This window comes from Methylobacterium sp. 391_Methyba4 (assembly GCF_029691625.1).
GTDB classification, from domain to species: domain Bacteria; phylum Pseudomonadota; class Alphaproteobacteria; order Rhizobiales; family Beijerinckiaceae; genus Methylobacterium; species Methylobacterium fujisawaense.
This window is the reverse complement of record NZ_CP121475.1, coordinates 619282-675092: the sequence shown is the minus strand read 5'-3', so window position 1 is coordinate 675092 and position 55811 is coordinate 619282. Positions and strand designations below refer to the sequence as shown.

Annotated in this window: 54 protein-coding genes, 1 pseudogene and 1 other annotated feature (2 of these 56 only partly in view); of the genes and pseudogenes, 29 read left to right on the top strand and 26 right to left on the bottom strand. The window is 67.7% G+C overall.

What is annotated here, in order from left to right:
- The 3 genes in view from P9K36_RS03215 to P9K36_RS03205 are tightly spaced (each overlapping or abutting the next) and all read right to left on the bottom strand, a layout consistent with a single transcriptional unit that may run on beyond the window.
- A protein-coding gene (locus P9K36_RS03215; RefSeq protein WP_236961600.1) for a hypothetical protein crosses the window boundary here: on the bottom strand, positions 1-122 show its 5' end (the start). It extends 223 nt beyond the left edge of the window; only the first 122 of its 345 coding nucleotides appear in the window; the start codon lies at positions 120-122; its stop codon lies off the left edge, out of view.
- Positions 119-892, bottom strand: coding sequence for a molybdopterin-dependent oxidoreductase (locus P9K36_RS03210; RefSeq protein WP_043755463.1), 774 nt, complete (start codon positions 890-892; stop codon positions 119-121). The genes P9K36_RS03215 and P9K36_RS03210 overlap by 4 nt, the downstream gene beginning before the upstream one ends.
- The gene (locus tag P9K36_RS03205; protein ID WP_244447731.1) at positions 889-1491 is read right to left on the bottom strand and encodes a cytochrome b/b6 domain-containing protein; all 603 of its coding nucleotides are present in this window, start codon (positions 1489-1491) and stop codon (positions 889-891) included. Before P9K36_RS03205 ends, P9K36_RS03210 begins: the two co-directional genes overlap by 4 nt.
- A gap of 230 nt (positions 1492-1721) precedes the next feature.
- Between P9K36_RS03205 and P9K36_RS03200 the strand changes: the two genes are divergently transcribed.
- Both P9K36_RS03200 and P9K36_RS03195 read left to right on the top strand, forming a co-directional pair.
- On the top strand, positions 1722-2708 hold the full coding sequence (locus P9K36_RS03200; RefSeq protein ID WP_043755461.1) for an AraC family transcriptional regulator: 987 nt from the start codon (positions 1722-1724) through the stop codon (positions 2706-2708).
- 586 nt (positions 2709-3294) lie between these two features.
- Positions 3295-4185, top strand: coding sequence for an alpha/beta hydrolase (locus P9K36_RS03195; RefSeq protein ID WP_043755460.1), 891 nt, complete (start codon positions 3295-3297; stop codon positions 4183-4185).
- 60 nt (positions 4186-4245) lie between these two features.
- On the opposite strand, the gene P9K36_RS03190 is transcribed toward P9K36_RS03195, so the two are convergent.
- The 3 genes from P9K36_RS03190 to P9K36_RS03180 all read right to left on the bottom strand — a co-directional run bounded on the left by P9K36_RS03190 (position 4246) and on the right by P9K36_RS03180 (position 5944).
- Positions 4246-5016, bottom strand: coding sequence for an SDR family NAD(P)-dependent oxidoreductase (locus tag P9K36_RS03190; protein WP_043755458.1), 771 nt, complete (start codon positions 5014-5016; stop codon positions 4246-4248).
- 2 nt (positions 5017-5018) lie between these two features.
- Entirely contained in the window at positions 5019-5177 is a 159-nt protein-coding gene (locus P9K36_RS03185) for a hypothetical protein (RefSeq protein WP_158498435.1), read from the bottom strand.
- Positions 5178-5254: 77 nt separating this feature from the next.
- Positions 5255-5944: an SDR family NAD(P)-dependent oxidoreductase gene (locus P9K36_RS03180; RefSeq protein WP_043755456.1), complete on the bottom strand. Its 690-nt coding sequence runs from the start codon at positions 5942-5944 to the stop codon at positions 5255-5257.
- 100 nt (positions 5945-6044) lie between these two features.
- On the opposite strand from P9K36_RS03180, the gene P9K36_RS03175 reads away from it, so the two are divergent.
- The gene (locus P9K36_RS03175; RefSeq protein WP_043755454.1) at positions 6045-6977 is read left to right on the top strand and encodes a LysR family transcriptional regulator; all 933 of its coding nucleotides are present in this window, start codon (positions 6045-6047) and stop codon (positions 6975-6977) included.
- A 13-nt stretch (positions 6978-6990) separates the two neighbouring features.
- On the opposite strand, the gene P9K36_RS03170 is transcribed toward P9K36_RS03175, so the two are convergent.
- From P9K36_RS03170 to P9K36_RS03160, 3 genes are all read right to left on the bottom strand, one after another.
- On the bottom strand, positions 6991-7707 hold the full coding sequence (locus tag P9K36_RS03170; protein WP_043755452.1) for an SDR family oxidoreductase: 717 nt from the start codon (positions 7705-7707) through the stop codon (positions 6991-6993).
- A gap of 27 nt (positions 7708-7734) precedes the next feature.
- Positions 7735-8409: a peroxiredoxin-like family protein gene (locus P9K36_RS03165; protein WP_043755450.1), complete on the bottom strand. Its 675-nt coding sequence runs from the start codon at positions 8407-8409 to the stop codon at positions 7735-7737.
- 96 nt (positions 8410-8505) lie between these two features.
- Positions 8506-9141 carry a glutathione S-transferase family protein gene (locus P9K36_RS03160; RefSeq protein ID WP_111474260.1) on the bottom strand — a complete coding sequence of 212 codons (636 nt, stop codon included), beginning with the start codon at positions 9139-9141 and terminating at the stop codon, positions 8506-8508.
- Between the two features lie 122 nt (positions 9142-9263).
- Here P9K36_RS03160 and P9K36_RS03155 point away from each other — a divergent pair, with 122 nt between their 5' ends.
- Positions 9264-10169, top strand: a complete 906-nt coding sequence (locus P9K36_RS03155) for a LysR family transcriptional regulator (RefSeq protein ID WP_043755446.1) — start codon at positions 9264-9266, stop codon at positions 10167-10169.
- Between the two features lie 96 nt (positions 10170-10265).
- Entirely contained in the window at positions 10266-11036 is a 771-nt protein-coding gene (locus tag P9K36_RS03150; protein WP_278306557.1) for an enoyl-CoA hydratase/isomerase family protein, read from the top strand.
- Between the two features lie 68 nt (positions 11037-11104).
- Here the strand turns inward: P9K36_RS03150 and P9K36_RS03145 are convergent, their stop codons facing one another.
- From P9K36_RS03145 to P9K36_RS03135, 3 genes are all read right to left on the bottom strand, one after another.
- The gene (locus tag P9K36_RS03145) at positions 11105-12085 is read right to left on the bottom strand and encodes an alpha/beta hydrolase (protein WP_043384565.1); all 981 of its coding nucleotides are present in this window, start codon (positions 12083-12085) and stop codon (positions 11105-11107) included.
- Between the two features lie 317 nt (positions 12086-12402).
- Positions 12403-13631 (bottom strand): IS3 family transposase gene (locus tag P9K36_RS03140; RefSeq protein WP_278306556.1). Its coding sequence is split into 2 segments (ribosomal slippage): positions 12403-13343 and positions 13343-13631, totalling 1230 coding nucleotides; the frame shifts between segments, so codons are not numbered across the junction.
- Positions 13234-13350: a sequence feature (AL1L pseudoknot), on the bottom strand. (Overlaps the previous gene by 117 nt.)
- 59 nt (positions 13632-13690) lie before the next feature.
- Positions 13691-14608, bottom strand: coding sequence for a LysR family transcriptional regulator (locus tag P9K36_RS03135; protein ID WP_043384563.1), 918 nt, complete (start codon positions 14606-14608; stop codon positions 13691-13693).
- 129 nt (positions 14609-14737) lie between these two features.
- Between P9K36_RS03135 and P9K36_RS03130 the strand changes: the two genes are divergently transcribed.
- From P9K36_RS03130 to P9K36_RS03105, 6 genes and pseudogenes are all read left to right on the top strand, one after another.
- A complete protein-coding gene (locus P9K36_RS03130) occupies positions 14738-15592 on the top strand; it encodes an alpha/beta hydrolase (RefSeq protein WP_043384561.1) in 855 nt (284 codons plus the stop codon).
- Positions 15593-15924: 332 nt separating this feature from the next.
- Positions 15925-16390, top strand: a pseudogene (locus P9K36_RS03125) (transposase); the annotation flags it as partial.
- Positions 16391-16537: 147 nt separating this feature from the next.
- Positions 16538-16924: a hypothetical protein gene (locus P9K36_RS03120; RefSeq protein WP_278306555.1), complete on the top strand. Its 387-nt coding sequence runs from the start codon at positions 16538-16540 to the stop codon at positions 16922-16924.
- Between the two features lie 36 nt (positions 16925-16960).
- Positions 16961-17626 (top strand): glycoside hydrolase family 19 protein, encoded by a 666-nt coding sequence (locus P9K36_RS03115; RefSeq protein WP_278306554.1) that lies wholly within the window; start codon positions 16961-16963, stop codon positions 17624-17626.
- Positions 17627-17628: 2 nt separating this feature from the next.
- Entirely contained in the window at positions 17629-18039 is a 411-nt protein-coding gene (locus P9K36_RS03110; RefSeq protein WP_278306553.1) for a 3TM-type holin, read from the top strand.
- 94 nt (positions 18040-18133) lie between these two features.
- The gene (locus P9K36_RS03105) at positions 18134-18472 is read left to right on the top strand and encodes a hypothetical protein (RefSeq protein ID WP_043755428.1); all 339 of its coding nucleotides are present in this window, start codon (positions 18134-18136) and stop codon (positions 18470-18472) included.
- Between the two features lie 547 nt (positions 18473-19019).
- Here the strand turns inward: P9K36_RS03105 and P9K36_RS03100 are convergent.
- The 4 genes from P9K36_RS03100 to P9K36_RS03085 form a co-directional block, all read right to left on the bottom strand.
- Positions 19020-19409: a hypothetical protein gene (locus P9K36_RS03100; protein WP_052083529.1), complete on the bottom strand. Its 390-nt coding sequence runs from the start codon at positions 19407-19409 to the stop codon at positions 19020-19022.
- 83 nt (positions 19410-19492) lie between these two features.
- Positions 19493-19999, bottom strand: coding sequence for a hypothetical protein (locus P9K36_RS03095; RefSeq protein ID WP_278306552.1), 507 nt, complete (start codon positions 19997-19999; stop codon positions 19493-19495).
- A gap of 609 nt (positions 20000-20608) precedes the next feature.
- Positions 20609-20974 carry a hypothetical protein gene (locus P9K36_RS03090; protein ID WP_043755425.1) on the bottom strand — a complete coding sequence of 122 codons (366 nt, stop codon included), beginning with the start codon at positions 20972-20974 and terminating at the stop codon, positions 20609-20611.
- Between the two features lie 634 nt (positions 20975-21608).
- A complete protein-coding gene (locus P9K36_RS03085) occupies positions 21609-21782 on the bottom strand; it encodes a hypothetical protein (RefSeq protein WP_164706411.1) in 174 nt (57 codons plus the stop codon).
- 310 nt (positions 21783-22092) lie between these two features.
- On the opposite strand from P9K36_RS03085, the gene P9K36_RS03080 reads away from it, so the two are divergent.
- On the top strand, positions 22093-22227 hold the full coding sequence (locus tag P9K36_RS03080) for a hypothetical protein (protein ID WP_257791601.1): 135 nt from the start codon (positions 22093-22095) through the stop codon (positions 22225-22227).
- 3 nt (positions 22228-22230) lie between these two features.
- Here the strand turns inward: P9K36_RS03080 and P9K36_RS03075 are convergent, their stop codons facing one another.
- Complete coding sequence (locus P9K36_RS03075) at positions 22231-22482, bottom strand: hypothetical protein (RefSeq protein WP_043755424.1); 252 nt, start codon at positions 22480-22482, stop codon at positions 22231-22233.
- A gap of 16 nt (positions 22483-22498) precedes the next feature.
- Entirely contained in the window at positions 22499-22744 is a 246-nt protein-coding gene (locus P9K36_RS03070; protein ID WP_043755422.1) for a hypothetical protein, read from the bottom strand.
- Between the two features lie 151 nt (positions 22745-22895).
- On the opposite strand from P9K36_RS03070, the gene P9K36_RS03065 reads away from it, so the two are divergent.
- The 7 genes from P9K36_RS03065 to P9K36_RS03035 all read left to right on the top strand — a co-directional run bounded on the left by P9K36_RS03065 (position 22896) and on the right by P9K36_RS03035 (position 35485).
- The gene (locus P9K36_RS03065) at positions 22896-23090 is read left to right on the top strand and encodes a hypothetical protein (RefSeq protein ID WP_335645387.1); all 195 of its coding nucleotides are present in this window, start codon (positions 22896-22898) and stop codon (positions 23088-23090) included.
- A gap of 5 nt (positions 23091-23095) precedes the next feature.
- The gene (gene umuD, locus P9K36_RS03060; RefSeq protein ID WP_043760689.1) at positions 23096-23548 is read left to right on the top strand and encodes a translesion error-prone DNA polymerase V autoproteolytic subunit; all 453 of its coding nucleotides are present in this window, start codon (positions 23096-23098) and stop codon (positions 23546-23548) included.
- On the top strand, positions 23545-24873 hold the full coding sequence (locus tag P9K36_RS03055; protein WP_043755420.1) for a Y-family DNA polymerase: 1329 nt from the start codon (positions 23545-23547) through the stop codon (positions 24871-24873). Before umuD ends, P9K36_RS03055 begins: the two co-directional genes overlap by 4 nt.
- A gap of 362 nt (positions 24874-25235) precedes the next feature.
- Positions 25236-25565: a hypothetical protein gene (locus P9K36_RS03050; protein WP_124263042.1), complete on the top strand. Its 330-nt coding sequence runs from the start codon at positions 25236-25238 to the stop codon at positions 25563-25565.
- A gap of 31 nt (positions 25566-25596) precedes the next feature.
- Complete coding sequence (locus tag P9K36_RS03045; RefSeq protein WP_236961604.1) at positions 25597-25851, top strand: hypothetical protein; 255 nt, start codon at positions 25597-25599, stop codon at positions 25849-25851.
- A 35-nt stretch (positions 25852-25886) separates the two neighbouring features.
- Positions 25887-28454 carry a CheR family methyltransferase gene (locus tag P9K36_RS03040; RefSeq protein ID WP_164706412.1) on the top strand — a complete coding sequence of 856 codons (2568 nt, stop codon included), beginning with the start codon at positions 25887-25889 and terminating at the stop codon, positions 28452-28454.
- Between the two features lie 647 nt (positions 28455-29101).
- Positions 29102-35485 (top strand): autotransporter outer membrane beta-barrel domain-containing protein, encoded by a 6384-nt coding sequence (locus tag P9K36_RS03035; protein WP_278306550.1) that lies wholly within the window; start codon positions 29102-29104, stop codon positions 35483-35485.
- Positions 35486-35753: 268 nt separating this feature from the next.
- Here the strand turns inward: P9K36_RS03035 and P9K36_RS03030 are convergent, their stop codons facing one another.
- Both P9K36_RS03030 and P9K36_RS03025 read right to left on the bottom strand, forming a co-directional pair.
- Complete coding sequence (locus P9K36_RS03030; protein ID WP_111474262.1) at positions 35754-36905, bottom strand: epoxide hydrolase; 1152 nt, start codon at positions 36903-36905, stop codon at positions 35754-35756.
- A 29-nt stretch (positions 36906-36934) separates the two neighbouring features.
- Positions 36935-37831, bottom strand: coding sequence for an NmrA family NAD(P)-binding protein (locus tag P9K36_RS03025; RefSeq protein ID WP_205782314.1), 897 nt, complete (start codon positions 37829-37831; stop codon positions 36935-36937).
- A gap of 103 nt (positions 37832-37934) precedes the next feature.
- Here P9K36_RS03025 and P9K36_RS03020 point away from each other — a divergent pair, with 103 nt between their 5' ends.
- Positions 37935-38819 (top strand): LysR family transcriptional regulator, encoded by an 885-nt coding sequence (locus P9K36_RS03020; protein ID WP_043755412.1) that lies wholly within the window; start codon positions 37935-37937, stop codon positions 38817-38819.
- A gap of 337 nt (positions 38820-39156) precedes the next feature.
- Here P9K36_RS03020 and P9K36_RS03015 read toward each other — a convergent pair whose 3' ends face one another.
- Positions 39157-40263, bottom strand: coding sequence for a ring-opening amidohydrolase (locus P9K36_RS03015; RefSeq protein WP_043755411.1), 1107 nt, complete (start codon positions 40261-40263; stop codon positions 39157-39159).
- Between the two features lie 490 nt (positions 40264-40753).
- Here P9K36_RS03015 and P9K36_RS03010 point away from each other — a divergent pair, with 490 nt between their 5' ends.
- Positions 40754-41710 (top strand): helix-turn-helix domain-containing protein, encoded by a 957-nt coding sequence (locus tag P9K36_RS03010; RefSeq protein ID WP_043755409.1) that lies wholly within the window; start codon positions 40754-40756, stop codon positions 41708-41710.
- A gap of 235 nt (positions 41711-41945) precedes the next feature.
- Entirely contained in the window at positions 41946-42974 is a 1029-nt protein-coding gene (locus tag P9K36_RS03005) for an IS110-like element ISMmg2 family transposase (protein ID WP_043758515.1), read from the top strand.
- 382 nt (positions 42975-43356) lie between these two features.
- Here P9K36_RS03005 and P9K36_RS03000 read toward each other — a convergent pair whose 3' ends face one another.
- The 4 genes from P9K36_RS03000 to P9K36_RS02985 form a co-directional block, all read right to left on the bottom strand.
- Positions 43357-43677 (bottom strand): hypothetical protein, encoded by a 321-nt coding sequence (locus P9K36_RS03000; protein ID WP_236961610.1) that lies wholly within the window; start codon positions 43675-43677, stop codon positions 43357-43359.
- Between the two features lie 252 nt (positions 43678-43929).
- Positions 43930-44337, bottom strand: coding sequence for a chlorite dismutase family protein (locus P9K36_RS02995; RefSeq protein WP_335645402.1), 408 nt, complete (start codon positions 44335-44337; stop codon positions 43930-43932).
- A gap of 655 nt (positions 44338-44992) precedes the next feature.
- Positions 44993-45865: a class I SAM-dependent methyltransferase gene (locus P9K36_RS02990; protein WP_043755407.1), complete on the bottom strand. Its 873-nt coding sequence runs from the start codon at positions 45863-45865 to the stop codon at positions 44993-44995.
- Between the two features lie 106 nt (positions 45866-45971).
- The gene (locus tag P9K36_RS02985; protein ID WP_182592144.1) at positions 45972-47585 is read right to left on the bottom strand and encodes a GMC family oxidoreductase N-terminal domain-containing protein; all 1614 of its coding nucleotides are present in this window, start codon (positions 47583-47585) and stop codon (positions 45972-45974) included.
- Between the two features lie 642 nt (positions 47586-48227).
- On the opposite strand from P9K36_RS02985, the gene P9K36_RS02980 reads away from it, so the two are divergent.
- The 7 genes from P9K36_RS02980 to P9K36_RS02950 all read left to right on the top strand — a co-directional run bounded on the left by P9K36_RS02980 (position 48228) and on the right by P9K36_RS02950 (position 55666).
- Positions 48228-48908: a Crp/Fnr family transcriptional regulator gene (locus P9K36_RS02980; RefSeq protein ID WP_182592112.1), complete on the top strand. Its 681-nt coding sequence runs from the start codon at positions 48228-48230 to the stop codon at positions 48906-48908.
- 22 nt (positions 48909-48930) lie between these two features.
- Complete coding sequence (locus P9K36_RS02975; RefSeq protein WP_278306549.1) at positions 48931-49452, top strand: FecR domain-containing protein; 522 nt, start codon at positions 48931-48933, stop codon at positions 49450-49452.
- Between the two features lie 14 nt (positions 49453-49466).
- Complete coding sequence (locus tag P9K36_RS02970; RefSeq protein ID WP_278306548.1) at positions 49467-51338, top strand: adenylate/guanylate cyclase domain-containing protein; 1872 nt, start codon at positions 49467-49469, stop codon at positions 51336-51338.
- A 100-nt stretch (positions 51339-51438) separates the two neighbouring features.
- Entirely contained in the window at positions 51439-51783 is a 345-nt protein-coding gene (locus P9K36_RS02965; RefSeq protein ID WP_043384625.1) for a hypothetical protein, read from the top strand.
- 408 nt (positions 51784-52191) lie between these two features.
- On the top strand, positions 52192-53376 hold the full coding sequence (locus P9K36_RS02960; RefSeq protein WP_043755401.1) for a DUF3095 domain-containing protein: 1185 nt from the start codon (positions 52192-52194) through the stop codon (positions 53374-53376).
- Positions 53377-53456: 80 nt separating this feature from the next.
- Positions 53457-53579: a hypothetical protein gene (locus tag P9K36_RS02955; protein WP_257791603.1), complete on the top strand. Its 123-nt coding sequence runs from the start codon at positions 53457-53459 to the stop codon at positions 53577-53579.
- A 494-nt stretch (positions 53580-54073) separates the two neighbouring features.
- A complete protein-coding gene (locus tag P9K36_RS02950) occupies positions 54074-55666 on the top strand; it encodes an ABC transporter substrate-binding protein (RefSeq protein ID WP_278306547.1) in 1593 nt (530 codons plus the stop codon).
- 19 nt (positions 55667-55685) lie between these two features.
- On the opposite strand, the gene P9K36_RS02945 is transcribed toward P9K36_RS02950, so the two are convergent.
- Positions 55686-55811: the 3' portion of an amidohydrolase family protein gene (locus tag P9K36_RS02945; protein ID WP_278306546.1), read on the bottom strand. 1341 nt of this gene lie beyond the right edge of the window; the window shows 126 of its 1467 coding nt (coding positions 1342-1467); its start codon lies off the right edge, out of view — the gene reads right to left on this strand; the stop codon is at positions 55686-55688.

The following is a 55811-nucleotide window of genomic DNA, read 5'->3' as shown; positions in this document are numbered from 1 at the left end:
CCGGGCTTCGGCATGTGGTCGGGGGCCGGCGAGGGACCGGCCGTCTGCGCCTGCGCCGGCCCGGCGAGGGCCAGCGTCAGCAGGACGACGCCCCGGGCGCACCGGATCGCGCGGGCACTCACAGGCCCGCGAACCAGTTGAAGCCGCGATTCTCCCAGTAGCCGCCGGGATAGGTGTTGGTCACCTCGATGGCCGTGATCCATTTGGGATTCTTGAAGCCGAGCTTGACCGCGGTGCGCAGGCGCAGCGGGTACCCGTAGGGGTCCGGCAGCTCCGCGCCGGCATAGCGGGTGGCGAGCAGCGTCTGCGGGTGCAGTGCGCTGGGCATGTCGATGCTGCTCGGATAGTTGTCGGCCGTCTTGAAGGCGACGTACTTGGCGGTGAGGTCGGCGCCGACGCGCTCCAAGAAGGCGCGGAGCGGCACGCCCGACCACTGCCCGATATAGTCCCAGCCCTCCACGCAGACGTGGCGGATGATGATCTCGCGCTCGGGCAATTCCGCGATCTGCCGACGCGTCCAGGGCCGCTTGTCGGAGATCGGCCCGGCGAGTTCGAGCCGCCACGCCGTGCCGTCGATCGGCTTCACGTCCTCGACGTCGTAGTAGGCGTTGAAGCGCGGCGGCTTCAGGACCTGGGAGGCGGGATATTCCGGCGCGAGCTTGCGGGGATCGAACAGGGCGGCCTGGACGCCGTCGTTGAAGTCGGAGACCGCGCGCAGCGCCCGGCCGACCGCGGTCGTGTCGGTCACGTCGCAGCCGGTGAGCATGGTGAGCGCGCCCAGCGTCAGGCCGCCGCGCAGGAGACCGCGCCGCTCGATCTGGCGGACCAGGGGGCGGTGGTCGTCGAGGATGCCGGGATCCGGCACCGTGCGGGGGCGGAACGGCGACCTCATCGCGCCGCCTCCCGGGCCATGGCCGGGAGGGCCGGCTGGCGGACCGGGCCGCCAGTCAGCATCGCCCTCAGCGTGCGCGGCACGAGCAGGGCGAGCACGACGTGGATGGCAAGGAAGCCCGCCAGCACCGCCATGCCGGCGAAGTGGACGAGGCGCGCGCCCTGGAAGCCGCCGAGCAGTGCGACGAGGCCGGAGAATTGGACCGGCTTCCAGATGGCCAGCCCGCTGACGACCTGGCTGATGCCGGCCAGGATGGCGACGATGTAGAGGATCTCCTGGACGGCGTTGTAGGTCGTCAGGTCCTCGTGCGCGAGCTTGAGCCGCAGCGTGTCGCGGACCGTCTGCACGATGTCGCTCGGGCGGATCGGCAGGAGGCGCTCGCGCAGGCGCCCGGTCGCGACGCCGTAGACGAGATAAGCGCCGCCATTGGCAACCAGCAGCCACATCGCGGCGAAGTGCCAAAGCAGGCTCTCGGCGGCCCAGGACCCAAGGCGGATCGCCTTGGGAAAGTACACGCCGTGAATAATGACGGAATCGTCGTAGATGCCCCAGCCGGAGCCGATCAGCACCACCATCGCCACGGCGTTCGTCCAGTGCATGATCCGCACCGGCTATGGGTGCAAGCGACGCCTGGATCTGATCGCGTTCATCTTCATGATAGCGGGCGCCCTTCGTGTTTTTTGATCCAATACGTGGTCGTAAATTGATGAATTATGGGATCGACAAGCCATATGGGAAAAGCCAACCGCCAAGTTGCCTGTCGTGATGACCTGGACCTTCCACAAAAGACGCTGAGATTAGTTCACCAGTAAGAGCGCACGGAGTGCCCATGTCCTGCGATATCCTTCCGCGTCTGTTCTCGACTTTGTCTGTGCAGGTCCATGCGTTCGCGTTCTGTGAGATCCAGACCGGGTGGCAGCTGGCGAAGAACGGCATGGCCGACGCGATTCTGGTCCATTACGTCCTTGCGGGCTCAGGAACGATCGTGGTCGAAGGTCAAGAAGCTCTACGTTTCGGGCCGAATTGCATGGTGATCCCACCGCGCGGCATGCGGCACTCAATTGGTTTCGTGGGAGCTACCCGAACGGTTACGGCCGAAGACGCACGCAGAGTTCTTCCGGATGGCCTTATTGCGTTGACGGCGGGTGATGGAAGACGGGACATTTTACTGGCCTGCGGCTCTATCGCGGCGCGATATGCCGGCGCGCTCGGTCTTTTCGACCGTCTGCACAACGCCTTGATTGAAGATTTATCCGGCAGCGACAGGCTGCGCCACGCCTTCGCTTTCATGATCGAGGAACTGGTCAATCCAAGTCTCGGTACGCAGGAAGTGACGAGTGCGCTGATGAAGCAGTGCCTGACAATCCTGCTTCGGATCCATCTGAAGGAGAAAGGCGCTGAATCGCCGATCTTCGAAGCGCTGCGCGATCCGAGACTGGTCCCGGCGATCGCGGCTGTCCTCGACGCGCCTGGGGCGCAGCATACGGTCGATAGCTTGGCTGCGCTCTGTGGAATGAGCCGCTCCGGTTTCGCCGAGCGCTTCTCCGCCACATTCGGCGAGGGTCCGATCGAGTATCTGCAGCGGGCGCGACTGCAACTGGCAGCCAAGCTGCTGACGTCCTCGCCCATGCCCGTGAAGGTCATCTCTGAGAGCGTCGGGTACGCCAGCCGCAGTTACTTCTCGCACGCCTTCAAGACCGCTTACGGGTGCGATCCGAGCGCCTACCGCGCTCAAGCCACGAGCCTGGTCAGATCCCTGGAGCCACAATCCGACCTCGGGATCGATGGCGCACGGCGGAAGTCCGAAAGACCCTGAGCGTGCATGCGGGTGGATGTCTTCCGCGTTGGACACGAGCACCGAGGGTATTGCCATCATCAACGCCGGATAGTCTCGCCAAAAACTTGCGATGGCGGAACCCGCACGGCGTGCGTTATCGTTCAAATCAGGTGCTGTGGCTCGAACTTGGTGGTTTCTGAAATTAAATCTGCATATAAGCGGCGCGTCGAAAAGACGGCCCGGATTTCCTCAGGGGCCTTCATTCGTAAAACGAAGGGCGGCCTTTCGGGGATGAGGACTCTTAAAAATCCTGATCTTCAGTATGCACGGCTCGACCCGAGAAGCGGCGCCCATCAAGGCTGAGAAATCTTGAAATCAGGATCTGCCACGCCGATCGATGCTGCTCTTCGTCAACGTGGCACAGACGCTTGGCCTAGTTGGGTCGATGACCAGCCCCGATGAAAGAATGGTCTGCTCGGCGAAGACCAGCAAAGAGCGCGTCCGCGTACGGCTTGAGGCCTGCTGCCGAGTCGAGAACGGAGTCGCGCAGTCACTCCTGGCACCATCGAAACATCAGAGACGTGGATCTGCGGGTGCCATGTCCCGCCATTTAAGATGCGAAAGGATGTTCATGCCGTCGGTCCTAGCGCCTGGCACGCACAGCATCGCCGTGAACGGCGTAGCTCAACATTATCACGTCTCCGGCATGGGACCCTATTGCATCGCGCATGCCGGTGGCCCCGGCATAGACGCCAGCTACTTGCGATTGCCTCTGCTCGAAGAGAGCCTGACCATGGTGTATCTGGACCCGATCGGCACAGGATCGTCCGGACGCCTCGCGACCCATCCCCAGGGGTACAGCGTAGACCGCTTCTCCGAACAGCTGCTCGCGTTCATCGACGCGGCCGGTATCCCCGAACCTTACCTCCTCGGCCATTCGCACGGTGCCTTTGTGGTGCTGGAGGCAGCGCTCAAGCGGCCAGGAGGACTCAAAGGCCTGATCGTGTATGCGGGCGCTGCCTACACAGGCGGCGCCTTCATGGCCGATGCGAGCGCTGAGATCGCCGCCTTCGTGGCACGCCACGCGGGGACGGCGGAAGCCAAAGCGGTCGAGAGGGCCTGGGCCTCGATCCCCACCATCCGCACAGACGCGGCCTATACCGCGGCGCTGCGCGACCTCCTTCCGGCCTATATGTCGGACTTCCGGCGCTGGCCAGACATGCTCGCGACCCTGCAACGGCGGCTCCAGGCGACCCTGTTGGTCGGCGATGGCCAAGTCTTCGACGTTCGCGACCGTCTCGCCACCGTGCAGGTTCCGGCGCTCGTCGTCACCGGAACCGACGACTTCATTCTCGGCCCGCGCCACGCGGCGTTGCTGGCCGATCTGCTACCACAGGCGCAAATGAGAATCTTCGAGCAGAGCGGCCACTTCGCCCATATCGAGGAGGCCTGCGCCTTCGCGGAGGCCGTCCTTCGCTTCACGGGACGTCCGGGCCGAGCGTTGTCCGGTATATGACGGCCGTGCGCGCCTAAGATCCTCGACCTCAGGCGCTCCACCGAGGGGCTGCGTGGCTGTCTAGGGCAGCGGCACACCGGACAGCGTCGCGCACCGGTCCAGCAGAGCCTCCTGCAGCCCGACGCGACGGGTGCTGGGCTCCGGCGATTTTTCGCGCTGGTGATAGAAGTACCGGCCCGTGACACGGGTCGCTGGGTCGTCCCCGACCGCCAGCCATGCCTGGGTCACGGGCGCAGCGGCCATATCATCCGGCGCACCGGGGCCGCCCATACGGGTGGGTACCCAGCCCGGTTCGAGGGCGTTCGATCGCACCGCGGGCCAGTGTCGTGCCACGCCGAAAGCCAGCAGGACATTCAGGAACTTCGTTTCCGCGTAAGCCTGCGATCCGCTCCAGCGCCGTCTGGTCCATTGCAGATCGTCCATGTCCGGAATACCGCCTGGGTGCATGCCCGAGCTCAGGTAAACGAGGCGGTCTGGCCTCTCCATCAAAGCGGTGAGCAAGTAAGGCGCCAAGACGTTGATCGCGAAGAGATGGCTCAGACCATCCCGGGTCTCCAGCCGGCGCGCTTCGCGATAGCCGATGCCGACATTATGGATGACGGCGTCGAAGTGCCCGATCGCGTTGGCCTGCTCGGCCACGGATCGCATGCCGGCGATCGTGACGACATCGCCGATGTCGATCTGGGCCGCGTTCGGAAGCGCCCGTCGCGCGACCTCGCCACGATCGGTGTTCCGCGCATGCAGCACGACTTCATGGCCCTCGCGAGCCAGGCGCTGGCCCGCCATGAGCCCGAGGCCATCCGACGATCCGGTGATGAAGATACGGGCCATCGTCAGTCTTTCAGCAATGCTTCGGTCACGATCGGCGTTTGAGAGCGCTGCAACGCCGCGGCCGCCCGTAGATCGTGCGTCGCGAATCCCTGCTCGGGCAGCACCGCTCCAGGCGATGACGGGCTGCTCTGCGCGGCAACCGGAGCCGTTCCGGTCACCATCGCCGATATCCTCGGGTGGACGCTGCCTGCCGTGGTACGTGGGTGGCGCATGTCCGGTTCGCCTGGCAGTCAGTCGGTCACCAGGGAAGCGGATTGTTGAACCGGTCGACGTAGCGCAGACCGGCCAAGCCGCGGTTCGCCTCGATCATGTCGACCACGCGCGGGATGCTCTCCGCGACGGACAGAGCCGCATCGCCGCCGCCCATCTCGGTCCGCACCCAGCCGGGAGCGACGAGGAGCAGGGCGTGCCCGTCATCGAAGTGCTTCGCCGCATAGCCCTTCATGAGCATGTTGAGCGCGGCTTTGCTGGACGCGTAGAGCTGCCAGAAGCCGGTCGCGTGCGCGATGCTGCCGAGCTCGGAACTCATGATCCCGATGGTGCCGCCGGCCGGCACCAGATCCCGCAGGAGCTCGACCGCGCGCACGGGCGAGAAGGCGTTAGTCAGCATCATGTCGAGAAAGTCCGTCTCATGCGCGCTGACCGGGCTCGCCTCGATTTCGCGGGCGATGCCGGCATTGATGAACAGGACGTCGACGCGTCGACCGCTCAAGCGCTCGCGCAGCGCGCGGACCGAGCTTCCATCGTTGATGTCGACCGGCTGGATCTCAAGGCTGTCGGGAAAGCGGTTCGCGAGCGTCTCAAGTTGGTCGGAGCGGCCGCGTGCCGTTGCGATCACGCGCCACCCGCGCCCGAGCCACTCCTCCGCGAGGGCGAAGCCCAGTCCGCGCGAAGCGCCGACGACGAGCGCCGTGGACTGCCCTGTCATGAGAGCCTCCTCTGAATTGCCACGGCTCTATGTGGCGTAGAGTCGGGACAGGAATTAGCGTCGTTCTGTCAGATCATTCCGGACTCGGAGTCATGGAACGATGCCTTACGATGGCCGACTGCTCGCCGGCGTGACGGTTCTGATGGCTGTGGTCGAGGCCGGAACCATGACCCGAGCGGCCGAGGCCCTCGGGCTCACCCAGTCGGGTGTGGGACGCGCCATCCAGCGTCTGGAGACCCGCGTCGGTGTGCGGTTGCTCGATCGCACGACCCGGACCTTGCGGCTCACCGACGAGGGACGTCGCTTCTGGGAGCGGGTCGGCCCGCATCTCGACGGGATCGAGGAAGCCGCCCTGGAGGCGGCGGGCAGCGCGTCGACGGTGCGCGGGCGCCTGCGGGTGAATGTCGATCCGTTTTTCTCGCGCCTCGTCCTGTCGCGTGAGCTGACGCGCTTCCTCGCGCTCCATCGCGAGTTGCGGCTCGAACTGATCATGCGCGATCAGATCGGCGACCTCGTTGCCGACGGGTTCGATATGGCACTGCGGTTCGGGGATCCGCCGATGGCGGGCTTCACCGCGCGCAAGCTCCTGGAAACGCGGATCCTGACAGTCGCGGCGCCGGCGTACCTGGCTGCGCACGGCCGCCTCGCGCACCCGCGCGACCTTCACGACCACGCCTGCATCGACTTTCAGGATCCGCTGACGGGCCGCCCCTTCGCGTGGGAGTTCCGCCGCGGCGACGAGGTCGTTCCGGTGCGGCAGCCGGCGCGCCTGATGGTGTCGGACGTCGAGACGATGATCGGCGCCTGTTGCGAGGGCGCCGGGATCGCGCAGGTCATGCAGCTCGGCAGCCGGAACTTCGTCGCGAGCGGCAAGCTCGTCGAGATCTTCCCGGATTGGCCCGACGAGACCTTCCCCCTGTACGCGATCTACCCGTCGCGCCAGCATCGCGCCGCGAAGGTCCGCGCCTTCACCGAATGGTGCCTGCAGCTGGTCGGCGGCGACAACGAGCTCGATGCCGCCGCGACACGGTGAGCCGCGTCCGGGGCTACAGCGCCGCCCGACCGATCGAGGCACCGCCGTCGACGTAGAGTGTCTGCCCCGTCATGAACGCCGCCCCGTCCGACATCAGGAACGCGATGGCTGCCGCCATCTCCTCCGGCCGTCCGAAGCGGCCCATCGGCAACCCGGCGAGGTAGCGCGTCTCGCCCGGGCTGCCCGGCGGGTTGTTGGCCCGGAACAGCTCGGTCTCGGTCGGGCCCGGCGCCACCGCGTTGACGGTGATCCCGGTCGTTGCGAGCTCGAGCGCCCAGGAGCGGGTGAAGCTGACCAGCGCCGCCTTCGCGGCCGCGTAGGCCGTGCGCTCGACGCTGCCGAGGATGGTCAGGCTGGCGATGTTGACGACCCGGCCCCAGCCGCGCCGGCGCATGCCGGGCAGGGTCGCCTGCACGGCCTGAAGCGCCGGATGGAGGTTGACGCGCAGGACCTCGTCCAGCGCGGACATCTCAACGGCCTCAAGTCGCTGTGGCCGCACCAAGCCCACATTGTTGACCACGCCATCGAAGGCGAAGCGTCCGGTCAGGTCTGCAAGAACCGCGTCGGTCGCCGGACCGTCAGCGAGGTCCACCGGCACGAGCGTGCCGGGGAAATCGTCGAGGCCTCCGCGCGCAAGGCCGACGACGTGATGGCCGTCGCCAGCGAGACGGTGGGCCAGCGCCAGCCCGATGCCCTTGCTGGCACCGGTCACGAGAAAGGTTCGGGACATCCTGGATCTCCTTGCGGCCGTGTCTTGTCAGGCGGGAATGGAGGCGGCGCGGCGGAGCGCCGGCAGCATGTCCTCGGGCTCGGGGCGGCGGGTGTAGTCGGGGTTCACCTCGGCGTAGAGGATCACGCCGTCCTGCCCGACGACGAAGCGTCCGGGCATCGGCAGGGTCCAGCTCGCGTCGCCGTTGAACGCCGGCAGGTCGTTCTTCAGGCTCGTGTAGAGATCGACCAGGTAATCGGGCAGCGCGAAGCGCAGGCCGAACGCGGCCGCGACGGCGTTGTGCGGGTCCGACAGGATCGGGAATTCAAGGGCATTCTGGCGGACCGACTTCCGGCTGTTGGCCGCCGTCTGCGGCGAGAGGGCAACGAGGCTCGCCCCGAGCTTCTCGAATTGTGACAGCGCCTCCTGAAGCGCCCGGAGCTCCGTGTTGCAGTAGGGGCACCACACGCCGCGGTAAAAGCTGATCACGAGCGGCCCGCGCGCCAGCAGGGCGTCGGAGGAGACGGGCTGCCCCTCCGGGTCGTTGAGCGCGAACGCCGGCGCCCGGTCGCCGGCCCGGAGGGCACGGGTCGCGGCGCCGGTGGCGATCAGTTCCGCGGTGGCCCGGTGCATCGTCCGGATCACCGAGGGCGGGACGTTGTAGGGGGGCTTGCCGGCCTCGAAATCGGCTTTGAACGCGTCGAGCTTGGATTGCAGGGTCATGGGTTTGTGCCTCGTGCGACAGGCTGGCGAGCTGGCTTGCGCTGCTGGCTTGCGGGAATGGACCGGCCCGGGGCGAGTCCGGTGGCGTGCGACCGGTCAGGCCTGCGGCACGAGCGCGTTCACCCGCTCGATCGCGCGTTGGACAGCGGGACGCGCGGCCATCGCGTCGTACCAGCGGGCGACATGCGGCGTGTTCTCGAAGCTCACGCCCGCGAACTCTCGTCGCCAGAGCCAGCCGAAATGGGCGATGTCGGCCACCGTGAAGGCGTCGCCGGCGACGTAGCGGCGTTCGGCTAGGACCCCGTCGAGTACACCGAGCGTCCGGTTCGCCTCCGCCGAGAAGCGGGCGATGGCGAGCGGCTGCGGCTCGGCGGCCTGGCGTTGGAAGAAGCCCGCCTGCCCGAAGGCCGGGCCGAGCCCGGAGGCGTGGAAGAACAGCTGCTCGAACATGCGCGCCCGGCCTTCGCCGTGCGGCGGCATCAGGCGGCCGCTCGTCTCGGCGAGGTAGACCAGGATCGCAGCGGACTCGGTCAGGACCAGCCGGCCATCGGCCGCCGCCGGATCGATCAGTACCGGCACCTTCGCGTTCGCGTTCAGCGCCAGGAATTCGGGCGCCTTCTGCTCACCCTGACGTACGTTCACGCCGTGGAGGCGGTACGGGAGGCCGAGTTCCTCCAGCGCGATGAGGACCTTGATGCTGTTGGGCGTGGCGAAAGCGTAGACCTCGAACATGTTCACTTGGCTCCGGCGGGACCACTGCGCCGATGCGGTGGTGACGGCCGGATTGATGCCCCTCCCCCGATGGACAGGGCAGAAGGCCCGAGGCGATAACGCTCATTCCAGGGAGGCATGGCGTGGACCGGTATCAGGCGATGGCCACCTTCGTGCAGGTCGTGGAATCGGGCTCCTTCTCGGGGGCCGCCCGACTCCTGAATGTCGGCCAGCCCGCCGTCTCCAAGACGATCGCGCAGTTGGAGAACCGGCTGCAGGTCAGCCTGCTCGTCCGCTCGACGCACGGCCTGAGCCCCACGGAGGCGGGCCTGCGCTTCTACGAGCGGGCGCGGGCGGCCATCGCGGAGGCGGACGAGGCCGAGCGCGCCGCCCGCGGCGCGGGGGCCGGTCTCTCGGGACGGCTGCGCGTCTCGGCGGCGACCACCTTCGCCCGGCTCCACGTGGTGCCGATGCTGCCGCGCTTCCTCGCCGAGCACCCGGACCTCGACATCGAGATCGTCCTCGACGACCGGGTGATCGACCTCGTCGGCGAGGGGATCGACCTGTCCCTGCGCATGGGGACTTTGCCGGACTCGGCCGCCGTCGCACGCAAGCTCGCCACCGGGGGCCGTTCGGTGCTCGCCACGCCCGCCTATCTGGCCCGCGCGGGCGAACCGCGCAGTCCCGCGGACCTCGCCGGGCACGAGGCGGTGGTCTACAGCCGGCAGCCCGATGCCTGGTCCTTCACCCGGGACGGCGCCGAGATCTCGGTTGCGGTGCATGGCCGCGTCCGGGTCAGCGCGGCCGAAGGCCTGCGTGCGGCCGTGCTGGCCGATATCGGGCTCACCATCGCGTCGGACTGGATGTTCGCCCCCGAACTGGAGAGCGGCGCGGTCCGGCGGCTGCTGCAGCCCTGGGCGTTGCCTATGATCGATCTCTGGGCGGTCTTCCCCACCGGCCGCATGGCCAGCGCCAAGGCGCGGCTCTTCGCCGGCTTCGTCGAGGCGGTGATGGCCGAGATGCGGGAGCCCCATTCCGCGACGGCATAAGTCTTATCGCTGCGCGCCGTCATCCGTCGCCGGGCGGTGCCGTCTACCTCGTCCTCACGCCGACCAACGGGGCCGGCCACCACGAGGACAGCACCGATGGCCCGTTTCGAGACCTACCGCGACGCGTTCCCCAACGCCCGCCTGACCCGGAAGCCGAACGGCGTGCTGGAGGTCATGCTCCACACCGAGGGCGGCAAGCTCGTCTTCAACGGTCACACCCACGAGCAGTTCGTCGACCTGTTCCACGCGATCGGCGAGGACCGCGACAACCGGGCGGTGATCCTGACCGGTGCGGGGGACGCCTTCATGGACGCGATCAGCCCCGAGGGCTTCGATTTCTTCACGCCGCAGGGCTACGACAAGATCCTGCGGGAGGGCCGCAAGGTGCTCAGCAACATCCTCGACATCGAGGTGCCGATGATCACCGCGCTCAACGGCCCGGTCCTGCTGCACAGCGAATACGCGCTGCTCACCGACATCGTGCTGGCCACGCCCGAGACGGTGTTCCAGGACAAGCCGCATTTCGAGTTCGGGATCGTGCCGGGCGACGGCATGCACATCCTGTGGCCTGAGGTGATCGGTTCGATCCGCGGGCGATACTTCCTGCTGACGCGGCAGGTGCTGGATGCCCAGACGGCCAAGGATTGGGGCGTGGTCAACGAGATCGTGCCGCAAGACCGGCTGCTGGCCAGGGCGCACGAGATCGCGGACGGGATCGCAGCTCTGCCGCCGCTCACCGGCCGGTACACGCGGATCGCGCTCACGCAGCGCCTGCGCCGGCTCGTCGAGGAGGGCACCGGCTACGGCCTCGCCCTGGAGGGCATCAGCGCCGCCGGCGTGGCCCGGACCATGGCCGCCCAGAACTGAGTGAGCGCCCGATCCGAACCATCGCACGGCGTGTCAGGCCCGCGAGGATGGCCTGGCGCGCCGGAGGCTCAGAAGTAGGCCCGGATCTCTCGGGCGATGTCGTCCCCGTTCGTCTCCAGCGCAAAGTGGCCGGTGTCGAGGAAGCGGACCCGTGCGTCCGGGATATCGCGCTTGAACGCCTCGGCTCCGGGCGGGATGAAGAAGGGGTCGTTGCGTCCCCAGACAGCGAGGAGCCTCGGGCGGCGCTCTCGGAAGAAGGCCTGGATCAGCGGGTAGCGTTCCAGGTTGCGCTTGTAGTCGAGCTTGAGCTTGACTTGGCGGTCCGCATTGCCCGGTCGCGCCAGAATGGCGGCGTCGAGCGTGTACGACTCGGGCTCAATGACCGACGGGTCGGGCACCCCGTGGAAGTAGGGTGCCTTGACGCCGTCGAGGGTCATGCGGGCTCGGATGGCCTCCACGGCGGCCTCGTTCGGCTTTTCCCAATAGGTCCTGAGAGGCGCCCAGGCCGCCTCGCCGAGCCCCTCCAGATAGGCGTTGCCGTTCTGGGACACGATGCCGGCGATGCGGTCGGGATGCGCGAGCGCCAGGTCCCAACCCACCGGAGCCCCGTAGTCGAACGTGTAGAGGCGGTAGCGCCGGAGGCCGAGGACGTCGACGAAGGCCTTGATCGTTCGCGACAGCGACGCGAAGTCGTAGACGTAGCCGCGGTCGTCCGGGACCACCGTGAAACCGAAGGATGGGAGATCCGGCGCGATCAGGCGAAACCGGTCCGCGAGCCTCGGCATGAGATGGCGGAAGTAGAAAGACGAATTCGCGAAGCCGTGCAGCAGCAGGAACACCGGGGCGTCGGGCCGGCCGGCCTCGCGATAGAAGACGTCCACGCCGTCGGCCCGAACCGTGCCGTGGCGGACCTCTGCGACCTCGGCGGGCCGCGTTTCCGCCGCGACGGCGCCGACCGGGCCTAAGCCTGCCGCCATGACGCTGCCGGCGAGAAGACACCGCCGCGTCGTCCTGGCAGGCCCGTCTTGGAATGCCGTGTCCTGTCTCATCGCTCCACTCGCATATGTGCGGGCCGGGGAACGTCCGGATTGCGCGCCTCGCGACCGCGAATGTCGCGCACGTCGAGGCGGATGCACCGGCCTTCGCCGCGAGCCCTCCGACCGTGCCGCGGCGTTCAGGCTCGGGACCGGACAGTGTGATCACGATGAACTCTCTCGGCACTCACTAGAACACAGAGTTTGCGAAACTCAGCCTTACGGATTTCGAGAGGGAGATGGCCCGGCCTTTTCTTACCCGGCGGACGCTCGTCCCAAGCCGGCGGGCGCATTGAATCGCGCCGGGTTTTCCGGAGGCCGTTTGGTTTGGCTCAGGCGGCCAAGGCTTGGACCTCGGCCTGGGCATAATAGCGTGCCTCCGCCTCGGCGGGAGGGATGTGGCCGATCGGTTCGAGCAGCCGACGGTGGTTGAACCAGTCCACCCATTCGAGCGTGGCAAACTCGACCGCCTCGAACGAGCGCCACGGCCCGCGTCGATGGATGACCTCCGCCTTGAACAGGCCGATCACCGTCTCGGCGAGAGCGTTATCGTACGAGTCGCCAACACTGCCGACGGAGGGTTCGACGCCCGCCTCGGCCAGGCGCTCGGTGTAGCGGATGCTCACATATTGCGATCCGCGATCCGAGTGACAGACGAGGCCGCTGCCGGCGAAGGGGCGGCGCTCGTGCAGGGCCTGCTCCAAGGCATCGAGCACGAAGTCGGCCCGGGCCGAGCGCGACACACGCCAGCCCACGATCCGGCGGGCGAAGACGTCGATCACGAAGGCCGCATAGACGAAGCCGGCCCAGGTGGCGATGTAGGTAAAATCCGCCACCCATAGCCGGTTCGGGCATTCGGCCCTGAACTGCCGATTGACCCGGTCGAGCGGGCAGGCCGCCGCCGGATCGGGAACGGTGGTGCGAACCCTCCGCCCCCGGACGACGCCAGCCAAGCCCATCGTTCGCATCAGCCGGGCCACCCTGCAGCGCGCCACAACGATCCCTTCGCGGGCGAGCTGCCGCCAGACCTTGCGCACGCCGTAGACCCGGAAGTTCGCCTCGTACACGCGCCGGATCTCGACCATGAGGGCCGCGTCCCGCTTAGCTCGAGCCGGCAGCCTCCCGGGATCGGCTCGTCGCGCGGCATGGGCGTGGTACGTCGACGGGGCGATCGGCAGAACCTTGCAGATCGGCTCGACCCCGTAGAGCGCACGATGATCGTCGATGAAGGCGATCATGACCGGAACCGGCGGTCGAGCTCCGCCTGGGCAAAATACGCGCTCGCCTTCCTGAGGATCTCGTTGGCCTGCCGGAGCTCGCGGTTCTCCCGCTCTAGAGCCTTGATCCGCTCGCGCTCATCCGTCGTCGGTCCGGCCCGCACGCCCCGGTCGCGCTCGGCCTGGCGGACCCACTTGCGCAGCGTCTCGCCAGAGCAACCGATTTTGGCCGCGATTGACTGGATCGCGGCCCATTGCGAACCGTGCTCGCTCTCATGCTCCCGGGCCAGCCGGACTGCCCGCTCGCGAACCTCAGGGGAAAAGGGTGGGGTATGCTTCGTCATGGCTCCAGTCTCTCAAGAGTTGGAGCCTCCGAAAATCCCGGCGCGATTCACATCGGCCTTCATGGGGGTGGGATAACGGCACCCAGGGACGCGCGAATGCGCGGCGTCGCGAAGTCGAGGAATGACCGCAGCTTGAGCGGGAGGCGTCCGTGGCCGACATGGACGACGCTGACCGGGACCGGATCAAGCTCGAACGACCGCAGGACGAGAACTTGGCTCCCGGCGGCGACCAGAGGGGCCGCCTGGTACGACAGCACCTGCGTGAGGCCGACGCCGGCCGCCGCGGCGTCGAGAGCGGCCTCGGCCGTGTTGACCTGCAGACGCGACCGCACCCGGACCACTTGGACGGCCTTCCGGCCGGACGTGGCGAAGTGCCAGGCCGGGCCGGCGGCCAGGTCGCTGAAGGTCACGCACGGGATCTCGGCGAGGTCGGATAGCGTGTGGGGCGTCCCGTGGGCGGCGAGGAAGTCCGGACTGCCGCAGACCACGCGTGTGACCGTGCCCAGCCGCGCCGTTACCAAGTCGCTGTCCGGCAGGTGCGAGATGCGGACCGCCAGGTCCACGTGATCCTCCACGAGGTCCAGGGCCCGGTCGGTGAGGATCAGGCGTACGGTGATGTCCGGGAACCGGGACAGGAACGCCGAGACCACCGGCAGGACGTGCAGCCGCCCGAAAACCAGCGGGGCCGTCATCGTCAACGCGCCGCGGGGCTCGGTGTACTCGCCCCTGACCGCCCGCTCGGTCTCCTCGACCTCGCCGAGCAAGCGTCGGCACGCCTCGATGTAGGCGGCCCCCGCGTCGGTCGGGGTGAGCTTGCGCGTCGTGCGGACCAGGAGTTTCGCGCCGAGATGGGCTTCCAGGTCCGCGATCTTGCGGCTGACGCTGGGCAGGGGGATGCCGAGCTTGCGCCCGGCGGCCGACAGGCTCCCGGCCTCCACGGCAGCGACCAGCAGGCTCATGGCCTCCAACCGGTCCATCGCACCCTCTCGTTTTCGGCAACGGTCACTCTCGGAGTGGTGAGATTATCCCGCAGAGTGCAAGTCGGTACCCATGCCTCACCGACGGCGTGCAGCACGGGCTGCATCGCCGGCACCGGAGGGCGAACGATGACCCAGACCACCTACCGCACCGTCGACGTCGACGGCCTCAAGGTCTTCTACCGGGAGGCCGGCGACTCTGCGAAGCCGACGCTCCTGCTGCTGCACGGCTTCCCCTCGTCCGGCCACATGTTCCGCAACCTGATCCCGCTGCTCGCGGACCGCTTCCACCTCGTCGCCCCCGATCTGCCGGGATTCGGCCTGTCCGAGATCAAGCCGCGCGCCGCCTTCACCTACACCTTCGACGCGCTGGCGAAGGTCATCGGCCGCTTCACGGAGGTCATCGGATTGAAGACCTACGCGCTCTACGTCTTCGACTACGGCGCGCCCATCGGCTTCCGGGTCGCAATGGCGCATCCCGAGCGAGTGACCGCCATCGTCTCGCAGAACGGCAACGCCTATGAGGAAGGACTGAGCGAGGGCTGGAACCCGATTCAGCGTTACTGGCGGGACCAGAGCGACGCCAACCGGCAGGCGCTGCGCGAATTGCTGACCCCGGCCTCGATCCGCTGGCAATACGAGCACGGCGTTCCGGACACCTCGCTGGTCTCGCCCGACGGGAGCGCCCTCGACGCGTGGTACATCCAGCGGCCGGAGGTCGACGAGATCCAGCTCGACCTGTTCGGCAACTATGCCAGCAACGTGGCGCTTTACCCCGATTTCCAAGCCTATTTCCGCACGCACCGCCCGCGGCTTCTGGCGATCTGGGGGCGGAACGACCCGTTCTTCCTGCCAGCCGGTGCGGAGGCGTACCGGCGCGATATCCCGGATGCCCAGATCCGGTTCCTCGATACGGGGCATTTCGCCCTGGAAACGCATACCAACGAAATCGCCGAGGCCGTCACGGAATTCCTCAAGGCCTGAAGCGGAGATTGCTAAGGGCCCGCGACAGCCTGAATGACGGAAGGTACAGAAGGGCCGGCCGACCCTGACGGGGCGGCCGCTCTTTCAAAACCTGCTTGATGCAGCAGGAAGCCATGAGAGACTTCCGCTTTCAAGCGACGTCCGATGGCCGGGGAATGTCCGGTGTGGGTGCCAAGCCGAACGTCCGGTTCTGTGCGCGCTGGCGATCCGGCGTGGCGTAGTCTGGCCGTAAGCGGCTGGTCCACTTTGGAGAAGCTTGCAGGGGATGATCCGCCCCCAATGAAGTGGTCCGCCCTGAGGTCTGGCTTTCGGGCCAGTGCGAGGACGGACAGATGGGAACGAAGCGGCACAAGCCGGAGGACGTTGTCGCCGAGCTGCGGCAGATGGATGTGCTGGTCTCGCAGGGCCAGAGCGTCGGGGACGCGATCCGCACGACCAGCGTGACGGAGGTGACGTACTATCGCTGGCGCAAGGAGTACGGCGGCCTGAAGAGCGACCAGGTCCGGCGCATGAAGGACTTGGAGACCGAGAACCAGGGGCTCCGGAAAGTGATCGCGGATCTCAGGCTCGACACGCTGATCCTGCAGGAGGCTGTCCGGGGAAACTGACCAGCCCCGCGCGCCGACGCGCCTGCATTGAGCTTGTGATGGACGTCCTGGACGTCTCTGAGCCCCGCGCGTGCCGTGCGTTCGGTCAGCATCGTTCGACGCAGCGCAAGGTCCGCGGGGCAGAGACGATGAGGCGGCGCTGATCGCCGATCTCGTGGAGCTGGCGCGCCGGTACGGGCGCTCCGGCTACGAGAGCGTCCATGCACGCCAAACCCGCTCGCTGCGGTTTTGTCCCGCGCTCTAAGAGCCGGTCTCGTTCGCCCAGCTACGCCGGATCGCCGACGGCGACGACCTGCTGCGGCTCATGATCGAGACGCGGAAGGATCAAGCCGCGCGGATGAAGTGGGCCATCACCGCCTTCTTCGCGAAACCGGACGGCGTCCTCCCCTGGACCGACTGGCTGCGCATAGGCCTGGAGGACGTGCTCGTCCTCGACGCCTGGACCACCTTCAAGCAGCACTCCCGCGCGGGCGACCTCCTGGCCCTGAAGCCGATCGACGGCGCCCCCATCAAGCCGATCCTCGGCGAGGACGGCCGCCTGCCGATGCCCTGGGTGCAGGGCGGCGAGATTGTCTGGCCCGAGGCCAACCAGCAGATCCTCAAGGGTCTCGGCCTGTCCTTCGGCGCCGGCATCGCGGTCGGCTTCTCCGGGGCGCAGGGCCGCACCGACGCCACCGCCCTCAGGGCCGCGAACAAGGCGGGCGTCAGCCTCGCCCTGACGTAGCCGCGCCCCCTCCACCCGAACCCTCGTGAGGCCGACATGACCGCTCCCCTCGTGCGGGCGACCTTCTTCGCGCGGCTGCGCGCGACGGGGTTGCTCGGCGCCACCCTCGCGCAGACCGAGGTCGACGGGCTGACCGGCCTCCTCGAGGCCTGGGAGCGCCTGGGCTGGCCCGGCGATCTCCGCCACGTCGCCTACACCCTGGCCACCGCCTGGCACGAATGCCGGCTGAACCTGTCGATCCGCGAGGACGGTCTCGGGCGCGGGCATCCCTACGGCGTGCCGGTGGACGGCCGGGTCTATTACGGCCGCGGCGCCAGCCAGCTCACCTGGCTCGACAATTACCGGCGGTTCGGCCGGCGGCTCGGCCTCGACCTCGTCGGCGATCCGGACCTGGCGCTCGTGCCGGAGACGAGCGCGGCGATCCTGATCGTCGGCGCGCGCGACGGCCTGTTCCGCCCCGGCCATGCCCTCGCGCGCTACTTCGACGGCGGCACCGACGATCCGGAGGGTGCGCGGGCCATCGTCAACGGCGACGGCGCGCGGAACGGCGCGCGGATCGCGGGCTATCACGCCGTCTTTCTCGCCTGCCTCCGGGCGGCGTGCGCCGCCGCAACGCCGCCGGCCGCCCCGGCCCCGCCATCGACCGCCTGGTGGCCGCGCCTGCGCGAGGTCGTCCGCCGCAACATGCAGAAGGGGGCCTGACCATGGGGTTCCTCGCCCTCCTGCCGGCGCTGCTCGGCGCGCTCGGTCCGATCCTCCAGAAGGTTCTGCCCGACGAAGGGCAGCGCCTCCAGGTCCAGCTGGAGCTGCAGAAGGCCCTGATCGAGCAGCAGGGCGATCTCGGCCGGGCCATGGCCGAGGTGATGAAGGCGGATGCCGGATCGGAGAGCCCGCTCGCCCGCAACGCCCGGCCGATCACCGTGCTGTGGGCGCTGGCGATGATCACCTGGGTCGGCGTGGTCGCGCCGATGATCGGCCTGCAGGTCGAGGTTGTGGCGGCGCTCAAGGGCGTGCCGGCCGAGCTGTGGTCGCTGCTCACCGTGGGGATCGGCGCCTACATGCTGGCCCGCTCGGTCGACAAGATCGTGCCGCAGGTGATCGGGTCGAAGAGTTGAGCCCCGGGGCCGCGGGCGCGCCTCGATGACGGACGAGACACCGCCCCGGGTCCGGACGGCTCGGACGGGCCGCGGCGAGCGAAGGACCGGACCCATGGCCGACCATCTGCCCGAATGGATCGGGCGCCTGATCGAGCGCGTCGAGACCACCGGCCGGCAGATGGATGCGCTCGGGGGCAAGCTCGACCGGATGGACGAGAAGCTGGAGGGTGTGGCCTACCGGCGGGACATCGAGCACTTCGTGGCACGCGACGAGATCGAGCGGCGGATCGACGAGGCGGTGGACGGGGCGAAGGCCGAGGCCGCCAAGGGGCTGGCCGAAATCGCCGGGCAGGTGCGGGATCTGCGCAAGATCGGCTGGGTGCTGGCCTCGGCGGCGCTGCTGGCCTTCGGGGGGATCGTGCTGGCGAAGATTGGGTTGGCAGGGCGGTGAGCTGTGCGAGCTGATTCAACCTGATGACCGGCGTGGATTTTGAGCCCCGACACGCCTCGTAGAGACTACCATCAGCCCCACCGGCACCGCCCAGCGGGGCTTTTTCGCGGGCGCCATGATGTCTTGATCGACGCGTATCAGCGCCGAGACATGCATTCCCGCATGAAGGCGCCGCGTTGCGACATAGTATATCGATTGAATGCAGCCGATCCTTTTCCGGGGTTGCGCGAGTAGAGGCCCTTCAGCACTGCCTCAGACAAACAGCGTTCCCGCTTCTCATTCACCTGAGCCACCGCTGAGGCTGCTGTCGTGGCCAGAGCACCGAGAATGATCACAGCTCTGATCATGGTCCACTCTTTGATTTCGAAGGCAAAGCGCGGGCTCGCGACGAGACAGCTACGCACTCCGACAATTTGTGCCCGATCTTGCGTTATCGGCAAACGACGCGAAAATTCGCGTCGCGTACTGGCTCGGCCTACAAGGCTGAAATCAGTGGCTCTCAGCCCCATGAAAGCATCGGAGCGGGGACTGGTCTGGCCGTACAATCTCAGCGAGGATTCGTCACCGAAGGCGGATTGCCATCCGTCCGGAAAGACGCCTCGAATTGCCCGTTGGACGTATCAGCTCGACACTGAACGATTCCCGGCTTTCGATAAGGGTTGGTGAAGCGGCACGATCCGACTGCGTTCGCCCGATCGGTTTTGCCGCCGTACCCGAAAATGACGCCATCGATCGGCTGCACGGCCGTGTCGGGATCCGGCTTCACCTGCTTGTCGCCGAGGCCTGTGAAGGTCAGCGCCGCGCCGGTGTCAGTCACGAAGTAGAAGCCGACCCGGCCATTCCGGTAAATCGTATTCAGGAGTTTGCCGCTGCACTCACGCGTGCGATCCGTACCGCCGATGACGAGCCGATCACAGGCGCCATTTGCGATCGCCATCGTTGGTATCTCAGCCTGACGAGGCGCTGCTTGTGCGCCGCTGACAGCGGCGATCATAGCGAGGGCGATGTGAAGAGTGCGCATCAGATTGCCTTGGCGTGGAACCAGAGTCCCATGCTGCTCAGGTTTTGCATTATAAACTCGACATCATCGGTCTTGATCCTGGTCTCCTTGGAGACGTCGAGAACCTTCATCATGGCGCTCAGGATGCTGCCGCGATTGTCTTTCGAAAGGCTTGGCGCGACCGACATGATGAGGACGACGTAGGACAGCAGGCAACTCGCGGCCTTCTTGGGATCACCTCCAGCGGCGCAGATGAGCGTTACCTCGTCGGCAGGACCGCGCACTTTCGAGCCGCCCACCATCAAGACGGCGAAATCGCCGACCTCGTAGGTGCAAATCGCTCGAGCCTGCTCGCCGCAATCCTTTTGCTTGATATTTACGCGCTCGCCAACGGTTCTGTACTGGCTGGTGAATGTCGAGATAAAATCGTTAGTTCTGAACGAGAAATCCGAGGCCCTTGTCGCTGATGGCATCAGGATGAGGGCGGACGCACCGGCTACGGCTGCACGAACTACAGAGCGGGTCACGCGACATTCTCCAAGGCACTAGAGATTGCCGCTCTCGCGTTGTGGTTGTCTAGGTGTGCGCCAGCTGTAACCGGGGGATAGCGCTCTGCAGGCCGTGATGAGAGCCGATCAGCCGCGCGGTGCCCACCAGCTCGTCGCGCGGATTTGTCTCGAAACCGCCTTGGCTTCTTGGATTTCGAACCAACGCTCAAGCGAAAGCGTTTATCAGCCTTCTACCTAAAGGAAGGTTTTCATGCGCCATCAAGTTCTCGCAGCCGCTGCTGCTTTCAGCCTCCTCGCAGGCGGGGCCTCCGCGCAGGCTCCCGCGGCGACTCCCGTGGCGCCCTCCGCTCCTGGCGCTTCGGGCGTGGTTGCGCCGCAGAACAGCACGACTGGTAGCAATGGCGCCGTGACGACTTCGCCGACCGGGCAGCCGGCCGACACGATGTCGAACAGCTCGTCCTCCGCCGGGAATGCCAATCAGCCAGAGCGCGCCGTTCCTCAGGGCGGCGGCGGTGGCGGCAGCAGCAGGTAGCCGCTCATCGCCATCATCTGCGTGCGTTTTCTTCAGCCCCGCCGGCATTGCCGCGCGGGGCGTTCTCACAGTCTGCTCTGCTCTTCGAATGCGCTCTAATTGCAGGTCAACTTCCGGCCTTCGGCCATCCCGACCTTGCGGTAGTGTTCCAGACCCGACTTGATCGCTCGGCCAATGACCGCTCGGCGCACGTCCGGATTGCAGCGCAGATACTCTTCCTCGTTGAACGCGTAGTCGCCACGCCCGCCCCGGGAGCCTCGGTCGTAATCCCGATCGTAATCGCGGCGGTCACGGTCGCCGTAGCCGCGATCTCCGTAGCCGCGATCTCCGTAGCCTCTGTCACGGGGCCCGTAGTCGCCGCGATCGTAGCCGTAATCGCGTCCGCCGTATGGCTGCGCGAAGGCCGGAGCGGCTCCACTGAGTAGCGCCAGGCCAAGGACGGTCGCTGAGATCACCTTCATGTCGTGCTCTCCGTTGTTGCGGGGCGTGAACGCTTTCAACGGTGGGTGGTTCGATTTGCCTGAGCGGATGCCGCTCCCTCGCTCTCCGATTCACTGACGTCAGCGGGGCTTTCCTTTCCCTGCGTCCCGCCTAGCCTCGGTGCGAGGTTTGGCTGAACTTCCCCCCTTTCGGTGCCCGACCTGAGAAGCCCGCCCGGCGCGCCGGCGCGGGCTTTTTCCTGCGCGGAATCCCGGCGCGGGATTGGTCGGCAGCCGGCACGAGCACGGCTCGGTAACCGGTGCTCGCCATCTTACCGCCGAGCCGCGTTGCGTATCGGCTCGGCTCACACGCTGATGAGATCGGACGCTCCCCCGCCCCGTGAGCAGATCGGGGCGGGGCCGAGCGGGTCTCGCACCCGCAAACGCAGACGTTCACGTTGCCCCGGGCACCCTGGTTTCGGCCGGGGCGCCGCTCGCCGATTCAGGCGCGGGAACCGTGCCGCCGCGTGCGCGTAGACCAATCCCCAAGCGTAGACTCTCTCGAACCGCCCGGCTCCGGCCGCGGCGGTTTTTTCGTGTCCGGCGTCTGCCAGCCGGCCATATCCCTCGAATGCGCCGACCCCGCCGGCCCGCCGCACGGGGCTTTTTCTCGTGCTCAGACGATCACGGCCTCAGCCGTCATATCGGCGCGCGCCGTCTCGGGCAGCTCCTCGAAGCCGTGATAACCGGCGGCCTGGGCGGCGACTTCCAATGCCCGATCCGCTGTGTCGGCCTGTCCCGTCCAGAGGACCGCGCGCGTGCTGTTCTGCCTCACCTGGAAGATCGTCATGCTTACCTCCCGTGCCGTCGATCGTGCGTCGACTGGCAAAGGCAGGATCACCCGGACCTGTTCCGCCCGCAATAGGGTGTCGCCCTGTCCCTTCGGACATCTGCCCGCCGGGTTCGCCGGCGCGGGCTCTTTCGTGCTCGGAATTCCTGTGCGGGACCATCCTCCGGCCGACACCGAACGGCCCGGTAACCGCCGCCGGGCATCCAGCATCACGAGCCGCGTTGCGTATCGGCTCGGCTGGGCCGCGCCGCAGCTCTTCGGCGTCCATCCGGAGCACGGCGTCCTGCGCGTGACGTAGGCCGGCGCCCTGATGGTCAACGCTAGCCGGACCGTCGGCGTCGAGCCCAACCGGATCGTGTTCGACCGGTTCTCCGGCTACCCGACCAAGCCGGGTCAGACCTGGGGACCGCCGGTCCGGGATTTCGCCGCCAAGCGGCGCGGCTGACGCTCAGCCCTGCAGGCTCTCGGCGAAGTCGTCCGGCACCTCGCCCCACTGGCCGAGGATCGTGACGCCCTCCAGCTCGCCGGTCTCGTCGTCGGCCACCACCTTCAGCGCCGCCGCACCCGGCATCCGCCTAGCCAGGGTCTCGGCCTTCTTCAGCGCGCCGCTCTCCGTCTGCGCCGGCTCCTGGCGGGCCGGGCGCAGGCGCTTGCGGTGGATCTCGAACGGCTGCACCACGAAGCTGGTCGTCATCGCCATGGTGCGGCTCCCGTCCTTACGCCGACTTGCCGCCGACCCGTACCGCAGTGAACGCGCGGAACAGCACGGGCCGGCCTGCGGCATCGCGCACGTCCACCGACCACACGGTCCAGTCCTCGCAGCCGACCCCGTCCATCAGGCCCAGCGCCACCCGGTCCGCGTGCTGCCGGATCTCGCGGATGCTCGACAGCCACCGCCCCTGCAGGTCGAACACGGCATCACCGCCTCCCAGGCAGTGGAAGCGATAAAGCCTCCGCGGCATTGGCGTTTTCCCGACCTCTCCACACGTGCCCACTGCGATCTCCGCGGGATCCGACACGGCCATTGAACCACGCCCCACCATCGGGCTTTGTTTCCGATATGTTCTAGTCGAGGTTGTGATCCGGATGCATGCCCAACGGCACGAACCGCCTGTGGAGATCCGTCTGTCCGAGGCCGAGGTGATCGCCCTGGCCTATCACCGGGCCGCCTCCGGCGATGCCTGGGCCGCCCTCGTTCGGGCGGTGGAGGATGCGCTCACCGACCTGCGAGACGCCGAAGCGCGCGTGCTCGCCCAGGGCCGGCTGATCTCCCGCGGATACGCACGATGCCACGCCGGGACGGCCTGAGCCCCGTGCCGATCCACCCGATCGACGCGTTGCTGCTCGGGAGTCCCGACGCCGTCCGCGTGCCCCTGATCGGGCAGGCGCTGTGCGCCGGCTTCCCGTCGCCGGCCGACGATTTCCTGGAGGGCGCGCTGGAGCTGCCGCGCTGGCTCGTGCCGAACCCGCCCGCCACCTTCCTGTGGCGGATCAGTGGCTCGTCCATGGAGGGCGCCGGCATCTATGACCGCGACCTCGCCTGCGTCGACCGCAGCCTCACGGCCGGCCATGGCAGCATCGTCGTGGCGGCGGTCGACGGCCAGATGAGCTGCAAGCGCCTCGTGATCGACGGCAACACCGCCCGGCTCGCCTTCTGCAACCCGGACCTGCCGGCCTTCGCGGTCGAGGAACTCGGCGAGGGCGTGATCTGGGGCGTGGTGCGCTTCTCGATCCGCTGGCACGTCGCCCGCGGGCAGGTCTCGTGAGCACGCCGGAGGCGCGCCGGCGCGACCGGATCGGCGGCGGCCGCGCCGTGGCGCTGATCGACGGCAACAGCTTCTACTGCTCGTGCGAGCGGGTGTTCGACCCGAAGCTCGCCGCCGTGCCGGTGATCGTGCTCTCGAACAACGACGGCTGCGCCATCGCCCGGACCAGCGAGGCCAAGGCGCTCGGCATCCGGATGGGCGATCCGTTCTTCAAGATCCGCGACCTGTGCCGCGCCCAGGGCGTGCGGGTGTTCTCGTCGAACTACACGCTCTACGGCGACATGTCGGGGCGGACCAACGCGGTCTACCGGCAGTTCAGCCCGCAGGTGGAGATCTACTCCATCGACGAGAGCTTCCTGAACCTCACCGACGTGGCGCCGGCGCTGCGGGTCGAGCTGGCGCGGGACCTGCGCGCCACGGTGCGGGCCTGGACCGGGATCCCGACCTGCGTCGGCATCGGCCCGACCAAGACGCTGGCCAAGCTCGCCAACCACATCGCCAAGACCGTGCCGGCTCTCGGCGGCGTCTGCGACCTGACCGACCCCGCGGCCTACGCGCATTGGCTGTGCCGGATCGACGTAGCCGAAGTCTGGGGCATCGGCCGGGCCTCGCTTGCCAAGCTCCAGGCGATGGGCGTCGAGAGCGTCGCGGACCTGCGCGACCTCGACCCGCGGCCGGTGCGCAAGGGCCTGACCGTGGTGGGCGAGCGGATCATCTACGAATTGCGTGGGGCGGCCTGCCTGCCGCTGGAGATGGTGCCGGCGCGGCGGAAGGGCTGCGCGGTGACGCGCTCGTTCTCGAGCCGGATCACCGAGCGGGCGGCGCTGGAGGAGGCGGTGGCCGCGCACGCGACGCGGCTCGGCGAGAAGCTGCGGCGCGAGGGGCTCGGCACCAACCACGTGACGATCTTCTACCACACGAGCGAGCACGACCGGGACGCGCCGATGCGCTCGGTCTCGACCACAATGCGCTTGCCGGAGCACAGCTCGGACACGCTGGCGCTGATCAAGGCCGCGCGGCACGGGGTGGCGAAGACCTGGCGCGAGCCGGGCGAACGGCCGTGGCGGTACAGCAAGGCTGGGATCGTCACGAACGACCTCGTGCCGCTGTCCCACAGCCCGCGGGCGCTGATCGGCGCGCTGGACCGGGAGCGGTCGGGCCCGCTCATGGCGGCGATGGACGCGTGCAACGCGCGCTGGGGCCGCGGCGCCGTGGTGCCGGCGCGCGCGGGGCTGGTGAGCCGGCGCGACTGGAACACGAAGTTCGAGATGCGCACGCCGCGCTACACGACGCAGGTCGGCGAGTTGCCGGTCGCCTACGTCTGAACCGCTCCTTGAGCACGCGGCCGAGTGCTTTGGGTGGATTTGTGCCGGTCCGTTTTCGGGCGGTTTGGCGATGAAGCAGACATCGCCGTCCCACCCGTCCTCGACCCTAGGCAAACCCTGGAACGGTCCGCTTTGCGGTGGTTGGCGAAGAGGTGACCTGGAAATTTGACGCGTATCCTCGCATCCCTTCGCCTCATGCGAAAAGCTGGAAGAACCAACTTATGATGGATGCTGACGATTGATCCCTCTTATTGCGATCGAAATCGAGCTTCGGATTGATGCACCCAGAAATTGAGTGCACGATACCAGGCTCCGCGCTGAAGTCGTCCACGCGCGGGCATGCAGTGCAACTCGGAGCGCCCATGACCGACCGCCCTCACGCAGATCGGTACCTTGAGGTTGCCCGTGAGCTGCGTGCGGCAGCCGAGGAGACGCGGCGGACGCTCCAGGCTTCCCGCGATCTCGTGCGGCGCGCCCGCGAACAAGACACCGCTCGACCGCAGGCACCCAATGAGAGCGACCACCCAGGCCCCTCGAAACGGTTGGTAACAAGCCTGATCGATGCCTACGAGGCCGCGGAAGACGATACCGACACCCAGACCCGCTTGCTTCTCGGGCGTGTGCTCAATCATGTCGGGCGTCGCGTCGCTGGCGTGATTGGACCGCGGTCGGCCGGGATCGCTATGCATTGATCGACGCGACGCAGGGATCGGCGGAAAGGTCATGATGAACGGTGACGATCCGCAAGACGACGCCCGCGGCTCTCTATTCCGCATCGCCCAGACCCTGGGCGTCCCGGTCGCGACCTTTCTGACGCCCGATCCTGCCGATATGCCGGCAATCGAAACTGTCGATGAGGGCGCGAATCATCTCGCCGAAGCGGTGGCGCTGCTGCGGTTGTTCGTGCGGCTGAAGAGCCCCGAGGCCCGGGCACGCTGCCTCGCCTACGTCGTGCAGGAAGCCACGCACCAAAGTTGATCCGCGCGGCCATCCTCGACGTTGGGCGAGAACGCATGATGCCGGGACCCAACGAACGGCGCGGCCTCGATCCGAAGGTTCAGAACGCGGTGATAGATCAGGACCACTTTCCGATCGTCGGCATCGGTGCATCCGCGGGCGGCATCGAGGCGATGCGGGGCTTCTTCCGCGGAGTGCCGGAGACGCTCAGGGCCGCCTTCGTCGTCGTCACGCATCTCGGCCAGGAGCACAAGAGCCTGCTCCCGGACGTGCTGGCGCGGCTCACGCCGCTCAAGGTCGAGGCCGCCGCCGACGGTGTGCCGGTCGAGCCGGGCACCGTCTACGTCATGCCGCCCGGTTGCGTCATGGGCATCGCGAACGGCCGGCTGACCTTGACACCGCTCGGGGCGGCCCGCGAGACCAAGCCGATCGACATTTTCCTAACCGCCCTGGCCCTCGACCAGGGCGAGCGCGCGGTCGGCGTCATCCTGTCCGGCGGCGACGGCGACGGCGCCATCGGCGTCAAGGCGATCAAGGAGCACGGAGGCCTGACCCTGGCCCAGACCGCGGATGGCTACGGCCCCGAGACCGCCGACATGCCGCTCAGCTCGCTGCGGACCGGCTTCGTCGATTTCGGCGAGATGGCCGAGCATATGGGCGACCGGATCGCCGCGCATGTCGCTGCACACGTCGCCGCAGCGCCGGACGCGCAGGTCGACGCGGTCCCGCGGGAGCACGACGCCGAGTTCCTCACCGAGATCTTCACCATCCTCCGCCGGCAGGTCGGCCACGACTTCTCGGGGTACAAGCCCAGCACCTTCGTGCGGCGCCTGCAACGGCGCATCAGCGTCGTCGGCGCGGCCGGGCCGGACGGCTACCTCAAGCTTCTGCGTGCCGACCCGGCTGAGGTCGGGGTGCTGTTCCGGGACCTGCTGATCGGCGTGACGAACTTCTTCCGCGACACCGCGGCCTTCGAGGCCCTGACCACCCAGGTCATCCCCAAATTGCTCGACGCACGCGCGGCGACCGATGTCGTACGGATCTGGGTGCCGGCCTGCTCGACCGGCGAGGAGGTCTACTCCCTGGCCATCCTCCTGCGCGAGCACATGCTCACCCTGGCGGATCCGCCGCGCGTGCAGATCTTCGCCACCGACATCGACGAGCGCGCGCTCACAGTCGCGCGGACTGGCCGCTACCCGAGCGCCTACCTGTCCGCCGTCTCTTCCGAGCGGATCGCGCAGCACTTCGTCGTCGAAGGCGACAGCGCGGTCGTCGCGAAGGCCGTACGCGACCTGTGCACCTTCGCCCCTCACAGCGTGCTGCGGGACCCGCCGTTCTCACGCCTCGATCTCGTCTCCTGCCGCAACCTGATGATCTACCTCGGCATCGAGGCCCAGCAGCAGTTGTTGCCGGTGCTGCACTACGCCCTGCGTCCACGCGGCTACCTGTTCATCGGCATGTCCGAGAACGTGACGCGGTTCGAGGACCTGTTCGAGACGATCGACAAGCAGCACCGCATTTTCCAGGCTCGCGACGCGATCCCGCCCGTCCGGTTGCGGCCGATATCCGGGGCAGAACCGCCGATCTTTGGGAGTGTGGGCCAGGCGCAGCGGCGGAACGTGACGACGCACGCGGCCCTGCGGCACGCGGTCGAGACGCAGATGCTGTCCGAGTTCACGCCGCCCCACGCGGTCGTGACGCGGACCGGCGAGGCCGTGCACTATTCGTCGCGGATCGGCGATCACCTCGAGGTTGTGCCTGGCCAGCCGACCCGGGAGCTGGCCGCGATGGCGCGCAAGGGCCTGCGGCTGGATCTCCGGACGGCCCTGCGCGAGGCGATCGAGGGCAACACCCTGGTCGTGCGGGACGGCATAGGCGTCGAGCTGCCGGACGGCCGTTTCCAATCGATCTCCCTGGTGGTCAAGCCGCTGAACACGCCTGGCGCAATCGAGCCACTGTTCCTGGTCGTGTTCAAAGAGGCCGCCGCACCCTTGGAGAAGGAACGCCAGCAAGCGCTCGAGGCGAACGAGCGGGACACGGCGCTCCAAGGCCTGGAGCGCGAATTGAGCGTCACGCGCGAACGGCTTCAAGCTGTGATCGAAGAATACGAGACCTCCCTTGAGGAGCTCAAATCCTCGAATGAGGAACTCCACTCCGTCAACGAGGAAATGCAGGCCGCCAACGAGGAGCTCGAGGCTTCGAAGGAGGAGACGCAGTCTCTGAACGAGGAGCTTCAGACGGTGAATTTCGAGCTCTCGTCCAAGATCGAGGCCATCGACCAGTTGATCGACGATCAGGCTACGCTGTTCGAGGGCATGAACGTCGCGAGCGTGCTTTTGACGTCGGATCTCCGCATTCGCATGTTCACCAGCGCAGCGGCGCAGATCTTCGGCTTGCAGCCGAGCGACGTCGGCCGGTCCCTGCGCAACTTCTCGGCGCCGATCCCCCTGACATGGCTGCTGGACGAGATCCCGGCGGTGCTGAGGGCAAACCGGCCCTCCGAGCGGATAGTCGAGGGGGCGGACGGGGCTCGCTACAGGGTCCGGTTGATTGCCTCGTCCCGCAAGGGCAGCCAGATGCCCGGGATTGTCGCCAGCTTCACCAACTTGCTGGAGCAGGAATGACCGGCCGGTCCGCACGCCGCGCCCAGGATGTCGGCTGCCAGCACGCCGGCATGACCGGACACGGTCGACCGAGTGATCGCGGAGAGGTTCGGCACGGCTTTTCAGTGCCCGGCCGCCTCCTGTCCTCGGTAAAGGCGGATCGCATCGCCAACCAAGGCTTGAAGTCGGATGTCCTGTTCAGGGCGATGAGATGGGGTCCGCTTGCCGCCTCGTGCGCAAGTTGCCCGTCCGCCGACGAATGACCGGTTTCGGAGAAGGCAGAGGTTGATCCGGGCGGCCGCGTTGGGTCGCATGCGGAAGGTCCGCTTCCGGATGGAGAATCCAGTTCCGATCGCGATCCCAGCCAACCGTTCGAATAACGCGCGCGTGTGAGATGAAGCTCAACGCGGTAGCAAATGGCCACTATCGACCCAGCCTCCCCGTTGATGTCAGACCGCGCCTTGTCCCCGCGCGGTCAGCAATTGATATTCGGAATTGTTCTCCATCATTGCGTCGATGTCGAATTATACAGCCATTAATCGATGGCCGCCCTGAAGATGTTCTGCCAGGCTTACGGGAATGGGTCTGTCGTAAAGATTTTGTTAACCATCTTTGAGAAAAACATTCGTCGAATTGGGCGGCCTCGATGACGGGCAATCCGTGCACCGATGACCCCAACCCTCTCGCTGAGGGCTGCGCAGATGTGCGGATCCGTGCGAGCAAAGAGCCTTTTCTCGATGCCGTCTCAGTCAGGTCAGCCATCTCTTGTAATTTGCCACGGGACGGTCCGTAGCCGCGAACGATTTCTGGTTACGGCCACCACCACCCTGGCATTGATCGTCAGCTTCTCTGCGCACGCCGCCGAGCAATCCCAACCCCAAGTGGTCATCGGCGCAGATGGCCGGGATGGCAAAGTCCTCATCATTGGGCGGAACACCTCTGCCACGCCCGGCCAGGCTGGCGGCGATCTGACCTTGATCGATGTCGATACCGCAGCCGCCGGGCTTGATCCCGCCGTGACGCTCCAAATTGGCTCGAAGGGCGGACGCGGTGGACGAGGCGACGATTTTGGCCTCGGTTCGGTTTTCGGCGCCAACGGAGGCGCCGGCGGTGCCGTCTCGGTAACGTTGTTGGAGGACGTCGCCGGACTGGGCGACCAAGTCAGCAGCGGCGCTCGGCCGGAATTCAAGCCCATTCCCCGGTTCCTCGTTTTTTCCCGGGGCGGGGATGGCGGATTCGCCCTCACGAACTTCGGCGGCGGCGGAGATGCCGGCCCAGTTGCGCTCACCGTTTCGTCCATGGTCTCGACCGTGGGGCAAGCCTTCCTTGGCGTGCGAGTGAGCGCCACCGGGGGAAATGCCGGCTCAGGCGGGGTTGCCGCCGACCAGACTGCGTTCCGGAAGGGCGGGACCGGCGGGTCGGCCTCGCTCGTCGTGACGCCGTCCGGGCAGGTGAGCACCGACGGTGCCGGTGCTACTGCGGCGATCGTCGAGTCCATCGGCGGCGCGGGCGGCAACCGCGGAACAGGAACCGCCTACAGCAAACCCGAGGTGACGCAGGGCGGCATCGGTGGCCCTGCGCGCCTCGACATGGCCGGCACGATCAGGACGGCTGGCGACTATGCCTTCGGCGCCCTCGTCCAGAGCATCGGCGGTCGAGGCGGAAGCCAGGGCGATGCAGGTGGACGGGATGGAGCCCGAGGCGGCGACGGCGGCACCGTCACGGTGATCCAGCGCGGCACCGTGGTCACGCAGGGCGATTATGCCCTGGGCATCGTTGCGCAGTCGGTCGGCGGCCCCGGCGGCAGGGGCGGCGACGGCATCTTCGGCGGCGGCAAGGGTGGGGATGCCGCCACGGGCGGATCGGTGACATTGACCAACAGCGGCACCGTGACGACCGGCGGTACCGGGGCGATCGGTCTGGTCGCGCAGAGCATCGGTGGCGGCAGCGCCGACACGGCCCTGCCCCTCTCGCCCCTGGCCGTGAGGTCCGAGGCAAATGGCGGCGGTGCCGGGGGCAGGACGCTGTGGTTCTCCACCGGCGGTACCGGCGGCACCGGGGGGAGAGGCGCCACCGCCGAGATCGTCGATGCCGGCGGCAGGATCGTGACCGCGGGTGACGCCGCATACGGCGCCCTCGTCCAGAGCATCGGCGGCAGCGGCGGCATCGGCGGCGACGCGTTCACAGCGAATGCCTTCTTCTCTGTCGGCCTGGGCGGCAGCGGCGGCGGCGGCGGCGATGGCGGCCTCGCCCGCTTCACGGGCGTCGGCGGTACGGTCGAGACCGGCGGTGACGGCGCGACGGCCGTGCTGGTTCAGAGCATCGGCGGCGGCGGCGGTGCCGGCGGCGAGGCCAGGACCAAGGCGGTGGGTGTAGGGCTTTCGGCGTCGTGGGCGATCGGCGGGAGCGGAGGCCGAGGCGGACAGGGCGGCTCCGCCGTCATCGAGAGCGGCAGCACGGTCACGACCGTCGGCCTCGGCGCGGACGGCCTCGCGGCGCTCAGCATCGGCGGCGGCGGCGGCGTGGGCGGCCTGGCCAACGCGCAGGCGATCACGGCACCCCTCGTGACCCCGACCGGCAAGACGCTGCCGAGCTTCGCGTTCTCCACCGCGATCGGCGGTTCGGGAGGGGATGGTGGCGCGGGCGGCGCAGCGCGTGTCGCCAACACCGGCCTCGTCACCACTTACGGCGATGGGGCGACCGGCCTCCTCGCCCTCAGCGTTGGCGGCGGCGGCGGAATCGGCGGCAACGCGACGGCCTACGCGCTGGCCGTCGCACCGCCGCAGCAGATGGCTGTGGCTGCCACCACGATCCTCGGCGGCACGGGCGGCGGCGGCGGCAACGGCGGCAGCGCTACCATCACCAATCGCGGGACCGTGCGGACCTCCGGCGACGGCGCGTCCGGCATCGAGGCCCTGAGCATCGGTGGCGGCGGCGGAACCGGCGGTGGCGCGACCGCGACGAGCAACACCTTGAGCCTGCGCCAGAACATCGCCATCACCCGGGGCATCGGCGGGAAGAACCGCGATCGGACCGGTGGGGCGGGTGGAGGCGGTGGTACCGGCGGCGACGTGACCGTCACTCAGACGGGCCGCGTGATGACCGGAGGCGATGCCGCGATCGGCGTCCTCGCGCTGAGCGTCGGCGGCGGCGGTGGTAATGCCGGGCCGGCCTCGGCAGTCGCGACGTCCGGAGTCTCCTTCGACAAGACCCTCAACGAAGTTCTCGGCAAGCTCCCGATCGCCGACACCCTGTCGGTGAGCGATACCGTTGGCGGCTCAGGCGGCGTCGGCAACCGCGGCGGTACCGTCCGGGTCACGAACGAAGGCACGGTCTTGACCGGCGGTTCGAACGCGACCGGCATCCAGGCCCAGAGCATCGGCGGCGGCGGCGGCAACGGCGGCGAGGTGTCGGGTGCCGCCACGGGCACGTTCAAAATCACCCGACAGCTTGGCGGATCCGGCGGGACCGGTAGCACGGGCGGCCCAGTGGCTGTCGTCAACGCCGCGACCGGCACGGTCGCGACCTCGGGTGACGGCGCACACGGGATCCTTGCCCAGAGCATCGGCGGCGGCGGCGGTACGGGGGGCAGCCTCGCGGCCGGGACGGATGTCGCGCCCGACGCCGTCGGGGAGATCTGGCAACAGATCAAGCAGGCGATCGGCGTCGAAGCGTATCAGCAGTGGGCCGCCGACAAAAATAACAAGGACGACAAGAAATCGCTTGAACAATTCCTCAAGGATATCAAGGCCAGCGACACCTACAAGGGGCTCGCTGACAAGCTGAAGAAATCGGACTTCGGCAAGGCGCTGAAATCCTACTCGACCGGCATCTCAAACTACCTGGACACACAGAAGAAGACCGGGACCAAGCTGCCCAATGTCTCGGCCACCCTGGCTCTGGGAGGCGACGGGGCAAGCGGAGGCGCCGGTGGCGCGGTCAACGTCAAGAACGAGGGGACGATCACGACCCTTGGAGCCTCCGCTCACGGGATCATGGCGCAGAGCATCGGCGGTGGCGGCGGCCAGGGCGGCGTTTCGTTCGCACAGGCCACCAATGCGACCAACATCGCGGCGACCGTCGGCGGCTCGGGCGGCACGGGCAATACTGGCGGTCCTGTGGGGATCCTCAACCTCGGTACGGTCGCTACAGAGGGCAATGCAGCCTACGGCCTCTACGCGCAGAGCATCGGCGGCGGCGGCGGGACCGGTGTCGGCGCCAGCGTCGACAGCCAAGTCAACAAGGGTTTGACACTCAATCTGAACGTCGGCGGCCGCGGCGGTGTCGGCGCGCATGGCGGCGACGTCACGATCGAAAACCGCGGCACCATCGCGACGGCCGGGATCGAGGCGCATGCCGTTGTCGCTCAGAGCATCGGCGGCGGCGGCGGCAGCTTCGCCGCACCGGCTGGCGACGACGCGGCTGACGATGGCACGACCAAGGACGGCTCCGGGAGCGACGCCAAGAGTGGCGCCAAGGATGACACGAAGAGCGATGCCAAGGCGCTGACGGATGCGCTGCTCGCAGCGCTCGACATCGTACAGATCGCACCGCCGGAGGATCCTGCCTCCGTCTCGGCCAAGTCCGGCAGCCTGACGCTCGGCGGCTCCGGAGCCATGGCGGGCAATGGCGGCACCGTGCGGATCGTTCAGGACGGCACGGTCGCCACGAGCGGCTTCGGCGCGGTCGGCATCCTGGCCCAGAGCATCGGCGGCGGCGGCGGGCTCGCCTCCGTGGCGGCGGGACCGGGCGGCCATAAATATACGTTCGGGCTGGGCGGCACGGGCGGTGCCGCTGGCGATGGCGGTTCGATCCAGGTCAGGATGGGGGCGAGCGCGCAGATCCTGACCACCGGCGACGCGGCACCGGCCCTGCTCTTGCAGTCGATCGGCGGTGGCGGCGGCTACGGCGGCGCCCATCAGGCCATGGGCTACGCGATCCCCTACGGACTGGCGGACGGCAGTAGCGGCTCCGGCGGTGCGGTCAGGGTCAACCTGGAGCAGGGCTCCGTCATCCGCACCGCGGGCACGCAATCCCACGGCATCGTCGCTCAGAGCCTCGGCGGAGGTGGCGGGCTCCTCGTCGGCCTGTCCGGCGAGACGGGGATGCAGCCCGTGCGAAGCCGCGCCGTAACCGGGAGCGGCGGCGATATCTCCATCGAGTCGGCCGGGTCGATCATCGCGTCCGGCCTGGACGCCCACGCGATCCTGGCACAATCCGGCGTCCAGCGGACCGATGGTAGCCTCGAGCCCGATCCGAGCCGCAGCGGCAAGATCGTCATCCGGGTCAGCGGCCTCGTCACTGGCGGCAGCGGCGCGGGCGCGGCGATGCGCGTCGAGGGTGGGCACGACAATAGGATCGCCATCGAGGAGGGCGCCGTGGTCAGCGCCGCCTCGGGCCGGGCGATCGTCGGCGCGTTCACCACCGGCACGATCACCAATCGCGGTACGCTGATCGGCGATGTCGACCTCACAGGCGGAGGGCAGACGGGTCGCGTCCTGTTCGACAACGGATTCGACGGCGCAGCTTCGGCGATCCTGCGCACCGGTCCCGACGGTGTCATCGCCCTGGGAGATGGCGGCCGCCTGCGCAACGGCGCCATCCTCGACATCGGCGGGGTCGGCAAAGTCGCTCGGGCGACGATAACCGGCAATTTCGAGCAGACCGAGTCCGGGCGCCTGTTGGTCGATATCGCACCGCTGGCGACAGATCCCGCCTTGCGGAACGATCTTCTGACCGTCACCGGCACTGCCTCCCTGAGGGGCGTGGTCGAGCCGCACGTGATCGATGGTCTCTCGCCCGGCCGCTACACTTTCCTCAGGGCCGGCCAAGTGGAGAACGTCGGCGCCAGCGCCACTGGAAGCAGCATCAGCTCGGGGGCCATCCCAATCTCCTGGACGATCGTCTCGACGGGGAACAGCATCGCGCTGGTGCCGCAGGCTCATTTCACGGCGCCGGTCGGCGTGACCCTGACCGAGGACCAGCGCAGCGTGGCGCAAGGCCTGCAGGATGCCTGGGATGGAAACACGACGAAGCTGGGCACGCTCTACGGACGCTTCCTCTCCGTCGACAGCTCGAAGGCCTATGCCGCCGCCCTGGACGAGTTGAAGCCAGAATCCAACCAGGACAACCTGACCGACCGGACGCTCGATACCCGCAAGGGTCTCCAGCGCGCCATGAGTTGCCCGGCGTTCACGGGAACCGGTACGCTCCTGCGTGAGGGTGAATGCGTCTGGGGGCGCATCACCAGCGCTCACACGACCCAATCCGCCACCGCGGACGACGTTGGCTACCGTCAGACCGCCCTCAGCTACCAAAGCGGACTCCAGACCGAGTTCGCCCCGGACTGGTTCTTCGGCCTCACTGGCGCCTACACACGGGCGATCCAGAGCGACCCCGACCGGATCACCGGGACAACAAGCGATGCCGCCGATGTCTCTGCGGCGCTCAAGCACCAGATTGGCCCCTGGCTGCTCGCGGCTTCGGCCAATCTTGGTTATTCCTGGGCCGACAACAAACGCCTGATCGATTTTGGTGGCGCTACCGCCACGGCGCGCAGCAAGTCCGGGATCCTCACCGCGGGCGGTCGGCTGCGGGCGAGCTACCAAGTCTTGTTCGGCGACTGGTATCTCAAGCCCTACGCGGATCTGGACCTGCTCTACAGCTACAGCCCCGCCTATTCCGAGACCGGGGCGCCGGGCTTCAACCTCGACATGCGGCCGGTGGCCAAGACGCTGGTGGCATTCAGCCCGATGATGGAGATCGGCGGCCGGATCGACCTCGACGGGGGGCGCTGGGTCCGCCCCTACGGCACCCTTGGCGTGACACTCCTGTCGGACGACCATTTCACCGGCAAGGCGAGCTTTAACGGGACCGGCGCGCTGGGCCTGTTCGCTACGGAATCATCGATCCCCGATCGCCTCGGCGAAGTGGGGCTGGGTTTTCAGGTCAGCCTCGGTGGCGGCATCGAGGTGACCGGCGAGTATCAAGGTCAAGTCGGAGACCACTTCCTCTCGCATGCGGGGACTGCTCGGATGCAGCTGCGCTTCTGAGAAAGGCTGCTGCCGACCTCACCAACACCGATCGCGGTCGATTGGATGCCGTGGGGCATCTGCTTCCTACACTTTCGTCCAAAAGCGGACCGTCTCCAAACGACCCATATCGACCGTCCCGACAGCCGTTGCTACGTCCCGAAAGCGGTCCTTCTCGGTGCTGGGCGACGCAAGTTCGAAGCGGACAGAGATCGGACGCGTCAGACGGGGATGCGGACGCGCACTGGACCACGATGATGACCTCGCGTGGAGGCCGAGCCACCTGGAACTATCCGACCTTCGCGAACGTCGCGCGCACATCTGCGACCAAGGCCGAAGGGTTCTCCATGGCCGCGAAATGTCCGCCCCTTGGGGGCCGGTTGTAATGACGCAGGTCCACGAAACGCTTTTCCGCCCAGCGCCGTGACAGCCGCATCACCTCACCGGGGAACACACTGACGCCGGCTGGCAGCGGCATGGGTTCGTTCGGCATACCCGCTTGGCCTTGCGCGTTGTCCCAATAGAACCGCGCCGAGCTGGCTCCGGCGTTCGGCAGCCAGTAGAGCATGATGTCGTCGAGCATGTGGTCCAGCGGGATCACGCGCTCGGGCTCGCCGCCGCTGTCGGTCACGTCCTGAAACAGCGCGTAGATCCAGGCCGCCAGCCCCACCGGCGAGTCCGCCAGCGCAAATCCGACCGACTGCGGACGCGTGTTCTGCAGCTTCATGTAACCCGACTGCACCCGGTCGTATCGCGCCATGCCGGACAGCATCGCCTGCTCCTCCGGCGTCGCGTCCGCGATCTCGTCCTCCGTCGGCTGGAACATGACCATATTCAGGTGGATGCCGGCGAGGCCGGGCGCGCGCATGTGCGCCAGCACCGTCACCACGGCCGCACCCCAATCGCCGCCCTGGGCGAACCACCGGTCGCCATAGCCCAGCCTCTGCATCAGCTCGACATAGGCGCCAGCGACGCGGCCGACGTTCCAACCTGGCCCGGTCGGCTTGTCGGAGAATCCGAACCCCGGCATCGACGGGATCACGAGGTGGAACGCACACCGCGGATTTCCGCCATGCGCCGCAGGGTCGGTCAGCGGCCCGATCACGTCGCGGAACTCCAGGATCGAGCCTGGCCAGCCATGCGCCAGCAAGAGCGGTTGGGCATCGGGCTCGGGCGAGCGGACATGCAGGAAGTGGATGCCGAGGCCGTCGATAACGGTGCGGCTGCTGCCCCAGCCGTTGATGAGGGCTTCTGCCACCCGCCAATCGTAGCCATCGTGCCAGCGGCCGACCAGACGGCGGATGGCGTGCACGGTCGGACCTTGGCTCCCGTCGGTGACGGTGCCGGCATCGGGCCAGCGGGTGCGGGCGAGGCGGTCGGACAGGTCGGTCAGGTCGGCGTCGGCGACCCGGATCGGGAAGGGAGTGATAGCGTCGGTCATGGCATGGCTTTCCCTTGGCGGGTCGATGCTCAGCGGATCGTGGGGGCGAGGACGGCTGCGGCGCTGGTCCAATCGGTCTTGCCGTAGCGGGTGTTGTCGAAGCCGTGCAGCTTGCCGCGCCCGGTCGACATGTCGCGCAGGTATTGCATCCCCTGCCACGCCGGGAACGGCGCGTCGGTCTCCGGGGTCAGCGCGCGCGCGACAGCTATGATCGCGCTCAGGCGACCGATGCCGCCGGCGCGCAGCAGCCGCCAGCGCCGGCCTTCCAGGCTGGTCAGCAGCTCGGCCAGCCCGCGCGGGCTGATCTGATCGCCCGAGATGCGCAGATGGCGGGGCGCGGCAGGGTCGAGCGCCGCGTCCGCGGTGTAGGCGGCGACGTCGTCCTTGGCGGTGAAGTCGAACACCTGGTCGGCATCGCCCCAGAAGAGGACGCGGCGAAAGCGGTGCAGCACGATAGGAGCCTGACCCTTAAGGAGGTCGGCGAACGGCCCGTTGAGTATCGAGGTCGCACGGATCCGTGCCGCATCGAGGCGGGCCGCGAATTGGCGTCGCAGGTCCATGTTGCGATTGTCGCCCGGCCGGGTTGTCAGATAGTCCAGGCAGAAGTCGGACGGGATGAAGCGCGGCACGCCGGCTGCCACCGCCGCGTCGAGCAGTTGCCCTTGCGTGTCGAGGATCACCGGCGCGGTACCGTTCAGCGCAGACACGACGCACGCGGCGCCGGAGACGGCGTGAGTCAGCGCAACACCGTTTCCGAAATCCACGGAGACTTGCTCGACGTTGCCGCGGGCCAGCTCATCGGCCGGCCGGCGCACCAGCGCCCGTACCGGCCTACCCTTGGCCGTCAGTGCCTTGACGATCCGGGTGCCGAGATCGCCGGTGGCTCCTGCCACGACCACCAAGTGCTGGGTCTGCGCGCCATCCACCACTCATTCCTCCATCCGCTCGCCGATCAGGTGAATAGGCGTTGCGCTCTCCTGCGATTAGCTGGGCGAGATGGGACAGGGTGTTGCAAAAGGTGGAACGACAATGCAGCTCTCCGACCTGCGCGCGTTCGTGCGCATCACCGACCTGATGAGCGTGTCGGCCGCGGCGCGCGCGCTCGGCCTGCCGAAGTCGGGGGTCAGCCGCGCGCTCGCACGGCTGGAGCGCGATCTCGGCGTGGTGCTGATGGACCGCTCGACGCGGCATTTGCGGCTGACCGACGCCGGCACGCTGTTTCGGCCGCACGCGCTCCGCATCCTGGCCGACGTGGACGAGGCAGGCACGGCACTCGAAGGGTTGGGAGGCGTTCCGGCCGGTACGCTGCGGGTCAGCCTGCCTTTCACGGTCGCGACCGCACTGGTCGCTCCCATGCTGCCGGGGTTCATGGCCGCCTATCCCCAGGTCCGCGTGATGCTGGCGGTCGAGAACCGCTTCGTCGACATGCCGGCCGAGATGGCCGACCTGCTGATCCGGGTGGGACCGCTCGTAGACAGCGACCTGATCGCCCGCCGGCTGCTGGTCTCGGAGGCATGGCTCTGCGCCAGCCCCGGCTATCTCGCGGCGCGCGGGACGCCCGCTCACGCCGCGGACCTCACCGACCACACGCTGATCGGCTACGGCGATCGGGCCATGGCCTACCAGGACAATGCGACCGACGACGCCAGACGCATCGAGCTGCCGCCGGCCGTCGCCATCTCCGACTCCGCGGCTCTGCTGCCAGTGCTACTGGGCGGCGCCGGCATCGCGTACCTGCCAGATTTCCTTGCGAGGCCGTACGTCGCGGACGGCCGGCTGGTTCGGCTATGGCCCACCGCCGAGGGCATCGAGACCGTGATTCACGCGATCTACCCGAGCCACCGCAGCTTGTCGGCCAAGGTGCGAGTCTTCATCGACGCGCTGGTTGCCAGCTTCGATGGATTGCAGCGTTAGCGCTAAGTCGAAGCTGCAATCCGGCACAGGGTTTGCCGTCTTCCCGGGCACCCTCCCGGCTGATCGCCGATCCGGTCATTGCGCGTCTCACGGCATCGTCACAGTTGGATTGAGTGAATGTGTTGCCTTCCGATGTTCAATGTTTTCGGGACGGCAACATCGCCCATCAACGTCAGCTTTCGATGCGTCCTTGCCCTGAAGCCGAAGGATTGCCGTCCACCGATCGAAGGCGCTCGGAGGCGCGTTGGCGCCGCGGGAGCTGGCCGAGGGCTACCAGCTTGCTTTGGGGCGTGGCCCTCAGCAAAGCGGACGCACTTCTGCGGCCCCGCGCACGGCTTCAGTCCCTCACGCGGGCGATGACCGCTACCGGCCCGCCGCCATCCGGCCCCTGATGCTCAGCGCCGCCGGAGACGAACAGGTCCGTCCGGCCGATCGCCGCGGCGGCCACGCCGCCGACCAAGGCGCGGGCGTGCCGGGTGGCGTTGATATCGCTGTCGTCGTTCATGATGTGGCGCCGTCCCCGGATCAGGCCGTCGTGGGAGGGCTCGGCCTTGGCGAGCAGGGCGATCACGCGCTCCGACTCATGAGGCGGCAACTGCCCCGCTTCCAGGAAGCCGAGGTCGGTGAGCACCCCCCGAATCGCGGGCAGGTCGATGCCGTCGTCCATGACCCGGTGGGCGATGGCGAGCGGGCCTGTCCAGCCCTGAGAGTTGCCGAGCACGATGATCTCGTTGCGCATCAGCTCGATCCCCGCCGAGCAGCTGGCGCGGCCGGAGAAAAGATCGCGTCGGGTGCCGATGGCGGAATCCGTGAGATGTTCGCGGTCGACCTCCCCGAGGGCGAGGGCGATGCCGAGCGCCGAGGCGCCGCGGGATAAGCCCATCGAGGCGTAGGGGTCGTGTGTGGCAACGCCGTGGCCCCGGGCGGCCGCCTCGGCGATCCGAGCGCTCGTCAGGAGCGGGCACTTCACCTGCACCAAATGCACGTCGGCGGGATCGGTGAGCCCCGCCTCTGCCATGGCCCGGCCGACCGCCGCCGCAGTCGCCTCGACCTGCGCCATCCGGCCGATCTCCTCCGCCCGGAACTCCTGCGTGAAGGCCGTGCCGATGGCGAGCGCCTTGCCCTCCGGCACCGCGGGGCCGTCACGCCGGGCGAGGACGAGGAAGTGCGGCGACAGCCCGCCTTCGGTGCCGCCGGACATGACGAGGGCGATCCGCGCGCCGACCTCCGCCGCCGTGCAGCCGAGGGCGGTGGCGAGCGCCGTCTCCAGGGCCATCACCGCAAGCTGCCGGGTGAAGTCATTCACGCAGCCATTGCCCTCGGTCTTGCCGAAGATCGCGACGATCTCGGTCACGTCCACCGCCCCGGAAGCGACGAGGCCCATCACCTCGGAGACGTCGGCGGGATGCTGCGCGGGCACGCGGAAGACGAGGCATTCGGGCATGGGGGAACCGGGGTGGAAAAAAGGGGCGCCGCCCTTCCATCGGGGCAAACCCATCGTCCGTCCGCGTGCCCAGCGACGACAGGGACCGGCACGATCGGGTGGCCAGCCGGGGCAAGCACAGACCGGACCATCTTCGGAGAATCCCTGCGCCTTCTATCGCCCGGGCGGAGCAAGTCGTCGATCGGCTCCCGACCCCGAACCAGCACATTGGCCCAATCTGCGGTAGAAGCAGACCATCTCCAGACCACTCCCTACCGCCGTTCCGGTAGCGACCCAACTCGGTCACTCAACCGGCCGAGATAGATTCCCATACGCGGACGCAGCTGGGTGCGACTTCCCGTTCACAGAATGGCGGCGCTATGGACACCATTTCTGAAGATTGTATACGATCGTCATAGATATCAGCTGAGGTGTTGTGTCTAGGTGACGACGACCATTCAACGTCGGTGATGGCACATGCCTCAGCGGGCGGTGAGCACAAGACCTGTCGATGCATCTTCTTCATTCTACAGCTATGCTGCCGCCTGCGAACAGCTTCAAGGTCTGGCGCGATCTGCTGGCGGACCGATACGGAGAGTTCGAGTTTACCCGCCTTGGTGACCTGCCGTTCACGAGCAAGGTCGAGGCGACGAAGATCGGGTCCTTGCCGATCGCGCGTTTCACGCAAAGTGCAGCAGAGCAGACAAGCCGAAGGCGCCCGTCGAGCCACGCCCCTGACTCGGTGCTGGCACTCTTCAAGCTGGCCGGAACGACGTCGGGAACCATGCAGGAAGACCGAGCGGCCGTTCAACGCCCCGGCGATCTGGTCTTGCTCAATCGTCGGCCCTCCGTGCTGGGAACAGCTGACGATGGCCAGTCACTAGTGATCGAACTGCCGCGCGCGCGCCTGGAGGGCCTGTTTGGTCCGTCCAACCTCTACACGTCCTTGACCATCGGGGCGGAGTTGGCCTCCACGACGCTGGCCCTGACTTACTTCCGGGAGCTGATCCGGGTCGAGGGACAGCTTGGCGCCGACACGGCGGAGCGCATGTCGTCGATCGGGCTGGACCTGATCATGGCCAGCATCGCTGAGCGCTTGGCCAAGGAAGTGCCCCGGCCGCTGCACGGTAGCGTCGTGGTCCAGCGTGCCAAGGCTTACGTCGAAGCCAATCTGCACGACCAGACGCTCGATCCGCCTCGACTTGCAGCCGCCATGGGTGTCTCGCTGCGGCGGCTGCAGGAGCTGTTCCACGAGCGCGGTCAGCACATCTCCGACTGGATCTGGGAGCGCCGGCTGGCGGTGGATGCGAAGCGCTTGGCCGACCCAGCCTCGTTGCACCTACCGATTGGCACGCTGGCTTATGAGTCCGAGTTCACCAGCCAGGCGCACTTCTCTCGGCGCTTCAAGCACAGGTACGGCTGCTCACCCGGTGAGCATCGACGAGCGGCGCAACAGTCAGTTCGATGATCCGGCTGAGGCTACGGATAGCGGCTTAACGGCCCTGCACACGCCAGTTGGTTTTGACCCCGAGTCGGGCGCACGATCCTTGTCTATCGATCATTAGAACTCGAACGTCATTTAACCTTGGTCGTTTGCTTGAAAGCAGATGGGGTGGATGGCTCCCGCTCCGACTGACGGCATCTCGGTGCCAAGATGTGGTCGCTGCCGAAGCAGCAGCCACGCTCATGCAGGAGCCATCCCCATGGAGATCACCACCGTCGGCATCGATCTGGCCAAGAGCATCTTCCAGGTCCACGCCGTCGACGCAGCTGGGCACGTCGTCGTGCGCAAGGCTCTGAGGCGGGCGCAGGTCGTGCCGTTCTTCGCCAAGCTGCCGCGCTGCCTGGTCGGCATGGAGGCGTGCGGCACGGCGCATCACTGGGCCCGGGAGCTCATGAGCCTGGGCCACGACGTGCGGCTGATGCCGCCGGCTTACGTGAAGCCGTATGTGAAGCGCGGCAAGACCGATGCGAACGATGCCGCTGCAATCTGTGAGGCGGTCACGCGCCCGAGCATGCGCTTCGTGCCGGTGAAGTCGACCGAGCAGCAGGCGGCGCTGGCGCTGCACCGGACGCGCGACCTGCTGGTCAAGCAACGCACGCAGTTGGTGAACATGATCCGCGGCCTGCTCGCCGAGTTCGGGATCGAGATGGCGCGGGGCCTGCGGCACGCGCTCGAACTGGCGGCCCGGCTCTCGGCCGGAGACGCGGCCGAGGTGCCGCCGCTCGCCCAGCGCGTGGTGACCGGGCTGGCCGATCAGATCGGTGCCGTGCAGATCCAGCTCACCCGACTGGAGAAGGAGTTGCTCGCCTGGCATCGGGACAGCGACCTGTCGCAGCGCCTGGCGACGATCCCGGGTGTCGGCATCGTGTCGGCAACCGCGTTGGCCGCCTCGGTGAGCGAGCCCGAACGCTTCCGCTCCGGTCGGCAGTTCGCGGCCTCGTTGGGCCTGACACCGCTGCAGAACTGCAGTGGCGGCAAGGAGCGCCTGGGCCGGATCTCGCGCATGGGCGACCGCTACCTGCGCCGGCTGCTCGTGGTCGGCATGACCTCTCTGATCCGGCGTGCGAAGACGACACCGACCTCGGTCGACCCGCGGCTGCCGGCGCTGCTGCAGCGTAAGCCGGTGCGCGTGGTGACCGTTGCGGCGGCCAATCGCACGGCGCGGGTCGCCTGGGCGATCATGACCCGCGGCGGCACCTACCGCGCACCGGCGGCCACGGCCGCCTGACAGCACGCAGAGGAGACGTTTCCAGGTTGCGAGGACGATGAGAGTTGATGGCGAACCGGTCAGACCGGGAGCCGGGACACCCCGCCGCTAGTCCAGGGCGTCATAGCCCGCAAAGCAGAGTGGGACCCAGCTCGCGGATCCCATCAGGGCCAGCGGTCAACATGAACGACTGCATCGACAGGCCGGACACAAGACTGCACCCGACCAACCCGTCAGAAGCTCAATTCGCCACTTGCAATGCGGGAGCCATCCACACAAGACCGGCGGGAAACCACCCTGAGCGGCCCTCCCGCAATCGACCCAACTCGGTCGCAAGCGCGCATCTAAGCTTTTCTTCGAAGCGGACGTTCGAGTGCATAAGTCAGAAGCGGCTCCCCCGGCATCAGTGCGCCGGCGACCGCTCCAATGCGTCCGACGAGCGCTTCTTCTTTTTGCGTTTGCTCACCTTCAACACCACGTCCGCGTTGTCCTCGGCGATGCGCTCAGCCAACACGAAGTCATGGAGTTCAGCGGTCGCTCCGTCTGAAGCAGCCGACGCTTCCGTCACAGCATAAAACGCCGCGCGAACGATCTCCTTCTTGCTCGCCTCCGGGTGCCGTTCGCGGATGGCAGAACGGATCGCCTTCGGCTTCATCCCAGGGGCGGCAATCTCCTTCAGCGTGTCTGCGATCTCTCTGATCGATGCCATATTGCTCACCTGCACCTCACCCGCTCGGCTGGGCCACAATCCCGTCGGCCAATGCGACGTTCCGATGACGCGGCCACACAGCCAGCTTCTTACGCGAGACGCATTGTTCACGCGAGCGTGAGGCCTTACCGAGCGGGCACGTTCTTCATGAGACCGGAACGCACTTGGGGCGCGTCTGCAATGCGGCGCGCCCCTCTTTCGCCTCCTGCATGAAGGCTGGCGAGGTATGGCCCCGACAGCATCAAAGGCGGTTCTCGCCTAAATGGGTCAATCGCGCGTGAGGCGTATATCGACCTCTCGCTCCACGAAGGTCCATTCCCGCGTGGCCCTGAGGTTAGAGAGGAGAGCTTCGAAATCCGCCTCATGCTCTGGCGCAAACTCGAACCAAGTCAGAAAGTCAAACGGCTCACGAAGATCCCTGCTGTGATGAAGCCTTCTGGCAATGGCAGGAAGATAGTTCATACCAATCGTGGTGTGCTTGGAAGTCTCCTCGAATATTTCACGGCGCTCGTCTTGAGCCAAATCCCACCACTGCTGAGATTTTTTGATCGGGATCAGAGCGGCATGAGTTGCTGTCGGCCGATCAAGAGCAGCTTGTAAGCTCCGTAGCCTATTGGCTTCATCGCGTGTGGTGTAGCGGAGATTGCTAATAGCTCCGCGTAGACGCCATGCCATGCCAGAAGACGCCAAGTGTCCCGGATCTTCACTTTCACTCACCAAGCCAACTGACACAAATGCCACCTCTTCAAGGCGGGCTCCGGCCGTTGCCTCCGCGCGCGTAACCCGCCACGGGCCTCTGTCGCCGCCTGTGAACTCGATCACACAAGGCATGCCGTCGATCTCCTTGCCACGAGCCTAGTTCGTCGAAGCTCGCTTCGGGTTACACGCCAATACGAGGCGCACTCTTGCCAGAGAACCTTCTGTCTTTTTCGGCGAACCTGTCGTGGAGCGGACGTTTCACTTTGGGCATTTCACCAGCTTGTGAAAGTCCGTATTCTCGAGTTCAATACTCGAAAGCCGCCAGTCCGTTTTCCACCCAACCCAGTCATTCAGGGGCGCCCGCCACCACGACGGGATTTGGCCGAGACCCGCCGGTCCGCTTCGGGGGGCCAATCGCACGGGAGCGGCCACTCGAAGCGGTTCAGGCAGAGGCCTCAGGGTGCGCCCCAGCAACCGGATCGCGGCTTCGAAAGTCATTCGCAGGCGCGACGCGGCAGCGGCTCTCGAGCCGCCCGATCGTCGGTCCTGATAGCGCTGCCTTGGACCCGGTCGGTACTGGCCGGCTTGATGCGCACCGTCGCGGCAGGCCACCGCCTCGACGGAAAGCGTTCTACGCGCGTCGTCCCATCATGAGCGTGACCGGCTGTCCCGCAGAAGTCTCGATGGCGGTGAATTTACGGGAGCGAAGTTCAGCCTCCATCGCAGCACACGACCATAGGTGGCCGCCGCTTCGGGCCAGCCGCAGGGCTGCAAGCGTGGCGCCGACCGGATCCGGAGGCGGAGCGTAGAGACCGACAACAAGGTATCCCTTCGGCTGGAGGGCAACCGTTAGCCGGTCGAGCGCTGTCCGAGCCGCGTCCTGGGAAAGGAAGGGTGCCGGAAGCCACGTCAGCGCGTAGCCGGCTGGATCATCGAACTGGGTCACATCCTGCAGGCGGAGATCGATACGGCTGCGGAATGGGCTTGCCGCCACGTTCGCACGGGCCAGTTCGAGGGCCGGCTCCCAGATGTCCAGGCCCACGACACGCAGCGAGGGCCACTGCGCTGCGGCTTCGAGAGCAATGCCGCCCACACCCGTGCCGACATCCAGGAAGCGCCCGGTGAGGGCGGCCGCGAGCGCCGGGCGGTCGGCCGCCAGGGCCGCCAAGCGCCGTACGACGACCCGCGAGGCTTGGCCCTGAGCCTGCAACATCGCAGGATCGCGGACCTGCCAGACGGGCGGTCGCTCGGGACACTCCAACAGATCCCGCGCCTCCTGCAGGGCGTGCGTGACGGAGGCCAGGGACGCGGAGACCTGCGCCTGATCAAGGTCACCGAGGCCGCCCGGCACCACGGCGGCGACCACGTCGTGCAACCGGCGCGCGACCTCGGGATGAATATCCGGCGCCTCCTGCCGCAGGCGTAGGGCTGCACCGATCGCGGCAAGGCCTCTTGCCGCATCGCCCATCTGCCGCAGCGTGTGTTGAACGTCTTGGAAAGTCATCGGCGACTGCCAGAATGAAGTTCACCACGACGCGGCGTGGCGCCCGAAGCAGAAGAGCCGGACCCGTCAGCCACAGAACCCGGCCGGGCCGCGACCCGCAGGGTGATCACAGGCCGTGCGCCTGAGCGATCATCTGTGCCGCCCGCTCGCCGATGATGGCGCAGGGGGCCTGCGTGTTTCCCGCCGTCACACGCGGCATGATCGAAGCATCCGCGATGCGCAGAGCGTCGATCCCGTAGACGTTCAGCGATGCATCGACCACCGACATGGCATCGCGGCCCATCTTGGCCGTGCAGCTCTGGTGCCAGTAGGTCACGGCGGCATCACGGATGAAGTCTTCGAGTGCGTCTCCCCGGATGTCGCCCGGCATGGCCTCTCCGCGGACATGCGGCCGAAACGCCTGGGCGTTGCCCAGCGCGCGGCACAGATCCACGCAGGCGACGGCCGTCGTCAGATCCGCGGGATCGGACATCATGTTGGCATCGATCGCCAACGGCACTCCGGGATCGGCACTCGTCAGCCGAAGCCGGCCGCGGCTCGCCGGGCGCGCCAGACCGGCGAACATCGTCCAGCCCTGCGCCGGCACACCGCGCGCCGCGGTCCGATCGCTCGGCACGGGAAATTCGACCTGGCAGAAGAGCACGTCCGGCGCATCGAGCCCGGGGCGGCTCGTCCAATACAGGGTCGCCTCGCTGCCGCTGTTACGGGGGGCGATGGGTTCGGCATACTCCCAGATGCATCCGAACGAGACATGGTCCTGAAAGTTCTGGCCGACGCCCGGCAGGTGCTGCACCACCGGGATGCCGAAGCGCGTCAGCTCCGCATGGTCCCCGATGCCGGAATGCATCAGAACCTTGGGCGTCTGGATGGCGCCCAGGGACAGCACCACCTCGGCCCGGGCTCTGATCTCCAGGACCTGCCCGGCGCGGACCACTTCGACGCCGACCGCGCGCTGCTGCTCGATCAGGACGCGCCGCACGGTCGTGTCGGTGAGGACCGTCAGGTTGGGGCGGTCGAGCCAAGGGTGGACATAGGCCCGGTAAAGCGATTGGCGCCGGCCGTCGCGAACCAGCATGTCCGAAATCGAGGCGCCGCCCGGCCCCTCCATCATCTTGCCATTCGGATGCGCGAAGGTCGGGATGCCGATCTCGCGGGCCGCATCGAGCATCGCGTATGCGATGGGGCTGGGATCCGAGGCGGGCTGGACCCAGACCGGCCCGGACTCGCCGCGATACCGCGGATCCGGTGAACCCCGCCAGTTCTCGATTCGACGATAGATCTGGAGGACGCTGTCGTAACTCCACTCGGCATCGCCGGCCTCCGCCGCGAAGTAATCCCAGTCGCTGCGGTGCCCCCGCGCCCAGACCATCACGTTGATGCTGGAGCCGCCCCCGAGACCTTTGCCCATCGACATCGACAGGGCACGACCGTTCAGGTGCGGGTTCGGCTGCGCCTCAAATCCCCAATCCCGATCGCTGCCCAAGTTGGCCGGCCATTGTGCAGGGTCGAGCACCGTCTCGGCATCGTCGCTGCCTCCGGCTTCGATCAGCAGCACGCGCAGGTCAAGATTTTCCGCGAGGCGCCGCGCCACGACCGAGCCCGAGGATCCGGCGCCGCAAATGATGACATCGTATTGCGAGCGCAGGTCGGCGACCAGGCGCTGCTGGTTCTCCTGCGCGCGCCGGGATGAATCGCGGTCCTCGCGACGAGACTGGCTCATGATATGTAACATCCTTCTAATGCTGCGCTGCCGTTGCTGATGAACGGAGAGTTTTGTCCCGCCAACACGGCGGGTCCCGCGAAAATGATACTGAGCCGCAGGAATTCGGGTCGATGTTCCATGCCTTCGACCTCCGCGACTGTGATCGACGTCACACTGGAAGCGCGGGATGAAGTTCACGAGGGCCTGTTCGCTTCGACTCACGAATGCGTTACAGAGATCTTCGCAGATCTGCATGTCGCGCTTCTCGTGATATGCTCGGTTCGCCCTCACGCCATTGTCGTCGATCCTGCCGACGGAGATGCGTTTTGGTCCGGCCTTCTGAAAAGCCTCGGGGCGAACCGATCCTTCGGTCACAGCCGCATCCCGGCTGCGGGAACCTCCGACATAGCAGCGCCGTCCGAAGGTTCGGCGGGCAGCCCGGATCGCGTCTCCCCGAGCGGCGGTGGCGGCCATACGCGATCGCTGGCCGATAGCCGGTCCTCGTGGGACGGCGTGGCCATCCGGGCTGTGAGATTTGTCACGGACCCGCCCGCCGGTCAGAGGCGACAGGGTGCGGCGTCATGCTGACACCAGGCTGCGCCGCGGAGAACTCTGCGGAGCGCACACGAGCCTGGGTCGGCACAGTCGAGAGAGGATTTCGTGAGCGCGCCGAACAGGCTTGTCGGGCTCTTGGCCGCCAACGCGTTCTTCGCCGAGCTGGGCCAAGACGCTCTTCGTGCCATCGCCGGCCTTTGCCGGATGCGCAGCGTTGCGCGTCACGAGATCCTCTTCCAGAAGGGGGGCCCAGGCGATGCCCTCTACGCGATCCGTCGCGGGCAGATCCGCATCGCCACCGGCACCGAGGACGGCCGGTCCGTGACGCTCAACCTCCTCGGCCCCGGCGATGTCTTCGGCGAGATCGCCCTGCTCGATGGCCATGCCCGCACCGCAGAGGCCATCGCGCTCGAGACGACGGATCTCTTCGTCATCGACCGGCGGGACTTCCTCGAACTCCTGGCGCACGACGCGGCCCTGGCGGCGCGGATCATCGGCTTCCTGTGCCGACGGTTGCGCTGGATGAGCGAGCGCATGGAGGAGGCGACGCTCCTTCCCCTCGATGCCCGGCTGGCGCGGCGTCTGGTTATGCTGTCCGAGGATTACGGCGCAGAAATCCAGGTGACACAGCAAGAACTCGCCGCTTACGTTGGCGCGGCGCGGGAAAGCGTCAATCGCGTCCTTCAGGATTGGCGTCGATCCGGCATCATCGATCTTGGGCGCTCACGCGTGCATGTGAAGGTCGCGCCGCGTCTGGCGGCCCTCGGCGCGCCCTCACGGCTCTGAGGCGGCAGAAGGGATCCACCCCATGAGGAATCTCGCGCGCGTCGTGACCGCATTCGCGGCCGTCGTCGTCCCGGTCACCGTCCATGCCCAGACGCGCTGCACGGAAACGACCCGCTTCGACCCGCCTCTGCGGATCCTGCGATGCACCGACGGGCTCACGCTCGAAGCCGAGCGAGCGGCCACGTTACGGCCGGTGGATCGGGACGGCGACGGGCAGCTCGAGGGAGCGGAGATCGGCGGCAGCGCCGTACTCGTGACCCTGCCGCCGCGCTCGAAGACGCGCCGGGGCGGCTTCCAGATCCTCACCCCCCACGCGATTGCCTCCGTGCGTGGCACGATCTACGCCGTCGATGTGACCACCGCCAAAACGGCGGTTTTCGTGGCTCGCGGACGCGTCGCCGTCGCGCGCCGGAACACCCCAGGCGTGTCCGTCACGCTCGGCCCGGGTGAGGGCGTCGATGTCGGTGAGGATCAGGCCCCCCTGGACGTGCGACGGTGGCCGCAGGAGCGCGTCAGAAGCCTGCTCGAGCGCTTCGGGCGGTGAGAGCCGCGGGTCCGGTGCCGCGGCTTGAGTCGATCTCGCGCCCCAAGCGGACCAAGCGACGCTTCGCCCTCCTCATGTTCGTGGCCGCGCTGGGGTGGAGCGGTTGGCTCGCGCACCTGCACATCGCCGGACGGGCAACGCCCCTCGATTACCTGGAAGCGGCGGCGACGGACCTGCGCATGCGCCTGGCCGGTCCACGCATGCCGCCCAAAGATGTCGCGATCGTCGCCATCGACGACGAAATCGTCCGCCGGGAAGGAGGCTTTCCCATCTCGCGCACGACGATGGCGCGGCTGATCGAAACGATCGCCGCGGCCCACCCCCGTGCGCTCGCCGTCGATGTCCTGTTCCTCGAAGACGGGCGCCAGCCCGAGGCGGATCGTGCCCTCGCCGCCGCCCTCCGCAAGGTGCCCGCCGTCCTGGCGGCGGCAGCCGTCTTCGACGAGGCCACGAACGAAGGGGGCATCCCGGTCGCCACCGCCGTGCATCGCCCGATCCCGGTGATCGGCGCGGCCGCGCTGACGGGACTCGTCAACCTGTCCGAGGACGCCGCCGGCGTTCCGCGGCACCTTCCTCTCGTTGCCAGGGCGGACAACGGCGTTGCGGCCCATTTCGTCCTGCGCACAGCGGCCCTGGCGGCCCGGAGCGATCCGGTCCTGACCGAGGGACAGGTCCGGATCGGGCCTGCCGTCATCCGGCTCGACCTCGGCTATCATCTTCCGCTCCGTCCCTACGGGCCGCGGCGCTCGATCCAGACCTTGAGCGCCGCCGCACTTCTCGATGGGACGGCACCCGTCGCCGCTCTGGCGGGCCGTGTCGTGGTGATCGGCGCGACGGCACTCGGGGGCAGCGACACCTTTGCGACGGCGTTCGATCCCGTGATGCCCGGCGTCGAACTGCTGGCGACCGGCATCGCCCATCTGACCGCGGGCGACGGACTCGTGCGCGATGCGCGCGTTCGGCGGCTCGACGGGGTGGCGGCCGGGATTCTCGCGGGCGCCGCCGTGCTCCTGATCGCGCTGGCCCCACCGCTCCCAGCAGCCATCCTCGTACTCCTCCTCCTGGCCGCCTGGTTCGCTCTGGGCACCGTCGCCTTCAGCCAGGGCATCTGGATGAGCGCCGCCCTGCCGCTCGCAGCCGCTGGCCTGCCGACGCTCCTGTGCGCGGTGGCCCGCCAGACGCTGGATCGCCGTCAGGGGCTGAGGCTCGCGCGATCGGAGCAGGCCCTGCGCCGACTTCAACCCGCCGCGCTCGCGGAACGGCTCGCCTGGGACCCGACCTATCTGGCTGCACCCCTCACGCGCGAGATCCCAGTGCTCTTCATCGATCTGACCGGCTTCACCGGCCAGAGTGAGCGCCTGGGCCCGGTCCGCACCCGCGCCCTCCTCAAGACGTTCCACGATCTCGTGGACGAGACCGCCTCGTCGCACAAAGGCCTCGTCGTCAACTTCATGGGCGACGGCGCGATGGTCGTGTTCGGCGCCCTGGACCCCGATCCCGCGCAGGCCGAAAACGCCGTGCGGGCAGCCGGCGATCTCATCGTCCGGACCCGCGACTGGATCGCGCGCGATCCCGAACTGGCAGGCGCCGGACGGGCGCTCGACGTGCGGATCGGCGCGCATTCCGGACCGGCGATCCTCTCGCGCCTCGGCAGCGACACCAATCAGCAGGTCACGGCGACGGGCGATACCGTCAACGTCGCGAGCCGCCTGCTGGCCGTGGCGTCGGAGGCCAAGGCCCGCCTCGCCGTCAGCGCCGATCTCCTGACGGCTGCCGGCATCGTTGAGCCGGCCGGCCTCTTCGACGAGCGGCGGACGGCTTCCATCCGCGGACGGTCCCAACCCATCGCGGTTTGGTTGACGCGCGAACCTGCGCGGCTGCCATAGATCCCGCGCAACGCCGCGTTTCCGGGCCTCTGTGACGGCGGTCACAGCGGCCGGCCATCGTCGGGCGCAGAGTGCTGTCACCCCAACAGGGAGAAGCACGATGAAGACGACTTCGACGAAGACGATGATGGTCGCAGGTCTCGCGCTCGCGACACTGGCCGGCGGTGCCGCCAGCGCCGATGCCCGCGGGTTCGGTCACGGCGGATTTGGTCACGGCGGCTTCGGCCATCACGGCGGCTTCGGCCATCGCGGATTCGGGTACGGCCGCTTCGGAAACGGCGGGTTCGGCCACCATCGATACTTCCACCACCGTGGCTACCGTCGGCACTTCGGCGGGTTCGACTGGAATTATCCCACGGGTGGCTACTTCCTGAGCTCGGATTTCAGGGATTGCCGCGTCGTCTACAACCCCTTGTTCTTCGGACACGAGCGCGTCTGCAGCTGACGGAGCATCCGTCTTCGGCTGATTGAGGCCCCGGTGCGCGATCGGCCGCCGCTGCACCCGCAGCGGCGGCCGGTTGGCCGACGTCGTCACACCACCGCTTGCCGTGACGACGGGATGGGAGCCGGCACCCCGGACCCATTCGTCCCGAAGACGCCGCCCGAATATCGAAATTCAAACCGCAACCGCATTAGACATGAGCCGAGCGGCAGCGCGGAGCGGTCGTGAGTTTGTCGCCGCCGCAGCGCGTTCGCTTGAAGGCGTGCACGCGACCGTGGTGATGGTGGTCCCACCAAGGAAGATGTCGGTGCCGCGTTCCGGGCGCGCCGCGCGTCCGAGGCTGTGCCGGGGAGCAGGGCGATGACGGCGACGAGGACATCGGGACGTGCAGAGGAGCCAATCGAACCCGCAATGGGCCGCACGACCCCTGATTTCTACGCGAGCCTGCCCCGGTTTACCGCCTTCTCCAGCCTCATGGATCCAGGCCTCTATCGGCCGCTTCCCACGACCTGGTGGCTGGGTGTGACCGATGTCGTCGGCTCTCAGCAGCAGATCGGGCTCGGCCGCTACAAGGCGGTCAATGCGGCCGGCGCAGCCATCATCGCGGCCGTTTCGAATGCCCTCGGCCGGCGCGCGTTCCCGTTCGTCTTCGCCGGCGACGGGGCAAGCTTCGCGATTGCCCCGGAAGACGTAGACGCCGCCAGAGAAGCGCTGGCCGCAACGGCCGTCTGGGTCCGCGAGGCGCTGCAGCTCGAGTTGCGCACCGCTCTGGTACCGGTCTCAGCCGTGCGCGATCGCGGGCTCGACGTGCGCGTCGCGCGCTACGCGCCCAGTGCTCACGTTTCCTATGCCATGTTCAGCGGAGGCGGCCTGCCCTGGGCAGAGGCCGCCATGAAGGCCGGCGACTATGCCGTCGCACCGGCTGAGCCCGGCAGCCAGCCCGACCTGACCGGCCTCTCCTGCCGATGGCAGTCAATCCGTCCCCGCCACGCGTTGATGCTCTCGCTCATGCTCGTGCCGCAGCACAGCGGCGACGCGCCGGCCTTCCGGCAACTCGTGCAAGAGATCCTGCGCAGTGTGGAGATCAGTGCCGAGGTCGCACATCCGATGCAGGATGAGGGACCGCAGATGCACGGACCGTGGGCGGGCCTGGATCTTGAGCTGCGCGCCATGCCGGGCTCCCGTCGGAGCCGCCTCTGGCGCAAGCTTCGCCTCGTGGCACGATCGATCCCCGAATACCTGATCTACCGCATCGGCTTGCGGGTGGGAGGGTTCGATCCGGCCGCGCTTCGGCACGAGATCGTCGGGAATACGGACTTCCGCAAATACGATGATGCGCTGCGGATGACGCTGGACTGCACAGAGGCCTTCGCGGATCAGCTGGAGGCGCAGCTCGCCGGTGCGGAGGCGCGGGGGATCTGCCATTTCGGGCTGGAACGGCAATTGGCTGCGCAGTTGACCTGCATCAGCCCTCCGGTGCCCGGCCGCGGGCACATGCACTTCATCGATGGCGCTGGCGGAGGCTACGCCGCGGCCGCCGCAAGGCTGAAGGCTCGGGCGGCAAGCGTCGGGGCCGTGGTGCCGACCAGCCCGTGAGGGGGCTGTGAAGCGTGGCTGCTGCCGGATGAAGCGCGGGCGCTTGGGACGACCTACCTCGAGCGGCGTTCAGGATCACTGTGCAGCACCGCACCGGCGAGCGTTTGGTCGATGACGGGACCTTCGCGGTCGGCGCCAGCCTGATCGGTGCCACTGCCTGCGAGCGGCGACCGGTGGAAGGCGCAAAAATCTTCACCGTGTAGGAGCTTCTCCGGCCTGGGATCTTTGCGGAAGGGATGTCCGCTTCGGAGCGTTCTCGAAACACGCTGAATGACCGGGATGGGCACCAAGCAGCCGCCCGAGCTTGACCCTCGATTGACTGCTTCGCGCGCAACTCGGTCATCGAGCTAGCCTCGACAATGCCTTATGAGCGGGCGCGATCGGACAGGCGCGGAGGCCTGAGAACGCCGGACAAATCCGCACTGAGCAGGTTATGCAGGTACGGACGCGCTCGTATCCGACGACCTCTGGGCGGTGGTCGAGCCGCTTCTGCCATCCGAGCTTGAGCAGCCGAAAGGCGGGAGGCCGCACTCCTCCACAGTGCCAGCCTGCCGGCGGAGTGGCCCCCGCGACGGGTCCGAACCCGACGGACCGCGGCCTCGTTCCTGCAAGCCTGCGGGTTGCCAGGTTCGGTGATCGTACCGGACCACCGCGAGCGGTCGTCCAATCACCGCCCGCGCAGAGTGGGACTTGTCCGATGAAGCGGCGTACGCTGTTGCAGGGAGCCGGAGCCGTCGTGGCGAGCGCAGTCGCGGCACCATCCCGGGTCCGCGCGGAGGCCACAACAACCCTGCGCTTCATCCCGCAGCAGGATCTCGTCACGCTCGATCCGGTGACGACCTTCGCGTACATCACCCGCAACCACGGCTACATGGTCTTCGACACGCTCTACGGCATGGACGGCGCCTTCCGCGCCACGCCGCAGATGGTCGAGGGCCACCGGATCGAGGAGGACGGGCGCCGCTGGGACCTGACATTGCGCGAGGGCCTGCGCTTCCACGACGGGACCCCCGTGCTGGCCCGCGACTGCGTCGCCTCCCTGCGGCGCTGGGCCAAGCGCGACCCGTTCGGCGGCTCCCTGATGGAGGCGACCGACGAGCTGTCGGCGCCCGACGACCGGACGATCCGGTTTCGCCTCAAGCGCCCCTTCCCGCTCCTGCCGATCGCGCTGGGCAAGGCCTCGGTGCCGGTCTGCGCGATGATGCCGGAGCGCCTCGCCGTCACCGACCCGTTCCAGCAGGTGCCGGAACTCATCGGCTCGGGGCCGTTCCGCTTCAAGGCGGACGAGCGCGTGCCCGGCGACCGCACGGTTTACACCCGCTTCGAGGGCTACGTGCCCCGCACGGACGGCACACCCACCTGGACCTCCGGTCCGAAAATCGTCCACTACGACCGGGTGGAGTGGCGCGTCATCGGCGACACATCCACGGCCACCTCGGCGCTGGTCGCCGGCGAGGCGGATTGGCAGGAATACGCCTCGCACGACCAGCTCGGTCTGCTGAAGGCCGCCAAGGGCGTCACCACCCGCGTCCTCGACTCGACCGGCTTCGTGACGATGCTGCGGGTCAATCACCTGCAGCCACCCTTCAACAACCCGGCGATCCGGCGGGCGCTCTGGGGGGCGATCGACCAGACGTCCTGCATGCAGGGCGTGGTGGGCGCCGACGATCCCAGCCTGTTCCACGTGCCCCTCGGCTTCTTCTGCCCGGACACGCCGATGGCCTCGACGGACGGGCTCGGGCCGCTCACCACACCGCGGGATCCGGCCAAGGTGCGGGCCGACCTGAAAGCGGCCGGCTACGCCGGCGAGACCGTGCTGCTGATGGTGCCGTCGAACTCGGCCCCGCTTCTGGCGCTCGGCCAGGTCGCGGCCGACCTGCTCCAGCGCGTCGGCATGAATGTCGAGGTCTACGCGGTCGAGTTCAACGCGATGCTGCAGCGGCGCAACCGCAAGGGGCCGGTCGCCGAGGGCGGCTGGAGCGCCTTCGTCACCAACTGGTCCGGCATGGATTGGCTCAACCCCGCCGGCTACATCGCCCTGCGCGGCACCGGCGAGAGCGGCTATGCCGGCTGGGCCACGACCCCGCGGATCGAGACCCTGCGGGACGCGTGGTTCACGGCTCCGGACGAGGCGGCCCGCGCCGCCCTGTGCCGGGACATCCAGCTCCAGGCGATGGAGGACGTGCCCTACTACCCCCTCGGCCAGTACCTGCAGCCGACCGCATACCGCTCCCGCCTCACCGGGATCCTCGACGGGTTTCCGACCTTCTGGAACGTCCGGCCCGCCTGAGGATCACGGCGCCGGGGCCTCACAGCCCCGGGAAGGTCGGCGGCGCGATGGCGTCGGGGCCGCGCCCGGCCCAGTCGAGCTGCCGGATCTGCGCCAGCGCACGGCCCTGCGCCTCCTCCAGCGCCGCCGCGGCCGCCGCGTAGTC

What these genes read in the sequence shown, in the direction of transcription:
- P9K36_RS03210 (WP_043755463.1), bottom strand. Translation starts at nt 892, where the DNA reads ATGAGGTCGCCGTTCCGCCCCCGCACGGTGCCGGATCCCGGCATCCTC.
- P9K36_RS03205 (WP_244447731.1), bottom strand. Translation starts at nt 1,491, where the DNA reads ATGCACTGGACGAACGCCGTGGCGATGGTGGTGCTGATCGGCTCCGGC.
- P9K36_RS03200 (WP_043755461.1), top strand. Translation starts at nt 1,722, where the DNA reads ATGTCCTGCGATATCCTTCCGCGTCTGTTCTCGACTTTGTCTGTGCAG.
- P9K36_RS03195 (WP_043755460.1), top strand. Translation starts at nt 3,295, where the DNA reads ATGTTCATGCCGTCGGTCCTAGCGCCTGGCACGCACAGCATCGCCGTG.
- P9K36_RS03190 (WP_043755458.1), bottom strand. Translation starts at nt 5,016, where the DNA reads ATGGCCCGTATCTTCATCACCGGATCGTCGGATGGCCTCGGGCTCATG.
- P9K36_RS03185 (WP_158498435.1), bottom strand. Translation starts at nt 5,177, where the DNA reads ATGGTGACCGGAACGGCTCCGGTTGCCGCGCAGAGCAGCCCGTCATCG.
- P9K36_RS03180 (WP_043755456.1), bottom strand. Translation starts at nt 5,944, where the DNA reads ATGACAGGGCAGTCCACGGCGCTCGTCGTCGGCGCTTCGCGCGGACTG.
- P9K36_RS03175 (WP_043755454.1), top strand. Translation starts at nt 6,045, where the DNA reads ATGCCTTACGATGGCCGACTGCTCGCCGGCGTGACGGTTCTGATGGCT.
- P9K36_RS03170 (WP_043755452.1), bottom strand. Translation starts at nt 7,707, where the DNA reads ATGTCCCGAACCTTTCTCGTGACCGGTGCCAGCAAGGGCATCGGGCTG.
- P9K36_RS03165 (WP_043755450.1), bottom strand. Translation starts at nt 8,409, where the DNA reads ATGACCCTGCAATCCAAGCTCGACGCGTTCAAAGCCGATTTCGAGGCC.
- P9K36_RS03160 (WP_111474260.1), bottom strand. Translation starts at nt 9,141, where the DNA reads ATGTTCGAGGTCTACGCTTTCGCCACGCCCAACAGCATCAAGGTCCTC.
- P9K36_RS03150 (WP_278306557.1), top strand. Translation starts at nt 10,266, where the DNA reads ATGGCCCGTTTCGAGACCTACCGCGACGCGTTCCCCAACGCCCGCCTG.
- P9K36_RS03145 (WP_043384565.1), bottom strand. Translation starts at nt 12,085, where the DNA reads ATGAGACAGGACACGGCATTCCAAGACGGGCCTGCCAGGACGACGCGG.
- P9K36_RS03135 (WP_043384563.1), bottom strand. Translation starts at nt 14,608, where the DNA reads ATGGACCGGTTGGAGGCCATGAGCCTGCTGGTCGCTGCCGTGGAGGCC.
- P9K36_RS03130 (WP_043384561.1), top strand. Translation starts at nt 14,738, where the DNA reads ATGACCCAGACCACCTACCGCACCGTCGACGTCGACGGCCTCAAGGTC.
- P9K36_RS03120 (WP_278306555.1), top strand. Translation starts at nt 16,538, where the DNA reads ATGAAGTGGGCCATCACCGCCTTCTTCGCGAAACCGGACGGCGTCCTC.
- P9K36_RS03115 (WP_278306554.1), top strand. Translation starts at nt 16,961, where the DNA reads ATGACCGCTCCCCTCGTGCGGGCGACCTTCTTCGCGCGGCTGCGCGCG.
- P9K36_RS03110 (WP_278306553.1), top strand. Translation starts at nt 17,629, where the DNA reads ATGGGGTTCCTCGCCCTCCTGCCGGCGCTGCTCGGCGCGCTCGGTCCG.
- P9K36_RS03105 (WP_043755428.1), top strand. Translation starts at nt 18,134, where the DNA reads ATGGCCGACCATCTGCCCGAATGGATCGGGCGCCTGATCGAGCGCGTC.
- P9K36_RS03100 (WP_052083529.1), bottom strand. Translation starts at nt 19,409, where the DNA reads ATGGCGATCGCAAATGGCGCCTGTGATCGGCTCGTCATCGGCGGTACG.
- P9K36_RS03090 (WP_043755425.1), bottom strand. Translation starts at nt 20,974, where the DNA reads ATGAAGGTGATCTCAGCGACCGTCCTTGGCCTGGCGCTACTCAGTGGA.
- P9K36_RS03085 (WP_164706411.1), bottom strand. Translation starts at nt 21,782, where the DNA reads ATGACGATCTTCCAGGTGAGGCAGAACAGCACGCGCGCGGTCCTCTGG.
- P9K36_RS03080 (WP_257791601.1), top strand. Translation starts at nt 22,093, where the DNA reads ATGGTCAACGCTAGCCGGACCGTCGGCGTCGAGCCCAACCGGATCGTG.
- P9K36_RS03075 (WP_043755424.1), bottom strand. Translation starts at nt 22,482, where the DNA reads ATGGCGATGACGACCAGCTTCGTGGTGCAGCCGTTCGAGATCCACCGC.
- P9K36_RS03070 (WP_043755422.1), bottom strand. Translation starts at nt 22,744, where the DNA reads ATGCCGCGGAGGCTTTATCGCTTCCACTGCCTGGGAGGCGGTGATGCC.
- P9K36_RS03050 (WP_124263042.1), top strand. Translation starts at nt 25,236, where the DNA reads ATGACCGACCGCCCTCACGCAGATCGGTACCTTGAGGTTGCCCGTGAG.
- P9K36_RS03045 (WP_236961604.1), top strand. Translation starts at nt 25,597, where the DNA reads ATGATGAACGGTGACGATCCGCAAGACGACGCCCGCGGCTCTCTATTC.
- P9K36_RS03040 (WP_164706412.1), top strand. Translation starts at nt 25,887, where the DNA reads ATGATGCCGGGACCCAACGAACGGCGCGGCCTCGATCCGAAGGTTCAG.
- P9K36_RS03035 (WP_278306550.1), top strand. Translation starts at nt 29,102, where the DNA reads ATGACCCCAACCCTCTCGCTGAGGGCTGCGCAGATGTGCGGATCCGTG.
- P9K36_RS03030 (WP_111474262.1), bottom strand. Translation starts at nt 36,905, where the DNA reads ATGACCGACGCTATCACTCCCTTCCCGATCCGGGTCGCCGACGCCGAC.
- P9K36_RS03020 (WP_043755412.1), top strand. Translation starts at nt 37,935, where the DNA reads ATGCAGCTCTCCGACCTGCGCGCGTTCGTGCGCATCACCGACCTGATG.
- P9K36_RS03015 (WP_043755411.1), bottom strand. Translation starts at nt 40,263, where the DNA reads ATGCCCGAATGCCTCGTCTTCCGCGTGCCCGCGCAGCATCCCGCCGAC.
- P9K36_RS03010 (WP_043755409.1), top strand. Translation starts at nt 40,754, where the DNA reads ATGCATCTTCTTCATTCTACAGCTATGCTGCCGCCTGCGAACAGCTTC.
- P9K36_RS03005 (WP_043758515.1), top strand. Translation starts at nt 41,946, where the DNA reads ATGGAGATCACCACCGTCGGCATCGATCTGGCCAAGAGCATCTTCCAG.
- P9K36_RS02995 (WP_335645402.1), bottom strand. Translation starts at nt 44,337, where the DNA reads ATGGCATGGCGTCTACGCGGAGCTATTAGCAATCTCCGCTACACCACA.
- P9K36_RS02990 (WP_043755407.1), bottom strand. Translation starts at nt 45,865, where the DNA reads ATGACTTTCCAAGACGTTCAACACACGCTGCGGCAGATGGGCGATGCG.
- P9K36_RS02985 (WP_182592144.1), bottom strand. Translation starts at nt 47,585, where the DNA reads ATGAGCCAGTCTCGTCGCGAGGACCGCGATTCATCCCGGCGCGCGCAG.
- P9K36_RS02975 (WP_278306549.1), top strand. Translation starts at nt 48,931, where the DNA reads ATGAGGAATCTCGCGCGCGTCGTGACCGCATTCGCGGCCGTCGTCGTC.
- P9K36_RS02965 (WP_043384625.1), top strand. Translation starts at nt 51,439, where the DNA reads ATGAAGACGACTTCGACGAAGACGATGATGGTCGCAGGTCTCGCGCTC.
- P9K36_RS02960 (WP_043755401.1), top strand. Translation starts at nt 52,192, where the DNA reads ATGGGCCGCACGACCCCTGATTTCTACGCGAGCCTGCCCCGGTTTACC.
- P9K36_RS02950 (WP_278306547.1), top strand. Translation starts at nt 54,074, where the DNA reads ATGAAGCGGCGTACGCTGTTGCAGGGAGCCGGAGCCGTCGTGGCGAGC.